General features: G+C 60.6%; 53 protein-coding genes, 1 tRNA gene and 2 riboswitches (1 of these 56 only partly in view). Of the genes, 31 read left to right on the forward strand and 23 right to left on the reverse strand.

Annotated elements, in window-relative coordinates:
- Window positions 1–501 precede the first annotated feature (501 nt).
- Window positions 502–789, forward strand: coding sequence for a GIY-YIG nuclease family protein (locus ACIQ39_RS01500; protein WP_396432837.1), 288 nt, complete (start codon window positions 502–504; stop codon window positions 787–789).
- A gap of 392 nt (window positions 790–1,181) precedes the next feature.
- Here ACIQ39_RS01500 and eda read toward each other — a convergent pair whose 3' ends face one another.
- The 3 genes from eda to ACIQ39_RS01515 all read right to left on the reverse strand — a co-directional run bounded on the left by eda (window position 1,182) and on the right by ACIQ39_RS01515 (window position 4,223).
- Entirely contained in the window at window positions 1,182–1,835 is a 654-nt protein-coding gene (gene eda / locus ACIQ39_RS01505; protein WP_396432838.1) for a bifunctional 4-hydroxy-2-oxoglutarate aldolase/2-dehydro-3-deoxy-phosphogluconate aldolase, read from the reverse strand.
- On the reverse strand, window positions 1,826–3,667 hold the full coding sequence (gene edd / locus ACIQ39_RS01510; protein WP_396432839.1) for a phosphogluconate dehydratase: 1,842 nt from the start codon (window positions 3,665–3,667) through the stop codon (window positions 1,826–1,828). Before edd ends, eda begins: the two co-directional genes overlap by 10 nt.
- A 355-nt stretch (window positions 3,668–4,022) precedes the next feature.
- Window positions 4,023–4,223: a hypothetical protein gene (locus ACIQ39_RS01515; RefSeq protein ID WP_396432840.1), complete on the reverse strand. Its 201-nt coding sequence runs from the start codon at window positions 4,221–4,223 to the stop codon at window positions 4,023–4,025.
- A 141-nt stretch (window positions 4,224–4,364) separates the two neighbouring features.
- On the opposite strand from ACIQ39_RS01515, the gene ACIQ39_RS01520 reads away from it, so the two are divergent.
- Window positions 4,365–4,925 carry a gamma-glutamylcyclotransferase gene (locus ACIQ39_RS01520; protein WP_396432897.1) on the forward strand — a complete coding sequence of 187 codons (561 nt, stop codon included), beginning with the start codon at window positions 4,365–4,367 and terminating at the stop codon, window positions 4,923–4,925.
- A 147-nt stretch (window positions 4,926–5,072) separates the two neighbouring features.
- Complete coding sequence (gene pdxH / locus ACIQ39_RS01525) at window positions 5,073–5,705, forward strand: pyridoxamine 5'-phosphate oxidase (RefSeq protein ID WP_396432841.1); 633 nt, start codon at window positions 5,073–5,075, stop codon at window positions 5,703–5,705.
- A gap of 21 nt (window positions 5,706–5,726) precedes the next feature.
- On the opposite strand, the gene ACIQ39_RS01530 is transcribed toward pdxH, so the two are convergent.
- Complete coding sequence (locus ACIQ39_RS01530; protein WP_396432842.1) at window positions 5,727–6,740, reverse strand: LacI family DNA-binding transcriptional regulator; 1,014 nt, start codon at window positions 6,738–6,740, stop codon at window positions 5,727–5,729.
- A gap of 197 nt (window positions 6,741–6,937) precedes the next feature.
- On the opposite strand from ACIQ39_RS01530, the gene ACIQ39_RS01535 reads away from it, so the two are divergent.
- The 8 genes from ACIQ39_RS01535 to ACIQ39_RS01570 all read left to right on the forward strand — a co-directional run bounded on the left by ACIQ39_RS01535 (window position 6,938) and on the right by ACIQ39_RS01570 (window position 15,043).
- The gene (locus ACIQ39_RS01535; RefSeq protein ID WP_396432843.1) at window positions 6,938–7,735 is read left to right on the forward strand and encodes an ABC transporter permease; all 798 of its coding nucleotides are present in this window, start codon (window positions 6,938–6,940) and stop codon (window positions 7,733–7,735) included.
- Window positions 7,732–8,511 (forward strand): ABC transporter permease, encoded by a 780-nt coding sequence (locus tag ACIQ39_RS01540; RefSeq protein ID WP_396432844.1) that lies wholly within the window; start codon window positions 7,732–7,734, stop codon window positions 8,509–8,511. Before ACIQ39_RS01535 ends, ACIQ39_RS01540 begins: the two co-directional genes overlap by 4 nt.
- A gap of 29 nt (window positions 8,512–8,540) precedes the next feature.
- Window positions 8,541–9,338, forward strand: a complete 798-nt coding sequence (locus ACIQ39_RS01545) for an ABC transporter ATP-binding protein (protein WP_396432845.1) — start codon at window positions 8,541–8,543, stop codon at window positions 9,336–9,338.
- Between the two features lie 29 nt (window positions 9,339–9,367).
- On the forward strand, window positions 9,368–10,423 hold the full coding sequence (locus ACIQ39_RS01550) for an ABC transporter substrate-binding protein (RefSeq protein ID WP_396432846.1): 1,056 nt from the start codon (window positions 9,368–9,370) through the stop codon (window positions 10,421–10,423).
- Between the two features lie 140 nt (window positions 10,424–10,563).
- Window positions 10,564–11,877, forward strand: coding sequence for a histidinol dehydrogenase (gene hisD, locus ACIQ39_RS01555; protein ID WP_396432847.1), 1,314 nt, complete (start codon window positions 10,564–10,566; stop codon window positions 11,875–11,877).
- A 52-nt stretch (window positions 11,878–11,929) separates the two neighbouring features.
- Window positions 11,930–12,697: an SDR family NAD(P)-dependent oxidoreductase gene (locus ACIQ39_RS01560; RefSeq protein ID WP_396432848.1), complete on the forward strand. Its 768-nt coding sequence runs from the start codon at window positions 11,930–11,932 to the stop codon at window positions 12,695–12,697.
- 69 nt (window positions 12,698–12,766) lie between these two features.
- Complete coding sequence (gene serC, locus ACIQ39_RS01565; RefSeq protein ID WP_396432849.1) at window positions 12,767–13,981, forward strand: 3-phosphoserine/phosphohydroxythreonine transaminase; 1,215 nt, start codon at window positions 12,767–12,769, stop codon at window positions 13,979–13,981.
- 60 nt (window positions 13,982–14,041) lie between these two features.
- Window positions 14,042–15,043 carry an alcohol dehydrogenase catalytic domain-containing protein gene (locus tag ACIQ39_RS01570; RefSeq protein ID WP_396432850.1) on the forward strand — a complete coding sequence of 334 codons (1,002 nt, stop codon included), beginning with the start codon at window positions 14,042–14,044 and terminating at the stop codon, window positions 15,041–15,043.
- 147 nt (window positions 15,044–15,190) lie between these two features.
- Here the strand turns inward: ACIQ39_RS01570 and ACIQ39_RS01575 are convergent, their stop codons facing one another.
- Window positions 15,191–16,453 carry an acyl-CoA thioesterase/bile acid-CoA:amino acid N-acyltransferase family protein gene (locus tag ACIQ39_RS01575; protein WP_396432851.1) on the reverse strand — a complete coding sequence of 421 codons (1,263 nt, stop codon included), beginning with the start codon at window positions 16,451–16,453 and terminating at the stop codon, window positions 15,191–15,193.
- Window positions 16,454–17,023: 570 nt separating this feature from the next.
- Between ACIQ39_RS01575 and ACIQ39_RS01580 the strand changes: the two genes are divergently transcribed.
- The 7 genes from ACIQ39_RS01580 to ACIQ39_RS01610 all read left to right on the forward strand — a co-directional run bounded on the left by ACIQ39_RS01580 (window position 17,024) and on the right by ACIQ39_RS01610 (window position 23,334).
- Window positions 17,024–17,305, forward strand: a complete 282-nt coding sequence (locus ACIQ39_RS01580; protein ID WP_090047447.1) for a UxaA family hydrolase — start codon at window positions 17,024–17,026, stop codon at window positions 17,303–17,305.
- A 43-nt stretch (window positions 17,306–17,348) separates the two neighbouring features.
- Complete coding sequence (locus ACIQ39_RS01585; protein WP_396432852.1) at window positions 17,349–18,524, forward strand: UxaA family hydrolase; 1,176 nt, start codon at window positions 17,349–17,351, stop codon at window positions 18,522–18,524.
- A gap of 73 nt (window positions 18,525–18,597) precedes the next feature.
- On the forward strand, window positions 18,598–19,578 hold the full coding sequence (locus tag ACIQ39_RS01590) for a Bug family tripartite tricarboxylate transporter substrate binding protein (RefSeq protein WP_396432853.1): 981 nt from the start codon (window positions 18,598–18,600) through the stop codon (window positions 19,576–19,578).
- Between the two features lie 47 nt (window positions 19,579–19,625).
- The gene (locus tag ACIQ39_RS01595) at window positions 19,626–20,621 is read left to right on the forward strand and encodes an Ldh family oxidoreductase (RefSeq protein ID WP_396432854.1); all 996 of its coding nucleotides are present in this window, start codon (window positions 19,626–19,628) and stop codon (window positions 20,619–20,621) included.
- Entirely contained in the window at window positions 20,621–21,664 is a 1,044-nt protein-coding gene (locus ACIQ39_RS01600; RefSeq protein ID WP_396432855.1) for a YeiH family protein, read from the forward strand. The genes ACIQ39_RS01595 and ACIQ39_RS01600 overlap by 1 nt, the downstream gene beginning before the upstream one ends.
- Before the next feature lie 174 nt (window positions 21,665–21,838).
- On the forward strand, window positions 21,839–22,549 hold the full coding sequence (locus ACIQ39_RS01605; RefSeq protein WP_396432856.1) for a GntR family transcriptional regulator: 711 nt from the start codon (window positions 21,839–21,841) through the stop codon (window positions 22,547–22,549).
- On the forward strand, window positions 22,546–23,334 hold the full coding sequence (locus tag ACIQ39_RS01610; RefSeq protein ID WP_396432857.1) for an inositol monophosphatase family protein: 789 nt from the start codon (window positions 22,546–22,548) through the stop codon (window positions 23,332–23,334). The genes ACIQ39_RS01605 and ACIQ39_RS01610 overlap by 4 nt, the downstream gene beginning before the upstream one ends.
- A 79-nt stretch (window positions 23,335–23,413) precedes the next feature.
- Here ACIQ39_RS01610 and ACIQ39_RS01615 read toward each other — a convergent pair whose 3' ends face one another.
- A complete protein-coding gene (locus ACIQ39_RS01615) occupies window positions 23,414–24,139 on the reverse strand; it encodes a GntR family transcriptional regulator (RefSeq protein WP_396432858.1) in 726 nt (241 codons plus the stop codon).
- 135 nt (window positions 24,140–24,274) lie between these two features.
- On the opposite strand from ACIQ39_RS01615, the gene betC reads away from it, so the two are divergent.
- Together betC and ACIQ39_RS01625 are read left to right on the forward strand one after the other, a co-directional pair.
- Window positions 24,275–25,846 (forward strand): choline-sulfatase, encoded by a 1,572-nt coding sequence (gene betC / locus ACIQ39_RS01620; RefSeq protein ID WP_396432859.1) that lies wholly within the window; start codon window positions 24,275–24,277, stop codon window positions 25,844–25,846.
- A 45-nt stretch (window positions 25,847–25,891) separates the two neighbouring features.
- Window positions 25,892–26,866: a Bug family tripartite tricarboxylate transporter substrate binding protein gene (locus ACIQ39_RS01625; RefSeq protein WP_396432860.1), complete on the forward strand. Its 975-nt coding sequence runs from the start codon at window positions 25,892–25,894 to the stop codon at window positions 26,864–26,866.
- A 148-nt stretch (window positions 26,867–27,014) separates the two neighbouring features.
- Here ACIQ39_RS01625 and ACIQ39_RS01630 read toward each other — a convergent pair whose 3' ends face one another.
- Window positions 27,015–27,971, reverse strand: coding sequence for an AEC family transporter (locus ACIQ39_RS01630; RefSeq protein ID WP_396432861.1), 957 nt, complete (start codon window positions 27,969–27,971; stop codon window positions 27,015–27,017).
- Between the two features lie 289 nt (window positions 27,972–28,260).
- Here ACIQ39_RS01630 and ylqF point away from each other — a divergent pair, with 289 nt between their 5' ends.
- Together ylqF and ACIQ39_RS01640 are read left to right on the forward strand one after the other, a co-directional pair.
- Complete coding sequence (gene ylqF / locus ACIQ39_RS01635; RefSeq protein ID WP_396432862.1) at window positions 28,261–29,187, forward strand: ribosome biogenesis GTPase YlqF; 927 nt, start codon at window positions 28,261–28,263, stop codon at window positions 29,185–29,187.
- A gap of 6 nt (window positions 29,188–29,193) precedes the next feature.
- Window positions 29,194–29,796, forward strand: a complete 603-nt coding sequence (locus tag ACIQ39_RS01640) for a 3'-5' exonuclease (RefSeq protein ID WP_396432863.1) — start codon at window positions 29,194–29,196, stop codon at window positions 29,794–29,796.
- Here ACIQ39_RS01640 and ACIQ39_RS01645 read toward each other — a convergent pair.
- From ACIQ39_RS01645 to ACIQ39_RS01655, 3 genes are read right to left on the reverse strand one after another with little or no spacing between them, the layout of a single operon-like run.
- The gene (locus ACIQ39_RS01645) at window positions 29,783–30,442 is read right to left on the reverse strand and encodes an ABC transporter ATP-binding protein (protein WP_396432864.1); all 660 of its coding nucleotides are present in this window, start codon (window positions 30,440–30,442) and stop codon (window positions 29,783–29,785) included. The two genes, ACIQ39_RS01640 and ACIQ39_RS01645, sit on opposite strands and share 14 nt — an antisense overlap.
- Window positions 30,435–32,105, reverse strand: coding sequence for an ABC transporter permease (locus ACIQ39_RS01650; RefSeq protein WP_396432865.1), 1,671 nt, complete (start codon window positions 32,103–32,105; stop codon window positions 30,435–30,437). Before ACIQ39_RS01650 ends, ACIQ39_RS01645 begins: the two co-directional genes overlap by 8 nt.
- Before the next feature lie 52 nt (window positions 32,106–32,157).
- Window positions 32,158–33,273: a thiamine ABC transporter substrate binding subunit gene (locus ACIQ39_RS01655; RefSeq protein WP_396432866.1), complete on the reverse strand. Its 1,116-nt coding sequence runs from the start codon at window positions 33,271–33,273 to the stop codon at window positions 32,158–32,160.
- A gap of 76 nt (window positions 33,274–33,349) precedes the next feature.
- Window positions 33,350–33,456, reverse strand: a riboswitch (TPP riboswitch).
- Window positions 33,457–33,734: 278 nt separating this feature from the next.
- Between ACIQ39_RS01655 and ilvD the strand changes: the two genes are divergently transcribed.
- Window positions 33,735–35,435 carry a dihydroxy-acid dehydratase gene (ilvD, locus tag ACIQ39_RS01660; protein WP_396432867.1) on the forward strand — a complete coding sequence of 567 codons (1,701 nt, stop codon included), beginning with the start codon at window positions 33,735–33,737 and terminating at the stop codon, window positions 35,433–35,435.
- Window positions 35,436–35,547: 112 nt separating this feature from the next.
- Here ilvD and ACIQ39_RS01665 read toward each other — a convergent pair whose 3' ends face one another.
- Window positions 35,548–35,955 (reverse strand): heme-binding protein, encoded by a 408-nt coding sequence (locus tag ACIQ39_RS01665; protein WP_396432868.1) that lies wholly within the window; start codon window positions 35,953–35,955, stop codon window positions 35,548–35,550.
- A gap of 215 nt (window positions 35,956–36,170) precedes the next feature.
- Here ACIQ39_RS01665 and ACIQ39_RS01670 point away from each other — a divergent pair, with 215 nt between their 5' ends.
- Window positions 36,171–36,863, forward strand: a complete 693-nt coding sequence (locus ACIQ39_RS01670; RefSeq protein WP_396432869.1) for a Bax inhibitor-1/YccA family protein — start codon at window positions 36,171–36,173, stop codon at window positions 36,861–36,863.
- A gap of 90 nt (window positions 36,864–36,953) precedes the next feature.
- Here ACIQ39_RS01670 and rlmD read toward each other — a convergent pair whose 3' ends face one another.
- From rlmD to ACIQ39_RS01695, 5 genes are all read right to left on the reverse strand, one after another.
- Entirely contained in the window at window positions 36,954–38,408 is a 1,455-nt protein-coding gene (gene rlmD / locus ACIQ39_RS01675; protein ID WP_396432870.1) for a 23S rRNA (uracil(1939)-C(5))-methyltransferase RlmD, read from the reverse strand.
- A 97-nt stretch (window positions 38,409–38,505) separates the two neighbouring features.
- Window positions 38,506–39,324, reverse strand: coding sequence for a peptidoglycan DD-metalloendopeptidase family protein (locus ACIQ39_RS01680; RefSeq protein ID WP_396432871.1), 819 nt, complete (start codon window positions 39,322–39,324; stop codon window positions 38,506–38,508).
- 14 nt (window positions 39,325–39,338) lie between these two features.
- Complete coding sequence (locus ACIQ39_RS01685) at window positions 39,339–40,172, reverse strand: protein-L-isoaspartate(D-aspartate) O-methyltransferase (RefSeq protein WP_396432872.1); 834 nt, start codon at window positions 40,170–40,172, stop codon at window positions 39,339–39,341.
- Entirely contained in the window at window positions 40,169–40,939 is a 771-nt protein-coding gene (gene surE, locus ACIQ39_RS01690; RefSeq protein WP_396432873.1) for a 5'/3'-nucleotidase SurE, read from the reverse strand. The genes ACIQ39_RS01685 and surE overlap by 4 nt, the downstream gene beginning before the upstream one ends.
- Window positions 40,917–41,168, reverse strand: coding sequence for a hypothetical protein (locus ACIQ39_RS01695; RefSeq protein WP_396432874.1), 252 nt, complete (start codon window positions 41,166–41,168; stop codon window positions 40,917–40,919). Before ACIQ39_RS01695 ends, surE begins: the two co-directional genes overlap by 23 nt.
- Here ACIQ39_RS01695 and ACIQ39_RS01700 point away from each other — a divergent pair.
- Window positions 41,163–42,137: an NADPH:quinone oxidoreductase family protein gene (locus ACIQ39_RS01700; RefSeq protein WP_396432875.1), complete on the forward strand. Its 975-nt coding sequence runs from the start codon at window positions 41,163–41,165 to the stop codon at window positions 42,135–42,137. The two genes, ACIQ39_RS01695 and ACIQ39_RS01700, sit on opposite strands and share 6 nt — an antisense overlap.
- A 58-nt stretch (window positions 42,138–42,195) precedes the next feature.
- On the opposite strand, the gene ACIQ39_RS01705 is transcribed toward ACIQ39_RS01700, so the two are convergent.
- The 6 genes from ACIQ39_RS01705 to cysS form a co-directional block, all read right to left on the reverse strand.
- Window positions 42,196–42,288, reverse strand: a tRNA-Ser gene (locus ACIQ39_RS01705).
- Window positions 42,289–42,299: 11 nt separating this feature from the next.
- Entirely contained in the window at window positions 42,300–43,568 is a 1,269-nt protein-coding gene (locus ACIQ39_RS01710; RefSeq protein WP_396432876.1) for an aspartate kinase, read from the reverse strand.
- A gap of 141 nt (window positions 43,569–43,709) precedes the next feature.
- Complete coding sequence (tilS, locus tag ACIQ39_RS01715; RefSeq protein WP_396432877.1) at window positions 43,710–44,666, reverse strand: tRNA lysidine(34) synthetase TilS; 957 nt, start codon at window positions 44,664–44,666, stop codon at window positions 43,710–43,712.
- A gap of 39 nt (window positions 44,667–44,705) precedes the next feature.
- The gene (locus ACIQ39_RS01720) at window positions 44,706–45,680 is read right to left on the reverse strand and encodes an acetyl-CoA carboxylase carboxyltransferase subunit alpha (protein ID WP_396432878.1); all 975 of its coding nucleotides are present in this window, start codon (window positions 45,678–45,680) and stop codon (window positions 44,706–44,708) included.
- A gap of 46 nt (window positions 45,681–45,726) precedes the next feature.
- Window positions 45,727–46,377, reverse strand: coding sequence for a DNA-3-methyladenine glycosylase family protein (locus tag ACIQ39_RS01725; RefSeq protein WP_396432879.1), 651 nt, complete (start codon window positions 46,375–46,377; stop codon window positions 45,727–45,729).
- Window positions 46,374–47,750: a cysteine--tRNA ligase gene (gene cysS / locus ACIQ39_RS01730; protein ID WP_396432880.1), complete on the reverse strand. Its 1,377-nt coding sequence runs from the start codon at window positions 47,748–47,750 to the stop codon at window positions 46,374–46,376. Before cysS ends, ACIQ39_RS01725 begins: the two co-directional genes overlap by 4 nt.
- Before the next feature lie 220 nt (window positions 47,751–47,970).
- On the opposite strand from cysS, the gene ACIQ39_RS01735 reads away from it, so the two are divergent.
- From ACIQ39_RS01735 to ACIQ39_RS01750, 4 genes are all read left to right on the forward strand, one after another.
- The gene (locus ACIQ39_RS01735) at window positions 47,971–48,477 is read left to right on the forward strand and encodes a tetratricopeptide repeat protein (protein WP_396432881.1); all 507 of its coding nucleotides are present in this window, start codon (window positions 47,971–47,973) and stop codon (window positions 48,475–48,477) included.
- A gap of 235 nt (window positions 48,478–48,712) precedes the next feature.
- Complete coding sequence (locus tag ACIQ39_RS01740) at window positions 48,713–49,285, forward strand: peptidylprolyl isomerase (RefSeq protein WP_396432898.1); 573 nt, start codon at window positions 48,713–48,715, stop codon at window positions 49,283–49,285.
- A gap of 4 nt (window positions 49,286–49,289) precedes the next feature.
- Window positions 49,290–49,796: a peptidylprolyl isomerase gene (locus ACIQ39_RS01745; RefSeq protein ID WP_396432882.1), complete on the forward strand. Its 507-nt coding sequence runs from the start codon at window positions 49,290–49,292 to the stop codon at window positions 49,794–49,796.
- A gap of 11 nt (window positions 49,797–49,807) precedes the next feature.
- Window positions 49,808–50,632, forward strand: coding sequence for a UDP-2,3-diacylglucosamine diphosphatase (locus ACIQ39_RS01750; protein WP_396432883.1), 825 nt, complete (start codon window positions 49,808–49,810; stop codon window positions 50,630–50,632).
- 29 nt (window positions 50,633–50,661) lie between these two features.
- On the opposite strand, the gene ACIQ39_RS01755 is transcribed toward ACIQ39_RS01750, so the two are convergent.
- Window positions 50,662–53,478 carry a DUF349 domain-containing protein gene (locus tag ACIQ39_RS01755; protein ID WP_396432884.1) on the reverse strand — a complete coding sequence of 939 codons (2,817 nt, stop codon included), beginning with the start codon at window positions 53,476–53,478 and terminating at the stop codon, window positions 50,662–50,664.
- A 418-nt stretch (window positions 53,479–53,896) separates the two neighbouring features.
- On the opposite strand from ACIQ39_RS01755, the gene ACIQ39_RS01760 reads away from it, so the two are divergent.
- A complete protein-coding gene (locus ACIQ39_RS01760) occupies window positions 53,897–54,691 on the forward strand; it encodes a transglycosylase SLT domain-containing protein (protein WP_396432885.1) in 795 nt (264 codons plus the stop codon).
- 154 nt (window positions 54,692–54,845) lie between these two features.
- Window positions 54,846–55,011: riboswitch (ZMP/ZTP riboswitch) on the forward strand.
- 50 nt (window positions 55,012–55,061) lie between these two features.
- Window positions 55,062–55,380: the 5' end (the start) of a serine hydroxymethyltransferase gene (gene glyA, locus ACIQ39_RS01765; protein ID WP_396432886.1), read on the forward strand. Its footprint extends 926 nt past the window's final position; 319 of the gene's 1,245 nt are visible here — the first part of the coding sequence; the start codon lies at window positions 55,062–55,064; the stop codon falls past the right edge of the window.

The raw sequence follows: 55,380 nt of genomic DNA on the forward strand, positions 1-55,380 counted from the left end.
GTTTGCGGCCCTGGAATTGACACCGCCGACCTCATCAGACCTCGCCAAGCCTGTTTTGTAGTCTGCGGTTTGACCTCGGTTTCTAATCGAATCAATCACTTACGTGCAGGAAGTGTCGAACTTGTGGATCCATGGACTGCCGCGTCGCTGCGCTCCTCGCAGTGACGGGGATTTGAGTGACACCGCCAGCCACTTTCCCGCCGTCGCGAGGCACATTCCGTCATCGCGACCCACATTCCGTCATCGCAACCCAGTTTCACGTCAGTGCGACCCAGTTTCCCGTCATCGCGAGGTACGAAGCGATCCATGGACTGCCGCGTCGCTGCGCTCCTCGCAGTGACGGGGATTTGGGTGAAATCGCGACCCAGTTTCCCGCCGTCGCGAGGTACTTCCCGTCATCGCGACCCAGCTGCCCGTCATCGCGAGGTACGAAGCGATCCATAAAAACCCTCTATCCAAGCCTTTACAGCTCTGCCAAACTTTTATAAAGAGGGGTTGGGTATGAAGCAAGCCTGTGTTTACATCATGGCCAGTTCACGCCATGGAACGCTTTATGTTGGCGTCACAAGTGCACTGCCCGCTCGCGTGTGGCAACACAAGAATGGCAGTCTCGGTGGCTTCACCAGCAGGTACCACGTGCATCAGTTGGTCTGGTTCGAAATGCATGCCGACATGTTGGCTGCGATCGGACGTGAAAAACAGATCAAAGCAGGTTCGCGGCTCAAAAAAATTGAACTGATCGAAACGATGAATCCGCAATGGATAGATCTATACGAAAATATTTTGTAGCTGGCATCAAGGGCAACTTGGCTTCATCCCACCACTCAATTTCAATCGATCGCCAGGTCGCTGCGCGCCTCGCAGTGACGGGGATTTGGGTGACACCGCCAGCCACTTTCCATCATCGCGACCCAGTTTCCCGTCATCGCGAGGTACGAAGCGATCCATGGACTGCCACGTCGCTGCGCTCCTCGCAGTGACGGGGATTTGGGTGACACCGCGAGGCACTTGCCCGCCGTCGCGAGCCACTCTCCGCCGTCGCGAGGCACATTCCGTCATCGCAAGGTAATTGCTCGTCATTGCGACTTACTTCCCGTCATCACGACCCAGTTTCTCGTCATCGCGAGGCACGAAGCGATCCATGGACTGTCGCGTCGGTGAGCGCCGCGCAGTGGCCGTTTTCACTGTGACCGTGGCAATTGCGTCGCTTCGCGCGCCAGCGCTTCGATGCGCGCCCAGTCGCCTTGGGCCAGTGCGTCGGCGGGCACCAGCCATGAGCCGCCCACGCAGGCGACGTTGGGGAGAGCCAAAAATTCAAGGGCATTGCCCGGTGTGACGCCGCCCGTGGGGCAAAACCTCACATCAAAAAACGGGCCACTCCAGGCCTTGAGCATGGCCGGGCCACCGGCTTGCATGGCGGGGAAGAACTTGAGTTCGGTGTAGCCGTCTTCTTGCGCCATCATGATTTCGCTGCCGGTGGCCACACCAGGCAAGAGCGACAAGCCGTGGTCTCGGCAGGCCTGCCCCACCGCACGGGTGTAGCCGGGGCTGACCGCAAAACGGGCGCCGGCTTTGGCCGCTGCGGCCGCATCAGCGGGGCTGCGCACCGTGCCCGCACCGACCACGGCACCGGGCACTTCTTGGGCGATGGCTTGCATGCAGGCCAGCGCCTGCGGGGTGCGCAAGGTCACCTCCAGCATGCGTATACCGCCCGCCACCAAGGCACGCGCCATGGGCACGGCATGCGCCACATCGTGGAGCACGATCACGGGGATCACCGGCGCGTCTTGCATCACTTGCAAGGCCGTCAAAGGGGCATTGGAATTCACAGCCATGTGCAGGCTCCTTCTTCGGCTTTGAGCGCATTGCGACGCAGGTTGGCAAACAGTTCGCGGCCCATGCCCACGCCGTTGGCAGCGCGCAGCTCAGCGGGCATTTGGGCCAGTGGGCGGGCGGCCCAATCGGCCTCGCTCACCAGCACTTGCAAGCTGCCTGCCACACCGTCTAAGCGGATCACATCGCCGTCTTGCACCTTGGCCAATGGGCCACCGGCTGCGGCTTCGGGCGAGACGTGGATGGCGGCAGGCACTTTGCCCGATGCGCCGCTCATGCGGCCGTCGGTGACCAGCGCCACCTTGAAGCCTTTGCCCTGCAGCACCGCCAGCGGCGGGGTGAGTTTGTGCAGCTCGGGCATGCCGTTGGCTTGCGGGCCTTGCCAGCGCACCACGCAGACCATGTCTTTGTCCATGTCACCGGCCTTGAACGCGGCCAGCAAGGCTTCTTGTGAATTGAACACCCGGGCGGGCGCCTCGATCACATGCAGCGCCTCGGGCACGGCCGAGACCTTGATGACGCTGCGGCCCAGATTGCCTTGCAACAGCTTGAGGCCGCCCGTGGCGCTGAAGGGCTGGCTGGCCGGGCGCACCACGGTGTCGTCTTGGCTGGCCCCAATTTCGCGCCAGACCAATGCCCCATCGGCTGTGCTGGGCTTGCGCGTGAACTCGCGCAGACCGCCGGGGCGCACCGTGAGCACGTCGGCATGCATGAAACCGGCGTCGAGCAGCTCGCGGATGACGTAGCCCGGCCCGCCTGCGGCTTGGAACTGGTTCACATCGGCCGTGCCATTGGGGTAGACGCGGCTGAGCAGCGGCACCACATCGGACAGGGCCGAGAAGTCGTCCCAGTCGATCACGATGCCTGCAGCCCGCGCCACCGCCACCCAATGGATCAAATGGTTGGTGGAGCCGCCCGTGGCCAACAGCGCCACCATGGCGTTGACGATGCTGCGCTCATCGACCAAGCGGCCAATGGGTGTGAAGTTTTTGCCTTTGACCAGCGCCAACACGGTGCGCGTGGCCTCGCGGGTCAGGTCTTGGCGCAGGCCATCGGCCGGGGAGATAAAGGCTGTGCCCGGCACATGCAGGCCCATGGCTTCGAGCAGCATTTGGTTGCTGTTGGCCGTGCCGTAAAAGGTGCAGGTGCCTTCGCCGTGGTAGGCCTTGGACTCGGCCTCGAGCAATTCCGGGCGACCCACCAAGCCCTGTGCGGCTTGCTCTCTCACCTTGGATTTGTCGGTGTTGGACAGCCCGCTGCCCATGGGGCCTGCGGGCACAAACACGGTGGGCAAGTGGCCAAAGTGCAATGCGCCAATCAGCAGACCTGGCACGATCTTGTCGCACACGCCCAGCATCAGCGCGGCGTCAAACACGTCGTGGCTCAGCGACACCGCCGTGGCCATGGCGATCACGTCGCGGCTGAACAGGCTCAGCTCCATGCCGGGCGTGCCTTGCGTCACGCCATCGCACATGGCGGGCACGCCACCCGCCACTTGGGCGGTGGCACCCAGTTTGCGGGCTTCGTCTTTGATGAGGTCGGGGTAGTGCTGCAGCGGCGCATGGGCCGAGAGCAGGTCGTTGTAAGCGTTGACGATGCCGATGTTGGGCGCGCGCGGGGCCACCACCTGGATTTTGTCCAAAGCGGTGGCGCGGTCTTTGTCGCCTGTTGGCATGGCGGCAAAGGCGTGGGCCACGTTGGCACAGCCCAGGCGCTGGGCACCCGGGTCTTGGTTGGCGGCAGCGTCGAGTTGCTGCAAATAGGCCTGGCGTGTCGCAAGACTGCGCTCGGTGATGCTGGCCGTGACCGCGGCCACGGTGGGGTGAAGTGTCATGGGGCAGTGCCTGGGTGGGTTGGCTGTGCAGGGTGGCTGGGTGTGGCGCTTGGATGACGTGCCTGGGCTGTCGTGGTAACCAAATTACATCACCGATGGTAACCGTGTTCTCCGATGGGGTGGTCACGAATCGGTTACAAAAGGCTGAGCGTTGAACCGCCAGACCCGAGGGCCGCAAAAAACCCGCCAAAGCGGGTTTTTGCACCAAGGGTTGAGGTCACTTGGCCGCCGTGCCCTCGCCAGCGGGGGCCTTGGCCTCTGCTGCGCCAATGGCAGGCGCAGTGGCCTCGGCCGCTGCTGCATCGGCCGCTGCTGCCTCGGCCGCTGCTGCATCGGCCGCTGCAGCATTTGGCGCTCATGCTGCTGTTGCAGCCCCTGCAGCCCTTGCTGCTGGGGCTTTTTTGCTTTTGACGATGCCCAAGCCAATGCCCAAGCTTGTGCCCAAGCCAATGCCCAAGCTTGTGCCCAAGCCAATGGCCAAGCTTGTGGCCAACAAAATCACGCGCACACAAACGGCCTCAACCACGGGTTGTTGGTCATCTTGCGAATTCAACATGCTGTTTTTCTCCGAAAATAGAGGCGAGAATGACATGGGGCCAGAAGGCAAATGACCGACATCCACCACACCGACACCCACGACCCACCCAAGGCCAAGCCGAATGTGGATGCGCCGCCTGCGCGCTGCGATGGCTCCAGCATGCGCTTCCAAACCGAGGTGCTGGAGCGCTTCAGGGCGCAAACGGCGGGGCAAGATTTGTGGGTATTTGCTTACGCCTCGCTGCTGTGGCGTCCAGAGTTCGAGGCACAAGAACAACACACCTGCCGCGTCTGGGGCTGGCACCGGGCCCTCAAAATGTGGAGCCGACTGAACCGGGGCAGCCCCGAATGTCCAGGCTTGGTGTTTGCATTGCTGCCCGGCGGCAGTTGCCATGGCGTGGTCTACCGGGTGGCCAAAGAACAGGCCGACGAGGTGCTGGTGCGGCTTTGGGCACGCGAGATGCCCATGGACGTTTACACCCCGTGCTGGTTGACTTGCGCCACCCCCCATGGGCCCGTCAAGGCCTTGGCCTTTACCTTGCCAAGGCAAAGCGCCAGCTTCACCGGCCATTTGCCGGCCGATACCTACCGGTACATTTTTCAACAGGCCTGCGGCCGCTTTGGCACCACGTTGGACTATGCCCAGCAAACCTACGACTGCCTGCGTGCACACGGCATCAACGACCGTGCCTTGGCTGCCTTGCTGCGCCATGCCGACTGAAGCACACCCACGGCAGCCCACCGGGCGCTCCACGCGCTGTCAGCAAGCAAAGGACAAGCTCCAAGTGGTGGCCAAGGCCCTGCCCCCGTCAGGCCCAGCGGCCCAGCGCATGACGGGCCCATCCAAAGCCTGCCTATACTGGCAGACATGAACATCGCCGACCTGCGCAAGAGCTACGAAAAAGCCGAGCTCAACGAAAACGCCTCGCACGCCGACCCCTTGAAGCAATTCGAGCAATGGCTGCAAGAGGCCATCACCGCCGAAGTGCCCGAGCCCAACGCCATGACCTTGGCCACCGTGAGCAGCAAGCTGCGGCCCAGCACGCGGGTGGTGCTGATCAAGGGCTGCGACCCGCGCGGCATCGTCTGGTACACCAATTACGACAGCCAAAAGGGCCAAGAGTTGGCAGGCAACCCCTTTGCCGCGCTGCAGTTCCACTGGGTGGCGTTGGAGCGTGTGGTGCGCATCGAAGGCCGGGTGGAAAAAGTCAGCGACGAGGAAAGCGACGCTTACTTTCACAGCCGCCCGCTCGATTCGCGCATCGGCGCTTGGGCTTCGCCGCAAAGTCAGGTGATCGACGGGCGCACCGTGCTGGTGACCAATGCCGCCAAATACGCCGCGCAGTTCATGCTGCAACCCCCGCGCCCGCCGCATTGGGGCGGCTACCGCTTGGTGCCCGACAGCTGGCAGTTCTGGCAAGGCCGCAAAAGCCGTTTGCACGACCGCCTGCGTTACACCCTGCAGGGCACCGACTGGCTGCGCGAGCGGCTGGCACCCTGAGGCGTCTGATGCCCGACGCTGTCAGCGGGCAAGGCCCGCAACCGCGGTGCTGCCGCGCACCACCAATGAAAATGGCAAAAGCGATTGCGCAGCAATGACCTCGCCCGAAATCGCCGACAACATGGACAGCGCAGCCATGCGCCCAAGGTCCTGAGTAGGCAGCCTCACCGTGGTCAGGCCCGGGTTGATGGCTTGCGCGATTTCCAGGTCATCGATGCCACAAATCGACAAATTGCCAGGCACCTTCAAGCCCATGCGCTGGGCTTCGAGCAAAGCGCCCACGGCCAACAAATCGTTGCCACAAAAAATCGCGCTGGGGGGCTGCTCTGCGCTCATCAGCTGGCGCAAACCCAGACGACCCCCCTCTAAGTTAAAGGCCTGCTCGGTCACCCGCGCTGGGGGCAATGACAAGCCGGCCTGTGCGAGCGTTTGGCGTGCGCCCTCAATGCGGCTGCGGGCGCGGTCGTTGTGTGCGGTGAAACCCGAAATAACGGCAATTTTCCGGTGCCCCAGCCCCAGCAAATGCGCGGTGGCCATGCGGGCCGCCCCCGCGTTGTCAAAGCCCAAGGAGGGCAAGCGCGGGTCACACGACCAGGTCAACAAGGTCGGCTTGGGCCACAGGCCCAAGGCCTCCCACAGCCGGGGCGCGTGGTCGGTGCCGACCAAGACCAGCGCGTCCACGCCGCGCTGCTGCAAAGCGCGCACCAACTCCAATTCGGTGTCAGGATCGTATTCGTGGCTGGCCACCAGCAGCTGGTAGCCCGCATGCGCCAGCGTCGTTTGCATGGCCTGGGTGCTGCGCGCAAAAATGGCATGGTCCAGTGTGGGGATGACGCAGCCCACGGTGTGGGTACGGCCCGAGGCCAGCGCGCGGGCGGCCGCGACGGGTTGGTAGTCCAGCTGCCTCACAGCCGCCATCACCTGCTCTTGTGTGTGGGAACGGACCACACCGGGTTTGCTCAGTACACGCGATACGGTCGCGGTCGACACCCCGGCCAGCCGGGCAACGTCCGCAATCGTGGTGCTTTGTTTCATGGGGGCAGAGCATGCCATAAGTCGGCCAGCGATGGCACTGAAATGTAAGCGCTTTCTGAATTCACTTCGGTGTTTTCCCTTATTTCAAGGGCTATGCGGGTTTTCATGATTGACAACATCCTGCAAAAAAACCAAAGTGCATGCAAGCGCTTACATTTTGAGTCTGCGCCCCAACCCCTTTCAAAAAAGGATGCACAGTGGCTCTGGCCCAAGGAAGAAGTTACCGCCGCGCTGCTTTGGGCAGCGCCACACTTTTGCTGGTCATGGGGCTGTGGTACCTGAGCACCACGCTGACGGGCTGGATCAACCCCTCGCGCTTTCCACGCCCAGACGAGGTGCTGAGTGCCTTCACCTTCATTCAGACCGAAGGCTATGGCAACGGCAAATTGCACCAGCACGTGTTGCACAGCCTGAAGTTGGTGGCCATGGGTTTTGCCGTGGCGGTGGGCATTGGCGTGCCACTGGGTTTGTTGATGGGCTACTCGCGCCGGGCCGAGGCGCTGATCAACCCGGCTTTTTTGCTGCTGCGGCCCATCCCCCCGCTGGCCTGGATTCCTTTGGCCATTGTGTGGCTGGGGCTGGACGATGGCTCGAAAATTCTGGTCATTTTTGTGGCGGCCTTTGTGCCCTCGGTCATCAACAGCTACACCGGCGTGCGCAACATCGAGATACCCATGATGGAGGCGGCCAGCATGCTGGGCATCCGGGGCTGGCGCATGGTCTCTGAGGTGCTGGTGCCTGGCGCTTTGCCCATGATTTTCACCGGGCTGCGGCTGTCTTTGCAGGCCAGCTGGACCACCTTGGTGGCGGCTGAACTGATCGGCGCACTCTACGGTCTGGGCAGCATCTTGAACCAAGCCGCGCAGGACATTTTCCCCGCCATGATTTTGGTCGCCATGGTCTTTGTGGGCCTGTGTGGTGCCAGCACCACCTGGCTCTTGGGCGTGCTCGAAGAGCGCGCCATGCCCTGGCGAAAAGGGCGGGTGGCCACATGAACAAAGCCCTCAGCCGAGGCCAGTTTTGGGGCCTCACGCTCACCGGCACGGTGGCTTTTTTTGCCTTTTGGTACTTGGCCCGGGTGCTGCATTTTTCGCCGCCCCAATTTTTGCCCATGCCGCACGAGGTCTTGTTCAAGCTGATCGAACTGATGGACACACCGTTTGCGGGTGCCACTTTGCCCGAACACCTGTACGCCAGCTTCAAGCGCTTTGGCATGGGCTTTGGCTTGGCCGCGCTGGTGGGCATTCCGCTGGGTTTGTCCATGGGCTGGTTTCGCTGGCTGGACGATGTCGTCACCCCGCTGTTTGATGCGGTGCGCTTCATTGCGCCCGTGGCTTGGGTGCCCTTTGCCGCGCTGTGGTTTGGCACGGGCATCGGCGGCCCCACCTTGATCATTTTTGCGGGGGCTTTTCCGCCCTGCCTGATCAACGCTTACCGGGGCGCACGCAACGTCGAGGTGCGCTTTTTGGAGGCGGCCAGCATGCTGGGCGTGGGCAGTTTCAAGACCATCACCGAGGTGTTGTTCCCAGCCGCGGTGCCCTCCATCATTGCCGGTTTGCGCATTGGCGCGGGCCTGGGCTGGTTGTCGCTGGTGGGGGCTGAGCTGATCGTGGCCAGCAGCGGCATGGGCAACTTGATCGTGCGCGCACAAAGCGCCTTGGCCACCGACACGGTGATGGTGGGCATGATCGCCATCGGCGCCGTGGGTGTGGTGATCGACATCCTGATTCGGCGTGTGGAAAAGCTGCTGCTCAAACACCGCAACGCCTGAACCGTCATTTTTCAAAACCCTACCCGCCCATGGCCACTATCCAGTTCAACGATGTCAGCCGCGTGTTTCAGCGCGACGGCAAGGACTTTCTCATCCTCGACAAGATCCAACTCTTGGTACAAGACCAAGAGTTCGTGGCCATCGTGGGGCCATCGGGTTGCGGCAAAACCACCTGCATGCGCATGGCAGCTGGGCTTGAATTTCCCAGCAGCGGCACGGTCAAAGTCAACGATGTGGTGGTCACCGAGCCCGGCCCCGACCGCGCCGTGGTGTTCCAGCAGTTTGCCCTGTTCCCCTGGAAAACGGTGCACGACAACATCGACTTTGGCCTGCGCAGCAAAGGCATCGCCAAAGACGAGCGCGAACGCCTGATCGCCCACTACATCGCCTTGATGAACCTCAAGGGCTACGAGAGCGCTTACCCGCACCAACTGTCGGGTGGCATGCAGCAACGCGTGGCGATTGCCCGGGCCTATGCACTCAACCCCCAAGTGCTGCTGATGGACGAACCCTTTGGCGCGCTCGATGCACAGACCCGTGTGGTCATGCAAGAAGAGTTGGTCAAGTTGGCGCGCAACAACCCGCGCACCGTGCTGTTCATCACCCACGCGGTGGAAGAGGCGGTGTACTTGGCCGACCGCGTGGTGGTCATGACCAGCCGCCCCGGAAAGATCAAAGAAATTTTGGATGTGAAGTCCGTGCGCGAAGCCGAGCACTGGGACCAACACAGCAAGATCGAAGACGTGATGGACTTGGAAAGTTTTGTCCATTTGCGCACCCGAATCTGGAAGTCTTTGCGTGAAGAGCACGCGGGCACGGATCATTGAAGCAACCACCAACCGAAGGAGACAAAGACATGAAAAAACTCACCGCTGCTGCCCTGGGCCTGAGCCTTGTTTGGGGCCTGTCAGGCACCGCCCAAGCGCAAGCCCTGACGCCCATCAAGATCAGCTACCAGCCCTCTTTGTACTGGGCCTTGCCCTTCCACATCGCCACCGAAAAAGGCTGGTGGAAAGACGTGGGCTTGGCCCCCGAGTTCTCCACCTTCCCTGCGGGCGTGCCGCAAATCGCGGCCTCGGCCGCCGGTTCTTGGGATGTTGGCGGCACAGGCTCGGTGCCTGCCGTGTTGGGCCATGTGCGTTTTGGCATCAAGACCATCGGCATCACCAACGACGAGTCGGCCGCCAACGGCCTGGTGGGCAGCAGCAAAGCGGCTGCTGATTTCGCCAAAGACCCTGCTGCTGCGCTGCGCGGCAAGACCATCACCTTGACGCAAAACTCAACGGCCGACTTCGCGGTGCAGGCCTGCCTGAAAAAATACGGTTTGAAAAAGTCCGACGTGGTCATGAAAAACATGGGCCAGGCCGAGATCATCTCAGCACTGTCGTCCAACAATTCGGACTTGGCCGGCATGTGGGCCCCCAACAATTACACGGTGGAAGAAAAAGCCGGTGCCAAGATGCTGTGCAGCGGCAAGGACAGCGGGGCCATCGTGCCCGGTGCCTTGATTGCGCGTGGTGAGTACGCCAAACAAAACCCACAAAACGTGGCCAAGTTCCTGGCCGTTTACCTGCGCGCCTGGAGCTGGATGGGCGCGAACCGCCCCGAGGCCTTCCGCATGATGAAAGACTTTTATGCCAAGGGCGGTGTCAGCATCAGCGACGCGGCCATGAACAAAGAGTTTGAAACCCGGCCCACCTTCAACCTGGCCCAGCAACTGAAAACCATGGAGCGCACAGGCGGCACTGCCAACTCCAAGATGGACGGCTGGTTCACCGAACTGTCGGTATTCATGCGCGAAACCGGTGCCGTGCAGCAAGTGCCTGCGGTGGCCGACTTCGTGACCGACGAGTACCTGAAACTGGTGCAAGCCGACGCCAAGCTGCGCGACATGGCCAACTCGACCCGTTGATGGCTTTGGATTGAACACGCCGGGACCCCCCAGCTGAGGCCAGGTCCCGGCCCCCCATTGACCCAGTCCGGGTGCGCAAAGCCCCGCTCCGGCACAGCCTTTTCTTTCAGCAGCACCAACCCCTCACCCAGGAGATCCACGTGGCCATCACGTATTTGAAAAAAGCGGACAAGACCCCCGAGACCGAAACGGCCACGGCCCAGAATGTTGTCAACACCATGCTGGCCGAGATCCAGAAAAATGGTGAAGCTGCTGTACGCAAGTACGCCCGCGACCTGGACCAGTGGACGGGTGAAATGATTGTCACCCAAGCACAAATCGAAGCGAATGCGCGTGAGGTGCCCGAGCAGGTCAAGGCCGACATCGATTTCGCCATCCAGCAGGTGTTCAACTTTGCGCAAGCGCAGCGGCGCTCGCTGTCTGAATTTCAGGTCGAGCTGCACCCGGGTGTGACCGCCGGTCAGCGTGTGCTGCCAGTCAACGTCGCCGGTTGCTACGCCCCGGCAGGGCGTTACGCGCACATTGCCAGCGCCTACATGGGCGTGGCCACGGCCAAGGCCGCAGGTGTCAAAACCATCATCGCTTGCTCCGGGCCATTCCGGGGCGGGCCGATGCACCCCTATTTGCTTTACGCCTTCCACAAGGCGGGGGCCGACATCATCATGACCCTGGGCGGCGTGCAGGCGATTGCCAGCATGGCCTATGGCCTGTTCACCGGCAAACCGGCCGACGTGATCGTGGGGCCGGGCAACAAATTTGTGGCAGAGGCCAAGCGCAGCTTGTTTGGCAAAGTGGGCATTGACGTGTTTGCAGGGCCTTCCGAGATCGGCATCATCGCCGACGAGACGGCCGACCCGGCCATCGTCGCCAGCGACTTGGTGGGCCAAGCCGAACACGGCCACGAGTCGCCGGCCTGGTTGTTCACCACCAGCCGCAGCTTGGCCGAAGAGGTCATGCGGCAAATGCCCCTGCTGATCGATTTGTTGCCCCCCACCGCACGCGACGCCGCCGGTGCCGCCTGGCGCGACTACGGCGAGGTCATGTTGTGTGACAACCGCGACGAGGTGGTGGAGATTTCCGACCGCTATGCCAGCGAACACCTGGAAGTGCACGCCGCCGACCTCGACTGGTGGCTGAAAACACTGACCTGCTACGGCTCCTTGTTTTTGGGCGAAGAGACCACCGTGGCATATGGTGACAAGGCCAGCGGCCCCAACCACGTGCTGCCGACCAAGGGCGCAGCGCGTTACTCGGGCGGCTTGTCGGTGCACAAATTCTTGAAAACCTTCACCTGGCAAAAAATGACGCGTGAAGCCGCCCGCGACATTGGCCTGGCCACCGCCCGCATCTCACGGCTCGAAGGCATGGAGGCCCATGCGCGCACGGCCGATGACCGCTTGGCCAAGTATTTCCCAGGCCAAGCTTTTGAGCTGGGTGAACAGGTGAAGGTATGAAGCGGCAAGCACACTTCAAACCTGTCAGCCATTCACAAACTGGCGCTGCATCATGAGCCCTTCGCCTGTTTCATTTGACTTGTCCGGTCGAACGGCTTTGGTCACCGGCGGCAGCTCAGGTTTGGGCCAAGCCATGGCACAAGCTTTGGGCATGGCGGGTGCAAAGCTCGTTTTGATGGCGCGCAGGCAGAACTTGCTCCAAGAATCGGCTGACCAGCTGACAGCAATGGGCATCTCGGTCCAGACATTGGTCTGCGACCTGGCTTCTCCAGAGGCGGCGCAAGAAGGTGCACGGCAGGCCTTGAACTTGGGGCCGGTTGACATTTTGGTGAATGCTGCGGGTGTCAATCTGCGTGAACCTGTGGCAGACATTTCTGTCACCAGCTGGATGGCGCAAATCCACATCCACTTGAGCGCGCCTTTCTTTTTGGCGCAGGCACTGGCGCCGGCCATGAAAGAACGCGGATGGGGCCGCATCGTCAACATCGCCAGCCTGCAAAGCCACCGGGCATTTGCCAACAGCGCGCCCTATGGTGCGGGCAAAGGCGGCATCGTTCAGCTGACCCGGGCCATGGCGCTCGAATGGGGGCCGCACGGCATCACCTGCAACGCCATCGGCCCTGGTTTTTTCCCAACGGCCTTGACCGCACCGGTCTTTGGCAACCCGGAGTTGGTGGCTCGCCATGCGGCACAAACTTGTTTGGGTCGAAATGGCGAGCTCTCAGACATCCACGGCTTGGCTGTTTTTCTGGCCTGCGATGCGTCCAGTTACATCACGGGCCAAACCATCATGATTGACGGCGGCTACACCGCCAAGTAGCCCCCTCCAGCCCATGAAAGAAAACTGTGGTCACCCAGGCGAGTCCATGCCTTTTCTCAAACACCTCCCATGACCCGCTCAGACCCCAAGCCCTTCAAATCAGCCGACACGCACCCGGCCATGCTCGGATCCTTGCTGCCCCCCAGCGGTGTGACGCCGCTCAATTTCAGCCCCGGGCCAACGTCCCTGGCGGCTGAAGTGCAGACCAGCATCAAGGCCTTGTTCGAGGCGGAGCGCATGTGCTCGATGTACCTCTCGCACCGGTCGCCTGAGTTTTTAGACATCCTGGCCAGCACGGTGCAACACTGCCGCATGGCCATGAATATTCCCGAAGAGTATGAAATTCTTTTCATGCATGGGGGTGGGCACGGGCAGTTTGCAGCGGTTCCGCTCAACCTGTGTCCTCGTGGCGATGAAAAAGCGACCTACCTGGTCAATGGCACCTGGTCGAAACGCGCCCTGACCGACGCCGCCAAATACTGCCGCCCCATCGTGGTGTCCTCCGAGAACCCCGACGGCACCTTCACCCACAACCCCTCCTTTGAGCATTTGGACCCCGAATCCAAGTACGTGTACCTGTGCTCGAATGAAACGGTGAACGGGATTGAGTTGCATCGGCTGCCCAAGCTGGGCATCCAAGCCCCCCTGGTGGTGGACGCCTCGTCAGACTTTTCCACCAAGCCCATTGACTGGGTGGGCTGCAACGTCGGCGTTTTGTATGCCTGCGCCTCCAAAAACATCGGTCACCCTGGCCTGACTTTGTGCGTCATCCGACGCGACTTGCTGGGCACGCCCAGCCCACTTTGCCCAGGCGTGCTGTGCTACACCACCAATGCCCGTGAAGGCAATTTGTGGAACACCATCGCCACCTTCAACGTCGAGGTGGTCAAGCTCTACATGCAGTGGCTGATCGCGCAAGGTGGTGTGCAGGAAATGGAACGCCGGGCCATGGCCAAGTCGGCCCTGTTGTACAACTTGATCGACAAATCGGACGGCTTTTACGCCACCCCCATCGCCGACCCCGCCATCCGCAGCCGCATGAACATCCCCTTTGATGTCGCCGGTGGCGACGAGCAAATCACTCGGAACTTCTTGATCCAAGCCTGGGAGCGCGGCATCGTTGGCTTGAGAACACTGACCCCCTTTGGGGTTGGGAAGTACTTGAGGGCCAGTTTGTACAACGGCGTCAGCATGGACCAAGTGGAGGTGCTGGGCGCCTTCATGGCGGATTTTTTGAAGCGCTCTCGCACCCAAAATTTGGCAGCTCAAGGTCAACGCCCTTAAACACCCTTCAACGTCCTAAGCCCCACCCTTCACACCACACCCTGACTCGGAACACACCCCATGAAAGCACTTGTCTACACCCAACCCCACGAAGTCCAAATCCAAGAGCGCCCTGAACCCGACTTGGTTGCGGGTGAAGTTGTTTTGCGCATCGATGCGGTGGGCATTTGCGGCTCCGACATGCACGCCTACCACGGGCACGACCCACGCCGCAAACCGGGGCTGGTGTTGGGCCACGAGTTTTGCGGCACGGTGGTGCAAAGCGGCGCACCGGCTTTTGCCGTGGGGCAGCGCGTGACGGGCAATCCGCTCATCACCTGCGGCGTGTGTGACTACTGCGTGCAAGGTCGCAACAACCTGTGCAGCCGCCGCACCATGGTGGGCATGACGCGCCCCGGCGCTTTTGCCGAATTCATGGCCATTCCGGCCGCCTCATTGATCGAGATGCCGCAAGACATGCCGGCCGTGCATGCGGCCTTGACCGAGCCGGCCGCCACAGCCCTGCATGCCCTGAACTTGAGCATGAAGGTCATGGCCCGGCCCCTGCCCGAAAACCGCACACTCATCATCGGCGGTGGTGCGATTGGCTTGCTGGCCGCCTTGCTGCTGCAGCACTACGGGGCGCGTGGCACGGTCTTGGCCGAAGTCAATCCGCTGCGCCGTGTGTCGGCCGAACAACACGCGGGCGTGCGCACCTACGACCCCCGCACGGTGCAAGCCGAAGAAAACGGTTTTGACTACGTGATCGACGCGGTGGGCAGCAAGCTGACACGGGTGGCGGCCCTGCAGGCCGTCAAGCCCGGTGGTGTGGTGATGCACATCGGTCTGCAAGATTGGGCCAGCGAGATCGACATGCGCAAACTCACCCTGGCCGAGATCACCTTGCTGGGCACCTACACCTACACCACGGCCGACTTGCGGGCCACGGTGAAGCTGCTGCACGAGGGGGCGTTTGGCGATTTGTCTTGGGTACAAAGCCTGCCCATGAGCGAGGGCGCCAAGGCCTTTGCAGACCTGGACAACGGCCAGATCGCCTCCAGCAAATTGGTGCTGTTGCCCTGAACAAGCACGGGCGCTTGGCCCTGTGGGTGTCTGGGGTCACGCCTTCAGGCTTGAAGTCAGCCCAGCCTTGGGGCTGGTGTGCGCACCACCATCCCCAAGCTGAAGCGCACTCTGGACTTCCGTATTTCTAATCGTATAGCGCGCGCCTTATTGACAAAGGCCAAGGGCCGAGCGCAGGAATTCGAGCATTCGCGGCCAAGAATTGCGACTGGCATAGGCGGTGCCTTCTGCAGTTCCGCCTGCGTCCAGTTCCTCGCCGGTGAGTGGGTGCTGGAAGCGGTTCATGGTGGTTGGTGCATTGGGCCATGCAATGTCGTGCCCGGCGTCTTCGTAACTCAAGTGCTCAAGCTGATGCGGGAATCCGGCGGACCGCATCCGCTTCACCGCAAGGTCGGCCAGTTCCGCCGAAGGCCAAACACCATCGACCCTGCCTGAGATCAGCATCACTGGACCCGCGATCCGCTCAACTTCGATGCAGAGATCTCCCACGGAGCCCCTCTGCAGCAGCTGACTATAAAAGCTGTGCGTGGTGATTGCGTTGGTCCCCGAATTGTCGCGAGCGAATGGCACTTCCCGGTCCCGCCACGTCCAGGCTGGAGATTGACCATCGGGGTAGCCACTGCCCACTATGACGCTTGGCACATAGGCCACCACCGCTCGCACCCCGGGATAATGGGCACCGACCAGCAAAGCCAGTTCGCCACCGCGCGAGCATCCCAGCATACCGATCTGTCCGTTCCGCACTTCTGCTTGTTTTCCCAGCCAGTCAATTGCGCCGCCGAAATATTCCAAGGGAATGTGCTTGAGTTCGGATGGCTGGCCCTCCCCTCCGAAGTACGAGAGTGCCAACGAGGAGAAACCGTGGCAAGCAAGCAGCGCGGCCACCTGTGCGGACCAGCCTAGTCCTCCACCGGACCCCCCTACGACCAGCACAGCGGGCCTGGGCCCGGCGTTCGTCGGCGTGATGAACCTACCCACCAAGCCGTCCTCCTGGATGATCCGCGAGGTGACATCTTCGCGGTACACGCGGCGGATCGTCTGCACTACCTGCCGTCCAGCCGCCGAAACGGTCAGGATCGCGGTCAGTGGATCCTCCGGAACGTCTGCCGGAGGCGGGCCTGCATGCTGCACACGTGACCAGAACAGTCCCATGGGGTGCACGTTTCGATACGACCCATCGACGGGCGCGTGAGCAGTGAGATCCACCGTGCCGTCCCGATCGGCGATGAACGTCGCGCTGGAGGCGAAGAAGCTGCCGTTGGCCCCCGCATTGCGCAGACTGATTTCAACCCGCTCGCCCGGGCGCGCCCCAAGCACGCGCACAACCAGTTCGCGATCCACGAGGCACTGTGAGGGAAGCGGTTCGAGTCGCATGCTGCCGGAGTGCTCACGCGCGCAGTGCATGCTCATGGTCGCTTAGGCGTTGGCCGAGCGCCGCGAACGTGTTTGCATTTCTCGCGCGGGCACAAAGGGATAGGAAATTCAACCACATGATCAGCACTATAAAGCGGTCTTTATTCATTTAAATAAAACATATTCACCGCACATTGAGGTTTGCTTGGGTGCTTGCTCTGGGCCAGTTGCCCGCGATGTGTCGGTTTGACAGGTTTTGAGCTGTGTCAGGCGCAGCCTGCCTCGCAGCGATGGTCATCTCGCTGATTGACCCCCTGACCCACAGATGCGCTGATCCACCTACCCCAAGTGCGCCCTCGCCAGTGCTGGCGGGCTCGGCCCGAAGCAAGCGCTAAAGGCCCGCGCTGTCTTGCGCGGCGATGCAAATGCTGGTGTCCACCGAGAAGCCGCTGTGGCGGGACGCCAGTATCTCTTCAATTCCCTGTCCAGTGGACCTCATCGGGTAAACACCGACACCCAAATTCATATAGATGATTTACATTAATCCGCACGAACCCTTGCTCAGCCTGTGCATTTTTTTCAGGTCTAGCGTGTTCCACGTCTGCCCACCCACACCAGGAGAATTTTGTGATCCATTGCGTACTGCATGAAGAAAAAGACAGCGTCGCTGTTGTTGTTGTTGAAGGCATTGAGGCCGGTCAAAGCATGAACGCCCTCATCTTGGACGACAACCGCACCATCACGATCAAGGCCAACGCGGCCATCCCCATCGGGCACAAAGTGGCCGTGAAGGCGATGGCCCTGGGCGACACGGTCATGAAATACGGCACCGACATTGGCAAGGTGGTCGCGCCCATTGCCATTGGCGACCACGCCCATGTGCACAACATCAAAACCAAGCGCTGGTGATCCAAGCGCCTCTTGACCCCACCTCTTTTCCAAGGCTTATCCCATGACCCTCATTGACAAAAACACCACTTTCTGGGGCTACCGCCGTGAAAACGGCCGTGTCGGCGTTCGCAACCACGTCATCATCTTGCCGCTGGACGACCTGTCCAACGCCGCCGCCGAGGCCGTGGCCCACGCGGTCAAAGGCACCATGGCCATTCCCCACCCTTATGGCCGTTTGCAGTTTGGCGCCGACCTGGAACTGCACTTTCGCACCCTGATCGGTGCAGGCTCTAACCCCAACGTGGCGGCGGTGGTGGTGATTGGCATCGAAGACAGCTGGACCAAGACCGTGGTCGACGGCATTGCCGCCACGGGCAAACCGGTGGTGGGTTTTGGCATCGAAGGCCACGGCGACCACGACACCATCATGCGCGCCTCCAAGGCCGCCAAAAAGATGGTGCAGCACGCCACCAGCCTGCACCGCGTAGAGTGCCCGATCTCTGACCTGTGGATCTCGACCAAATGCGGTGAGTCCGACACCACCTCGGGGTGTGGTGCCAACCCCACCGTGGGCAATGCCTTCGACAAACTCTATGGCCTGGGCACCACGCTGGTGTTTGGCGAGACCTCCGAGTTGACCGGTGGCGAGCACTTGGTGGCCGCGCGTTGCCGCACCGAGCAGGTGCGCACCGACTTCATGAAAATGTTCAACGACTACCAGGACATGATCAAGCGCCATGCCACGACTGATTTGTCGGACTCGCAACCCACCAAGGGCAACATCGCCGGGGGCTTGACCACCATCGAAGAAAAAGCGCTGGGCAACATCCAGAAAATCGGCAAAGAGTGCATGGTCGACGGCGTGCTGGGCAAGGCCGAAACGCCCACAGCCCCGGGCTTGTGGTTCATGGACTCGTCGTCTGCCGCCGCCGAGATGGTCACGCTGTGCGCGGCCTCGGGTTTTGCGGTGCATTTTTTCCCCACAGGCCAAGGCAACGTGATCGGCAACGCGATTGTGCCGGTCATCAAGATTTGCGCCAACCCCCGCACCGTGCGCCTGATGAGCGAGCACATCGATGTGGACTGCTCAGGCCTGCTGCAACAAGAGCAGACCATGGACGTGGCCGGCGATCTTTTGCTCGACATGATGATGCAAACCATCAATGGCCGCTTCACCTCGGCCGAAGCGCTGGGCCACCGCGAATTTGTGATGACCCGCTTGTTCGAAAGCGCTTGACCCCCTGGGGCCGAGGCCAGCGCCTTGGCCCTTTTTTTCGCATCCAAAATTTTTTCACAATCAGGAGACAGACATGCGCAACAGACGATTGACCCTTCAGGCATTGGCATCGGCAGCCGCCGTGTCCGCCTTCCCAAATTCGGTTTTCGCACAAGCGGCGGGCGAATTTCCGTCCAAGCCGGTGCGGTACATCGTGCCGTTTGCAGCCGGTGGCCAGACCGATGTCATGGCCCGTTTGATCGGACAACACACCGGCATTGAATTCAAACAGCCCATCACGGTAGACAACCGCGCGGGGGCCAGCGGCAATTTGGGTGCCGACCTGGCGGCCAAGTCGCCACCCGACGGCTACACCTGGCTGGCCATCACGCTGGCGCATGCGGTGAACCAGTCGCTCTTCAGCAACCTGCCCTACAGCCTGGAAAAAAACCTCACGGCGGTTGCACACCTGGCCAGCAGCCCCTTGGTGCTGGTGGTCAACGAGAACAACCCGGCCAAAAACCTGGCCGAATTTTTGGCCCAAGCCCGTGCCAAGCGCCTGAACGGCGGCTCCAGCGGCAACGGAACCCCCCCACATTTGGGCCTGGAACTGCTGGCCCTGACCGCCAAACTGGAAGTCACGCACATCCCCTACAAAGGCGGTGCGCCCTCGCTGAACGACCTGCTGGGCAGCCAAATTGATTTCATCGTCGCCAACCTGCCCGAAGCCTCGGTGCATGTGAAGGCCGGCAAACTGCGCGCCCTGGCCATCACCTCGGCCGCACGCCACCCTTTGTTGCCCGACGTGCCCACCTTCAACGAATCCGGTTTGCCCGGGGTCGAGTTGGAAAACTGGACGGGCCTGATGATGCCCGCAGGCACCCCCACGGCCATCGTCGACAAGGTCGCGGCCTCGGCGCTACGCGCGCTCAAGTTAAAAGACGTGTCAGAACGCGTGGCGGCCTTGGGCTTTGCCTCCACCGGGCTGGGGCCGGCCGCCTTCAACGACATCTTGAAAAAAGATGTGGCCCGTTGGCGTGAGATTGTCAAAACCCGCAACATCCAACCGGGCTGACCCGGCCACCCACACACTTCACGACCACCACTTCAAGGCTTGGCGACATGCTGCACCCGTTTCAAGAAGTCCTGACTTTGGTGCACACCGCCTTGGTCCACAACGGGGCCTCTGAACTGCAGGCCCAGGCCACTGCCTTGGCCTTGGTCACAGCCCAGGCCAGTGGCATGCCCTCACACGGGCTGTCGCGCGTGGCCATGTACGTGTCGCACTTGCGCGCCGGTCGTGTGCTAGGGCATGCCACACCGACCCTGCTGCACGAGCGTGCTGCTGCGGTATTGATTGATGCGGGCAACGGCTTTGCTTTTCCGGCTTGCCAATTGGCCATCGAGCAGGCGATGGCGCGCGCTCGCGGTCAAGGCATCGCCATCGCGGCGGTCACCAACAGCCACCATTTCGGCATGGCCGCCTACCACCTCGACCCCGTGGCCCAGGCCGGCATGGTGGGCATTGCCTGCGGCAATTCGCCTGCGGCCATGCCGGCGGCAGGGGGCAAACGCGCCATTTTTGGCACCAACCCGATCGCGGCCATCTTCCCGCGCAGCGGGCACCCGCCGGTCAGTGTGGACCTGTCCTTGTCGGAAGTGGCCCGGGGCAAATTGCTGGTGGCGGCCGACAAGGGCGAAGCCATTCCCTTGGGCTGGGCACTGGACCCCGAGGGCCAGCCCACCACCGACCCCCACCAAGGCTTGGCCGGATCCATGCTGGCCATGGGCGGCACCAAGGGCGCGATGTTGGCGCTGGTGGTGGAGTTGCTGGTCACCAGTTTGACCGGGGCCCACTTTGGTGCCGAGGCCGACACGTTTTTCAAGCCCGAGGGCAACCAACCGCGCTTGGGCCAGGTCTTCATCGTCATAGACCCCGGCGCGCTGGGTGGACAAGAGGTGTACAGCGAACGGGTCGAAGCCCTGGTCTCGGCCATGCTGGCCGACGAGGGCGTGCGCCTGCCCGGCCAACGCCGCCTCCAGCTGCTGGCGGCGGCCCGGCAAGCGGGTCTGGACGTGCCTGCGACGACGTGGGACGCCATTTGCGCGCTGTGCTGATGGATCTGCCAAGAAACGCGGTGGGCAACCAACTTGCTCAGATCAAAGCGCATGTGCCAGGTGTCTTGATCTGCACCTTGATCGCCTTGTCGGCCACTTTTTTGTCCGACCACTACGGCGGCCCCCAACTGCTCTACGCCCTGCTGATCGGCCTGTCGCTGCATTCTTTGGCGCAACAAGAATCCAACCGTCTGGGCATTCAGTTTTGCGCCCGCACCGTGCTGAGGTTTGGCGTGGCCTTGTTGGGCATTCGCATCACGCTCGACCAGGTCGCGCATTTGGGTGCCCAAGTGGGTTTGCTTTTGGTGCTGGCCGTGGGCCTGACCATCGCCTCGGGGCTGGTGTTGGCCCGATTTTTTCGCCGACCGGCGGCGCACGGCCTGCTGTCGGGCGGGGCGGTGGGCATTTGCGGGGCCTCTGCGGCCATGGCGATTTCTGCCGTGCTGCCCCCCACCCGAGAAAACGAGCGCTTCACCTTGCTGGCGGTGGTCGGGGTCACGGTGTTGTCGACTTTGGCCATGGTGCTTTACCCCTTGTTGTTGAATGCGCTGCCCCTGTCACCGCTGCAATCGGGCATTTTTTTAGGCGGCACCATCCACGACGTGGCCCAAGTGGTGGCCGCCGGGATGATGGTGGGGCCCGAGGCGGGTGACACGGCCACGGTGGTCAAGTTGTTCCGCGTGGTCTTGCTGCTGCCGGTGGTGATGTTGATCGCGCTGGGCTACCGCCACTTCAGCAAACAGGCCGATGCCAAGGGTGTCGCAGCCCCAAAACCGCCTTTGGTGCCCGGCTTTTTGCTCGGCTTCTTGGCCATGGTGTTGTTGGCCAGTTCGGGTTGGGTGACGGCCGAGGTGTCGAGCACAACCCAAAGCGTTTCGCGTTGGTGCTTGGTCGTGGCGATTGGCGCGGCCGGTGTCAAAACCAGTTTGGGCGAGCTGGCCCAACTGGGCTGGCAACCGGTCTTGATGCTGGTCATCGAGACCTTGGTGATCGCGGCCTTGGTTTTGGGTGTCCTGTTTTGGGGGCCACTGGGGGTCATGTGAACGCCACCTCTAGACGCCACCTGTGAAAGCCACCCATGGAGGCCACCCATGGAGGCCACGATTGCGCCGCCGAATGCTTGACAATGCTGCTGCGGTCATGCCACCCATGGGCTTTTGCCCAAGGCATGGGCCCACACTGTTCCGCATTGATCCACTTTTGAAAAGCCATTGCCCATGCTTTACCGCCAAGTCAAACGGCAGCTGATCCAGGACATTCAGACCGGCATCGCCGCACCCGGAGCGGCACTGCCCAATGAGAAAGATTTGGCCCAACGCTTCCAAGTCTCGGTGGGCACCGTGCGGCGTGCCGTGGACGAGTTGGTGGCCGAGCATGTGCTGCTGCGCCAACAAGGACGGGGCACTTTTGTCGGCAAGCTCGACCGCGAGCGCTTCATGTTCCAGTTTTTCAAAATCGCCGCCCGCGATGGCCAGCGCGAGTTCCCCGAAGTCAGGCTGCACAAATTTGCCAAAGCCAGAGCCAACCAAACCGAAGCCCAAGCGCTGGGCTTGCACGGCAGCCAGTGGGTGTTTCGGATTGAAAACGTCTTGCACTTGCAAGGTCAACCCGTGATCCACGACCGCATCGCCATCGCAGCGGCCCTGTTTCCGGGCTTGAACCAAGCCGCCTTCACGGCCCGGACCACCACCATTTACGGCCACTACCAGGCGGCATTTGGCATCACCATTGTGGAGGCCGATGAGCGGGTGCGCGCAGAGAGGGTCTCGCCCGAAAGCGCGCAGTTGCTGCAGCTGGACGAGGCCATGCCGGTGTTGTGCATCGATCGGGTGGCTTACACCTTTGACCGACAACCGGCAGAATTTCGCACCTCGATTGTGGACACCCGGCATTTTGACTACGTCTCGCGCATGCGAGAGATGGCATGAATACGCTGGCCACACAAGCCCGGGAATTTGCGCAGACTCTGGCACATGAGGCCGCGCACATGCTGCGCCAAGCGACAGAACAGCAGCATGCCGTCGAGTTCAAGTCGGCCGGAGACTGGTGCAGCGCACTGGACCGCCAGATCGAAGACCACCTGAGGGCGCGCATCGCTGCAGCCTTTCCCACCCACGGCTTTTTGGGCGAAGAAAGCGCCCAATCCGAGGTGGGCGAGGGTTTGTTGTGGGTCATCGACCCGATCGACGGCAGCATGAATTTTTTGCGCAGCTACCCACAGTACAGCGTGTCCATCGCCCTGCTGCAAAACGGCGAACCGATTGCCGCCTGCGTCGCCGACCCCTGCCGCCAAGAGGTCTTCAGCGCCGCCTTGGGGCAAGGTGCCAGCTTGAACGGCCGCCCCCTGCAGGTGGCCTCGACCGAGCAATGGCCGTTGGCGGTGGCGGCCACGGTGTTCCCCAAGCCCCATGCGGCCTCCATGCCCGGCTATTTGGCCCAGTTTGGCCGGGTGCTCAGCACGGTGGCCGGCGTGCGGCGCTCGGGCAGCATGGCGCTGGAGATGGCTTATCTGGCCGCTGGCCGGGTCGATGTGTTTTGGTCGCACGACATGGGCAGCTGGGATGCCGCCGCCGGTGTGCTCTTGATCCGTGAGGCCGGGGGCGAGGTGTTCACCCTGGACGGCTTGGTCTGGCACGCCTCGCGCCGCATCGCGGCGGCGACTCCGGGATTGGCCAGCGCTTGGGCGACGTTGCTCAATCCCGCTGGGGGCTGATGGCAGTCTTTACACCGACTCGGTGTGCTCTGAGGGTGCCGATTGCGCTTGTGATGGGCTGGCGCCCCAACGCCCCGGCTCAAGCCAGCAAATTCATGTCCACCCGAATGTAGTCGCCACGGTAAGTCAAATCGGCCACATAAATCACCGTCCCGTCGGCGGCACAGATCACCCGCCGGACCTCGGCCACGGGCGCGGACACCGAAATATTCAAAGCGTTCGCCGCTTCTTCGCCCGCCGTGGAGATGGTCAAAATTTGCCGCGCTGAACCGATCTTGACGGCCTTCAAATCCATCAACACCGGGATGATGGTTTCGGTGCGAAAGCGCTCGGGGGCCAAGTTGAAAACGCGTTCGTCGATGTAGGCCGAAATCACCGAGGTGAATTGGCGTTCGGTGGCGTGAATGCGGCGCAAAAATTTGTACCGTGGCGCGGCGATGCCGTCGTCTGGGGCCAAGCTGGGCTTGGCAAAGCCTTCGGCCAAGCTGATCAAACGGGGCGACTGACGACGGTACAACTCAGCCAAGCCTTGCAAAGAGCTTTCCACCTGCATGCGGGGGTGGGTTTCAGGTTGCCGCAGGACAAACGTCCCCTGACCTTGTTTAGGTGCCAACAAGCCCTCGGTTTTGAGCAACTGCACGGACTGCCTGACGGTGATCAGCCCCACACCAAAGCCCGCAGCCAAAGTTGGCAAGGTGGGGATTTTTTCACCAATCGGCCAAATGCCCTTGACGATTCGCTCGCGCATCGCGTCGGCGACTTGCGCGTAAAGAGGACTGGCACTGTGTTCAAAATATTTCAGCATGCGTAGTTAGCGCTTCCTAGGGTCTCCCCTAGTAACGGAATTCTCCAATCTGATTAAAGTTAGCATGATAGAAGCACCAAGCCTTCACACTGCTTTAGCCTGCTTTACCTTGTGCAAACTTTAACGGAAGAAGCCATGCGTTCTCAGCCCAACATCTTGTTCATCCAGGCCGACCAATTGGCCGCCAGCATCTTGCCGTGCTACGGCCACCCGCTGGTCAAGACACCGCATCTGGACCGGTTGGCGGCCATGGGCACGGTGTTTGACAACGCCCACACCCCCAACCCGATCTGTGCGTCTTCGCGCTTTGCCATGATGTCGGGTCAGTATTCCACCCGCATTGGGGCCTTTGACAACGCCTCTGAATTTCCCGCCTCGGTGCCCACATTCGCCCACTACCTGCGGTCGCTGGGCTATGCCACCTGTTTGGCGGGCAAGATGCATTTTGTGGGCCCCGACCAATTGCACGGCTTTGAGGAGCGGGTAACCACCGACATTTACCCTTCTGATTTTGGTTGGACCGCCAATTGGGAGAAAAAAATCGAGCCTTATGCGCCCAGCCAAATGAGCATGCGGGGCGTTGTGGAGTCGGGTCTGTGCGTGCGCTCTTTGCAAATGGATTACGACGACGAGGTGGCCCACCAGTCGGTGCAGTGGCTTTTTGACCACGTCCGCCGCGCCGATGACAAGCCATTTTTCCTGCTCTCGTCGTTCACCCACCCGCACAACCCGTTCACCATCTCGCAAGCGTTTTGGGACCTGTACGACGATGCAGACATCGACATGCCCCGCGTGCCCCATGTGCCCTACGAACAGCGCGACGCTTGGAGCCAACGCTATTTCAAATTGATCCGTCAAGACGAGCACCATGTCACCGAAGCCCACATCCGCTCGGCGCGCCACGCGTACTTTGGCATGGTCAGCTACCTCGACAGCAAAGTCGGGATGCTGTTGGACACCCTCGAAAAGATCAACGCCATGGACAACACCGTCATTGTCTTCACCGCCGACCACGGCGAAATGTTGGGCGAGAGGGGCATGTGGTACAAATTTAATCCCTATCAAGATGCCATCAGGGTGCCCTTGATGATCAGTGCGCCTGGGGCCGCATCTGGGCATCGGGTGAGCGCCAATTGCAGCTTGGTGGACATGCTGCCCACCTTGCTGGATCTGGCCACGCACCAGCAAGCGCCGCCCTTGGTCGACCACTGCGATGGCCGCAGCCTGTACGCCTGGCTGCATGGCACAGACCCCACTTGGCAAGATGAGACGCTGGTGGAGTTCACCAGCGAAGGGGTGCACGCGCCGGCCTTCATTTTGCGCAAAGGCCACTACAAATACATTTACTGCGAAGGCGATCCAGGCCTGTTGTTTGACCTGCAAAAAGACCCCTTGGAGCTGCACAACCTGTGCCAAGCGCCAGAGTTTTCGGCTCTGGCCCAAGCCTTGGTGAGCGAGATCGAAACCCGCTGCCACCCCGCCCAGGTCAAAACCGAGGTCATGGCCAGCCAACGCCGCCGCCTTTTTTTGCACAACACGCTGCTCCAGGGCCAACACACCAGTTGGGACTACCAAGTCCACAAAGACGCCAGCAAGCAGTACGTGCGCAGCTCTGCCACCACCAGCACCACCGCGACAAAAGCCAAAGCACGTTTCCCTTATGTGCCCACTGCGGCCCCAGACACGCCAAGACAGCCCAAGCCCTGAAGTTTTTATCGATCTTTTCTAAACCCACCCTCGAAAGGTTTTCCAATGAACAAGTTTCTGCGTGCTCTGACCCTCAGTGCTTTGGGCCTTGTGCTGGGCCCAACGCTTTCACAAGCCCAGACCTACCCCAACAAACCGGTACGCGTGGTGGTGCCCTTTCCGGCCGGGGGCATTGTCGACATCTTGACTCGGGCGGTGACTGAAAAAGTGGCCGCCAATTGGGGGACTCCCATCATCGTGGAAGCCAAACCAGGGGCGGGTGCCTTGATTGGCACCGAGGCGGTGGCCAATGCGCCGGCCGATGGCTACACCTTTTTGGTGGCGACCATCACCACCGCTGTGGGGCCCTTGATCAACCCGCAATTCAAGTACGACCTGCGCAAAGACTTTGCGGCGGTGGCCCTGTTTGCCACCGCCCCGAACATGGTCGTGGTCCCTCCTTCTTTGCCGGTTTCGAACATGGCTGAATTGGTGGACTTGGCGCGAAAAAGTCCGGGGAAACTCAACTACGCGCACACGGGGGTGGGCTCCACCAACCATTTGCCGGTGGAGTTCTTGAAGTTTTCGCGCCAACTTTTTATTGTCCCCATCTCCTACAGAGGCCAACCGCAAGCCATCACGGATGTGCTGGCCGGTCAAATTCAACTGTTTGCGGGTGCCCCGGCCTTGCTGGCACCCCATGTCAAAGCGGGCAAACTCAAAGCCATCGCGGTGACCTCGTCCACACGCTTGGAGGACACCCCCCAAGTGCCCACCTTGCTCGAGTCTGGCCATGGTGATGTGCAGGGCGGCTCTGGCTGGTTTGGCATCGTTGCCCCTGCGGGCACCCCCCCGGCCATCGTCAAACGCTTCAACGAGGAAATCAATGCCGCGCTGAAAGCGCCAGAGGTCATCGAGCGTTTGCGCAAAGCCTACGCCTTTCCCGAAACCGGCAGCCCTGAGGACTTCACAAAATTCCTCAACGATGAAGGTACACGTTGGAGCAAATTGGTGAAAGAAGCGAAGCTCAAACTGGAGTGAGGCGCTTTGGCCTTTAGGCTCATGGCTGGACACAGCGCCGCGTGGGCCTGAGCACTGGGGACCCAGGTGGAACAGCACCTTCTCACCCAGCGCTGAGACCAAGCCGCTGCTGGCCTGCGCAGACCGATTGGCACCGCCCTGCGCCCGCTCAAGCTGAGGCCCCGGGCAAGTACAGCAAAGCCAGGCTGATGCCCACCGTGGCCATCAAGGTCGACATGGCGACGGCAGCGGTCACCGCGTCTTCTTCTTGGCGGTAGCGCTGTGAAAACAAAAAACCGTTGGCGCCCATGGGCAAGGCCGCCACCACCACCATCACCGACAAGGACAAGCCGCGCAGCCCCAGCGCCCAGGCCACGCCCAACATCAGCAAGGGGTGCAGCACGGTTTTGACGAGGGACAAACGCAGGGCTTTGCCCAAGTGGGTGCCCCAAGAAGTTTGCGACAAGGTGATGCCCACCAGCAGCAAGGCCATGGGTGCAAACGCGTTGCCCAGCAGCTGCAAGGGCTTGTCCACCACCGGGTGCAAACCCCAGCCGGTTTGCGCGTACAGCAGGCCCAGCATGATGGGCAAAGGCACAGGGTGCAACAAGGCACTGAGCAGCGCCTGACCCACGGTTCGCCACAACTGCGGGGCCTGACCCAGCGCGAGATTGTGCTCGCGGGCCACTTGCAACTCCAAGACCAAGGTCGCCAGGGTCAACAACACCAAGGCGTGCACCGACACCAGCGTCAGCAACAAGACTTGACCGGCCTGACCGTAGGCCAAACCCACCAAGGGCACGCCGATCATCAAGGTGTTGCTGAAAACCCCTGCAAAGGCCAGCACCGTGGCACGGGCCTGGCGCCCATACGCCCAGACCAAGGCGAAAAACAGCGCCACCGTGACGCCCAGGTACTGCGCCACGGGTGCAAAATCCAACTGCTCAATGTGCACCTGGCTCATGGTGCGAAACAGCATGGCCTGGGTCAGGACCATGAACACCAGCTTGGACAAATCCCGCACCGAGTCCCCGCTGAGCAACTGGGCCTTGCCCGCCACCAAGCCGATGAAGATGAGCAAGGCCACCGGCGCAAGCGAGGACAGAACGGGGTGGTCAAGGGTCATGTGTTGATTATCCCGGTCTGACCAGGCCCTGCCTCCACGGCAAACACCTGGCCGCAAGGCCTGCGCGAAGGCCCCCAAGCCATCCCGTGGTTGACCCGTATTTTGCTGCTGCGTCCCGGTCAGGTCGACTTGCCCAAAGCGGTGCGGCTGAGGTCAGCGCTGGCGCCTATCGTGCCGGGCGGTGCAGCCCGGGTCATTGATCTGGGCACAAGACAGGGGCACCCGGCAAAGCCTGCAGCGAACTGCCTGACAATCAAGCCATTCGAACTTCTGGTCAGCAGCGGCATTTATGGCGATTCAATGGTTCCCCGGGCACATGCACCTCACGCGCAAGGCGATTGGCGAGCGCATCAAAGACACCGATGTGGTCATTGAGATGCTGGACGCCCGTCTGCCCGGCTCGAGTGCCAACCCGATGCTGGCCGAGCTGATTGCGGGCAAACCGGCCCTCAAAATCTTGAGCAAACAAGATTTGGCAGACCCGCTGCAAACCACCGCTTGGTTGGCGCATTACAACGCGCTGCCCGGTGTCAGCGCCTTGGGGCTGGACACCAGCATGGTGTCGCCCGCCAAAGCGCTGATCGATGCTTGCCGCCAACTCGCGCCCCTGCGAGGCGGCATGGTCAAGCCCATGCGCGTGTTGATCTGTGGCATTCCCAACGTCGGCAAATCGACGCTGATCAACACCCTCAAAGGCAAACGCGCAGCCAAAACAGGCGATGAGGCCGGCGTGACCAAGCTGGAGCAACGCATCACACTGGCCGATGACTTTTATTTGTACGACACGCCCGGCGTGCTGTGGCCGCGCATCATCGTCGAGCAAAGCGGCTACAAGCTCGCTGCCAGTGGTGCGATTGGTGTGAACGCATTTGACGAAGAGGTGGTGGCACTCGAGTTGCTGAACTACCTGATACCGCATTACCCGCAGGCCATCACCGAGCGGTACAAACTGCACGACGTGGCCAGCCACAGCGATGAGACGCTGTTGGCCGCCATTGCCCGCCAGCGCGGTGCGATCCAGACCGGGGGTCGCGTCAACACCACCAAGGCCGCCGAGATGGTGATCCACGACTTTCGGTCTGCCGCCTTGGGTCGCCTGACTTTGGAGACACCCGCGCAATTTACCGAATGGCTGGCCGAGGGCAAAAAAGCCGACGCCGAGCGCACATTGCGCAAAGCAGGCCACAAAAAAGCCAAAAAACCCCCTCAGGACTGAAACGCCATGCAAGAGCACCGACCCACCCCCGACAAAGAGGCGATCGCCCTGTTGCCCGAATTCGAACGTTTGGGGCTGGACCGTATCCGTTTGGTTTGCACGGGCAACGAGGCGCAGCAAGCGCATGACGAATTGATCACGGCCAGCGCTTGGGGCTTTGACACCGAATCCAAGCCCACCTTTCGAGTCGGCGAGCAGTCCGATGGGCCGCACATTTTGCAACTGGCCACCGCCGATGGGGCCTGGGTGTTTCAGCTGCACGACCCTGAGTGCCGCGCTGTGGCCGCCGACTTGTTGGCGCGCAGCGGCATTGTCAAAGCCGGTTTTGGTTTGGGCGATGACCGCAAGCGCATCGTGCACAAACTGGGCATCGAGCCACAAGGCATTTTGGAGCTCAACACCATCTTTCGCGAGCGCGGTTACCGCAAAGACATGGGCGTCAAAGGAGCCGTGGCAGTGATGTTTCAACAGCGCTTCATCAAGTCCAAAAAAGCCGCCACCAGCAATTGGGCCAATGCCCGCCTGAGCCCAGCGCAATTGGTTTACGCCGCCAACGACGCCTATGCGGCCATGCGGGTCTGGCAGGCGCTGGGCATCACCACACACTGACCAAGTGGCCGCCCTGCAAACGCCAAGCTGCACTGGCCATGGCGCGGGCTTCGGCCTCGTCGTGCGTGACCAGCAAGGCGCGCATGCCGTGCTCGGCGATGTGGCGGGCAAACTCTTCGCGCAGGCTTGCACGCAGCGGTGTGTCGAGCGCAGAAAAAGGCTCGTCCAACAGCAGCGCCCGGGGTTGGGTGATCAGCGCCCGGGCCAAGGCCACACGCTGCTGCTCGCCGCCCGACAAGCTGCCCACCCGCTCGGCCCCCCTGCCCTGCAGGCCAAAGCGTTGCAGCAGCGCCTGCGCTCGCTCGCGTGCAGCGGCCCGGATCATGCCTTGCTCCACCAGGCCAAAGGCCACGTTGTCTTGCAAGCTCAGGTGCGGAAACAATGCAAAGTCTTGAAACATCAAGGCCAAACGGCGTTTTTCTGGAGGCCAGTCGGTGATGTCTTGGCCATCCAGCCAGACTTGCCCAGATTCCGGGGCTTGCAGACCCGCCACGATCTTGAGCAAGGTGCTTTTGCCGCTGCCCGATGCGCCCAGCAAGGCCACAGTTTGGCCCGGCGCGATGCGCAAACTCAGGTCCTGCAACAGGGTTTGACGCTGGCCTTGCGGGCCGTGCCAGTGGTGGGTGATGTGGCGCAGCTCAAGCATGGCGAGCCTCCTGTGTTGATGCATGGCGGTGGTCAGCGCGCCCTTCGATGAGGCCAAAAACCAGCAAAGCCAAAAACATGAGCCCCGCCGACAGCACCAGCGCAGCGTCCAAATTGGCGCTGCCCGGACGGCCCAGGCGCTGGTAGATCAAAGTGCTCAGGGTCAACCATTCGGGGCGCGCGAGCAGCAAAGACACCGCAAATTCGCCCAACATGGTCGCCGCCGCAAAGGCCATGCCTCGGCGCAATGCCGGGCGCAGCAGCGGCAAAGTCACCCGCCAAAACACGCGCACAGGTCGCGCGCCCAAAGTAGCGGCGGCTTGCGCCCACTGATCGGGCATGGCATCCAAAGCCGCCGACAGTGCTTTGGTCACAAAAGGGTAGGCCAACAAAGCATAGGCCGACACCAACAAAGGCCAACTGGCCAACCACTGCGGGTACACAAGCAACAAACCAAAAGCCAAGGCCACGGGAGAGACCACCAGCGGCGCATAGGCACTGGCCCGCCAAGTCAGCGCGGCAGGGGCAAAACGGCGCATGGCCTGTCCAGCCAATGCGTGCAGCAAGCCCAACAAGGTGGCCAGCACAAGCGCCATGCCTGTAAAGCGCAAGGTGTTGCCCAGCGCCAGCCAAGTGTCGGCCTCGTTCAGCACCGCCATGCCCTGCCCCAGCCAAGCGGCCTGCAGCGCCCGCAGCAGCAAGGCCAGCAAGGGCGCGCCGCACAGCAGCAACCAACTGCTCAATGCGAGCGTCCAAATGCCCCAGACCCCCCAGCCCTGCAGGGGGCGACGCGGCACCGGGGTGATGCGGGCGGGGTTGGCCAAGCGGCGCTCAAGCCAAGCATAGGCCCAGGCCACCCCAGCCGTGAGCGCCAACATGGTCACGGCGAGCGAGGCAGCGCGGGCCAGCGCCAACTCGTGGGCGATCAAGGTGTAGATTTCCACCTCGACCGTGGCCCAGCGCTGCCCGCCCAGCACCAAGGCCAAGCCAAAGCCGGTGAAACAATACAAAAACACCAGGCACAGGGCCGATGCCAGCCAAGGTGCCATCGACGGCCACTCCACCCGCCAAAAAGCGCGCCACGGCGTGGCCCCCAAAGTGCGGGCCGCCGCCACGCGCTGCGCGCTGACTTGCGCCAGCCCGTCCATGCCGGCGCGCACCACCAAAGCCAAATTAAAAAACAAATTGCCCAGCAGCAACAACCAAGGACCGCCCTCCAGCGTCCAGCCCAGCTGAGCCAAGGGCGCGCCCAGCAAGCCCCGTGGCCCCCACAGCGCCAATACGCCCAAGGCAGCCACCAAGGTGGGCACCACAAACGGCAGCATCAAGGCGCGTTGCCAGGCCATGCGCCCGCCAAACTCAAGCCTTGCCAACACCCAAGCCATGGGCAGGCCCAAGACCAAGCACAGCACACAGGTGACCAAGGCTTGCAACAGCGTCCAACCCACGCGCCACTGCAAGTGGGCGTCTTGCCACCACAGACCGGTGTCGTCCATGGGCATACCCGCCAAGGGCGTGCCCCACAGGCCTTGCCACAGCAAACGCAGCACAGGCCAGACCAGCAAAACCAGTGCAAACAAGGCCGGCCCCGCCGCCAGCCACAGCACGCTGTGGCCTTGACGGGAGCGGATCGATGCCCAGCCGGTCAGCCGACTGCGTGGCATGTCGCTTGGCGATGGACAAAAGGGACTTGGGCACCCCTTTCTTGAGCACCCCTCACTTGAGCACCACTTGGGTCCAGCGCCGCTGCCAAAGGGCCGCTTGCGCCGTCAGCTGCCGCAAGGGCATGGTTTCAAACTGCAAGGGCTCTTGGGCATGCTGCATCACCGCATGGCGCGGCGTGCCCGGCTCGGCGGGGTACATCCACAAACTGGTTTGCAAGGCCAGCTGCACTTCGGGTGAGCGTAAAAATTCGATGAACTTGACGCCGGCCGCTTGCGCCGCTGGGCTGGCTTTTTGCAGCAAGGCTGCAGCTTCGACTTGTCGAAACACGCCACCTGGCAAAAACAGATTGGCGGTGGGTGAGGTGCTGACTTTTTCTTGGCTGAAAAACACTTCGGCTGCTGGGCTGGTGGCATAGCTCACCACGATGGGACGGCTGCCCCCGTTGCGGCTGAACTCGGTGTAATAAGCCTCGCTCCATCCTTTCACGACTTTCACACCGTTGGTCCGCATGCGTGCCCACCATTCAAAAGCAGCTTGCTCGCCCAAACCCGCCACAGTGGCCAGCATGAAGGCTTGGCCCGGGCTGGACGTGGCGGGATGGGGCACCACCAGCAAACCTCGGTACGCCGGGCGGCTCAGGTCTTGCAAACTTTGCGGCAGGGCCAAGCCTTTTTGGGCAAACCATGCGGTGTCGATGTTCAGGTTGACATAGCCGTAATTGATGGGCACCAAGCCACCCACCACACCCGTGGGGCCAGCCGACTCGGCCATGCGGGCTTGGGCTGGGCGTAGCGCTGCAGAGCCTGCGGCTGTGGGGAACGGGGCCAAAATGCCACTGGCCAAGGCACGGGGCAGCAAGCTGTTGTCAATGCCATACACCACATCGGCCACAGGCGCGGCTTGGCTCAAGATGAGTTTGTTGAGCAACTCGCCGGCATCGCCGCCTTGGATGAGTTGCAGCTGCACGCCCGCCTCCTGCTCAAAACGGACCAACAAAGGCTTGGGCAGTTCAAAAGAGCTGTGCGTCATGACGCGCAGCTTGATAGGGACTGGCGCAGGGCTTTGCGCCAACACCCCAATGCCCCAGCCAAAAAACCCAGCGCACAGGACGCTGGCTGCCACTGCAGAGAACAAAAGTGTTTTGTGCTTCAAAAAACGATGCTGCATATGCCCTTGCCTTTCATGCCCGCAAACCCGCCAGGTGCATGCAAGAGAAAGCCGTTTTGCACCTCGCGTGCCCGATGCAGCCATCGCTTCACGCTTCCTACGCTGGCACAACCCAGATCAGGTGAGAGGGGTATGTCTCAGCCCTTGCTGCAGCATGCAGCTGGGGCACCCCCGGTGAAGTGGCCGATTGTAGGCCGGTGGCGGCAAACTTGGGGCAGACAAGGCCAGTGGGTCATTTTGAACCGGAGTGCAGTGCTGTCCTGGGCACTGGGCACGCTGAATCTCGGGTCTTCGCACGGCAAGAACATAAAACCGTCCGGGGTGACAAAAACTGCCCCTGGCAACACAAAACCGATACGACAAGACCAAGGGCGGCTTTGCCACCTTGATCACAAGGCGAGAACGGGCCTCATCTGTAGAATCGTGTGATCTTCATTTGGGCCTTAGAAAAAAACACCACCATGAGCGACAAAATCATCCCCATCCAAGCCATCAACGCGCGCAGCGCCAACATCACGCTGGGCAAATCCCGCGCGCCCAACCGGTCGATGTACTACGCCATGGGTTACGAGGAAGGCGACTTCGTCAAGCCCATGGTCGGCGTGGCCAATGGCCACAGCACCATCACCCCGTGCAACAGCGGCTTGCAAAAATTGGCCGATGCGGCCATTGAGGGCATCGAAGAAGCAGGCGGCAACGCCCAAGTGTTTGGCACCCCCACCATCTCGGATGGCATGGCCATGGGCACCGAGGGCATGAAGTACTCGCTGGTGTCCCGTGAGGTGATCGCCGATTGCGTCGAAACCTGCGTACAAGGCCAGTGGATGGACGGCGTGCTGGTGGTGGGCGGTTGCGACAAAAACATGCCCGGCGGTTTGATGGGCATGCTGCGCGCCAACGTGCCGGCCATTTACGTTTACGGCGGCACCATTTTGCCAGGCCGCTACCAAAACAAAGACCTGAACATCGTGAGCGTGTTCGAGGCGGTGGGTGAAAACGCCGCAGGCAAGCTCAGCGACCATGACCTGAAAGAAATCGAAAAACGCGCCATCCCAGGCACCGGCTCTTGTGGCGGCATGTACACCGCCAACACCATGTCTTCCGCTTTCGAGGCGCTGGGCATCTCCTTGCCCTACTCCTCCACCATGGCCAATGTGCACGACGAAAAAATCGTGTCGGCTAAAGAATCGGCCAAAGTCTTGGTGCAAGCCATCCGCAAAGGCATTAAGCCGCGCGACATCGTGACGCGCAAAGCCATCGAAAACGCGGTCGCCGTGATCATGGCCACCGGCGGCTCGACCAATGCGGTGCTGCACTTTTTGGCCATTGCGCATTGCGCAGGCGTGGAATGGACCATCGACGACTTTGAACGCATCCGCCAGCGTACGCCCGTGCTGTGCGACCTCAAACCCAGCGGTAAAGCCCTCGCGGTCGACCTGCATGTGGCAGGCGGCATCCCCCAGGTCATGAAAATCTTGCTCAACGCCGGTTTGCTGCACGGCGACTGCATCACCATCACAGGCCAAACCATTGCCGAAGTGCTCAAAGATGTGCCCGACGCCCCACCCGAGCAAAGCGTCATCCACACCATCGACAACGCCATGTACAAACAAGGCCACCTGGCGATTCTCAAAGGCAATTTGTCGCCCGAAGGCGCTGTGGCCAAGATCACGGGCCTGAAAAACCCGGTCATCACGGGGCCTGCCCGCGTGTTCGACGACGAGCAGTCGGCCCTGGAGGCCATCTTGGCAGGCAAGATCGTGGCCGGTGACGTCATGGTTTTGCGCTACCTGGGCCCCAAAGGCGGCCCCGGCATGCCCGAAATGCTGGCCCCCACCGGCGCGCTGATTGGCGCGGGTTTGGGTGAAAGCGTGGGCCTGATCACCGACGGGCGCTTCTCCGGAGGCACTTGGGGCATGGTGGTGGGTCACGTGGCACCCGAAGCGGCGGCGGGCGGCACCATCGCCTTTGTGCACGAAGGCGACAGCATCACCATCGACGCGCACCAACTGGTCTTGGAATTGAATGTGCCTGAGGCCGAAATTGCCAAGCGCAGCGAGGGCTGGACCGCCCCTGCACCGCGTTACACCCGGGGTGTGCAAGCCAAGTTCGCCTTCAACGCCTCCAGTGCCAGCAAGGGCGCGGTGCTCGACCTGTATTGAAGGCGTGATCCGGTCAATGGAAAAAGCCGCTGATCAGCGGCTTTTTTTCATGGGCAGTTTCGTCAAAGAACAGGGCTGGCAGGGCAGACAGCCCCTAGGTCGGCCTGCCCCCTCACAGACCGATGGCGGCGATACCGGCTTTGGCGATTTGCGCGTCTTCGGTCGATTTGACACCGCTCACACCCACAGCGCCTAGGCAAAAACCATCTTTCATGATCGGCACCCCCCCCTCCAGCATGCCTTGGATGGTGGGGGCCGAAAGAAAGGACACGCGGCCGCCATTGATCAGGTCTTCGTAAATTTTGCTCTCTCGGCAGCCCAAGGCCGCCGTGTTGGCCTTGGCCGGCGCAATGTGCGAGGAGACAGGTGCCGCACCATCCAGGCGCGCAAAGTGCAGCAAATGCCCGCCGGCGTCGACAATGGCAATGCTCACGGCCCAGTTGTTTTTGCGGGCTTCGGCTTCGGCTGCGGCAGCAATGGCTTGGACGTCGCTCAGCTCAAGTGTGGCTTGGTTTTTCATGGTGTAAAAAGTTGGCTAACAATCAAACCCTGTAGCATACACGCGCACAACCTCCACAAAGCCCGAGAAAGACACCGCTTTGGCCGCTTTGAATGGCCAAAACAATGCTGCGGATAACCCCATCAAGCTACGGAATTCCGGACTCTCTGAGGTTGCCGCCAAGGACATCCTTACAATGAGGCTTCTTGTTTCAAGACACGTTTAGGAGATTTTTCATGAGCGACCTTCGCACCCTTAACTCTTCTGGCTGGGGCCACGTGGACCTCGCGGCGCGCAACCGCGTTTTGCGCAACACCTATTGGCTGCTCGCCTTGAGCATGTTGCCCACTGTGCTGGGCGCATGGGTTGGCGTGAGCACGGGCATCACCCAGTCGCTCACGGGCTTCATGGGCTTGGTGGTTTTTCTAGGCGGTGCTTTTGCCTTCATGTATGCCATCGAAAAGACCAAGAACTCGGCTGCTGGCGTGCCAATTTTGTTGGCCTTTACGTTTTTCATGGGTTTGATGCTGTCGCGCATGATCGCCATGGTGCTCGGCTTCAAAAACGGCTCTGACCTGGTCATGACCGCTTTTGCTGGCACTTCAGGCGTGTTTTTTGTCATGGCCAGTCTGGCCAGCGTCATCAAACGCGACTTGTCCGGCATGGGCAAGTGGTTGTTTGTGGGTGCCATGGTCTTGATGGTGGGCGCTGTCATCAACGTGTTCGTGGGCTCGACGGCCGGCATGATGATGATCTCCACTTTGGCGATCGGCATTTTCAGCGCCTTTTTGCTGTATGACATCAAACGCATCTTGGATGGCGGTGAAACCAACTACATCAGTGCCACTTTGGCCCTTTATTTGAGTGTGTTCAACATTTTCCAAAGCATGTTGGCATTGCTGGGCATCATGGGCGGCGAGCGCGAATAACGCTGCTTTGTCTCTCCAAAAAAGGCTCCTTCAGGAGCCTTTTTTCATGCCACGGCGGCCAGATTGACCGCCACAAAATACCCGCCAACATCAGAACAACTCAAACACCGCCATGCTCTCCACATGCGCCGTGTGCGCGAACATGTTGATCACGCCAGCGGCGACGCAGCGGTAAGACGCGCGGTGCACCAAAATGTCGGCATCGCGGGCCAGTGTGGCGGGATTGCAGCTGACATAGACGATGCGTTGGGGAGGCTTCCAGCCGTGCCGAAGGTCTGGGTTTTCGTGCAATTGGGCCAAGGCTTTGCACAGTGCAAAAGCCCCCTCTCTGGGTGGGTCCAGCAGCCATTTTTCGGCTGTGCCATCGGCCAGCAAAACTTCTGGGGTCAACTCAAACAAGTTGCGGGCCAAAAATTGCGTCGGTGCCAAGGCCTGGGCCCCTGGGCGCAAGGCTTGATTGAAGGCGTAATTGTCACGCGAACGGGTCACCAAAGTTTCTGCGCCTTCAATGCCCAAGACTTGGCCGGCCTGCGTCGCAATCGGCAGAGTGAAATTGCCCAAACCGCAAAACCAATCGATCACCCGCTCGTTTTTTTGCGCTTGCAACAGGCGCAGTGCGCGTGCCACCAGCACGCGGTTGATGAAAGGATTGACTTGGGTGAAGTCGCTGGGTCTGAACGGCATGGTGATGCCAAAGTCTGGCAGGCCATAGCCAAGCTGAGGCCCCCCTTCGTCCAGCAATTGCACTGTATCTGGCCCTTTGGACTGCAGCCACCATTGCACCGGGTGCACGGTGGCAAAAGCACGCAACAGGTCTTTGTCCTCCTCGCTGAGCGGCGCCATGTGGCGCAACACCAGTGCGGTCACCTCGTCCCCACAAGCCAGTTCCAATTGGGGCACGCTTTCTCGCGCTTGCATCTGGCCGATCAATGCGCGCAAAGGCAGCAGCATGCGGCTGACATGGGGCGGCAAAACAGGACACACCTTCATGTCGGCGATGTAACGGCTTTTGCGCTCGTGAAAACCGATCAGGACTTCACCCTTTTTCACCACATACCGCACCGACAGCCGTGCGCGGTACCGGTAGCCCCAACTGGGTCCTTCAATCGGGCGCATCATGGTCTCGGCTTTGACCTTGCCCAAATGCCAAAGATTGTCTTCCAGCACCCGCTGTTTCACCGCCACCTGGGCAGACACCTCTAGGTGCTGCATTTTGCAACCACCACAGGCACCCGCGTGCAAACCAAAATGGGGGCAAGCTGGGCGCACCCGCTGCGAGGAGGCTTGGTGAATCTCGGTCACCATGGCGTATTCAAAACTGCTTTTTTTACGGCTCACTTGCACGCAGACCAGCTCAAAAGGCAATGCCCCTTCAATGAAAACCACCTTCCCATCTGGCCTGCGGGCAATGCCTTGGGCTTCCATGTCCAGGGCATTCACACGCAACCAGCCCACTGGCAAAATATCGGCCCCCTCGCTCAGGCTTGCGTTGGGGTCACAAGCCAAAGATGGGTGGGCGCTGGGGTCAATGTCGGCATTACTCATGCCGCAATTGTCTCAGGATGCAAGACCCTGAACAGGCCGATGGGTCGCGCCAAGTCGTTTTTCTTGCAAGCCGTGTGGCTCGTCACGGCCGAGCGCATCAACGCGCAGGCAGGTATTTGGCAGGGTCTACAGGTTTACCTTGGCGACGAACTTCAAAATGCAGCTTCACCCGATCGGCATCGGTGTTGCCCATCTCGGCAATTTTTTGACCTTTGCTCACTTTTTGGTCCTCTTTGACCATCAAAGCACGGTTGTGAGCGTAAGCCGTCAAATACGTGTTGTTGTGCTTGAGGATGATCAAGTTGCCATAGCCACGCAACTCGGAACCGGCGTAAACCACTTGGCCATCGGCGGCGGCCACAACCGGATCGCCCGCTTGCCCTGCGATGTCAAGACCTTTGTTTTTGACCTCGTCAAAACCGGAGATCAAGCGGCCATTGGTCGGCCAAATGAACGCGATCTCGCTGCCACCCGCGGCGGCAGCCGCAGGCAAGGCCGGTCGGACCGGGGCCGCGGCTTCGGCACTCGGACCGATGGCTTGAACCACCACGCCATTGGCTTGCGGCAAGGAATCAGGCGGCACGACCCGCAAGACTTGGCCGACTTCGATCAAATTGGCATTTTCCAACCCGTTCCAGGCCATCAAGTCACGCCACGACTGACCGTTGTCCAGCGCAATTCGGGTCAGTGTGTCGCCTTTTGTAACGGTGTAATAACCCGGTTTGCCCATGTTTTCGGCACCAGGCATGGGTTTGGCAACTGGGGCTGCCAGTGCAGGCCCTGCAGGTGGGGCGGTGCGGGCCGTACCGCCGCGGTTTTCGACTGGGGCAGGTTGACGCGGCGTTGACGAGCAACCCACCAAGACCGCAGCTGTCAAAGCCAGCCACCCCCAACGTGAAACATCACTGAAAATCATGCGTCCCCAATCTTTCATGCAATGCCCGATTTTAGAGGCACAAAGTGAACGGCTTCTAAGACCTGCTTGTCAAAACCCGTGGCTGTTTTGTGAATCACCACCAATGCCTGTTGGCCAGAGGCTGTGAGCGTGGGTGCCACCAAGCGCCCGCCCACTGCCAACTGGTCAACCCAGACCATGGGCACCTCTTGCCCCCCAGCGGCCGAGATGATCCCGGCATAGGGTGCGCCTTTGGGATAACCCAGCATGCCATCCCCCAGCATCAGATGGACATTGGGCAAGCGAAAAGGCAATAGGTTTTTTTTGGCTTTTTCGTGCAGCGCGCGCAGACGCTCTAGGCTGTAAACCTCGGTGGCCACTTGGCTGAGCACAGCAGCTTGGTAGCCGCAACCGGTACCAATTTCCAACACCCGGCCCAACTTCCCGGACGCGCCTTGGCGCAGCAGCTCAAGCATGCGGGCCACCACATTGGGTTTGGAAATGGTTTGCCCCAAACCGATGGGCAAACTGGTGTCTTCGTAAGCCTGACCGGCCAACGCGGTCTCGACAAAGCGGTGCCGCTCAATTCGGCCCATGGCTTGTAAAACCCAAGCGTCGCGCACACCCTGCGCGGCCAACTTGGCGACCATGCGCTCGCGCACCGCGCCCGAATCGAGCCCCAGACCACTTGAAAGGGGCATGCTGGACGCTGGCGCATGCCGCGCCAAGGCCTGGTCAAGCGGCGATGGTCGATTGCCACCGGCTGGCAGCGGCCGTGCGGCGAACGTGGTCGGTGCGGGCTTCAGAGAAGCCAAAGCAGGGCTCGCAGACGCGGGCAACTTGGCCGGAAAACTTGGCCTTGGCTTCATGCAGGGTCTTCAGGCCAAAGTTGCAAACAGCTTTGACGCCAGACCTGCAGGTGATCGTGTTCGGTCAAATCCACCTTGAGGGGCGTGACCACCACATGGCCCTGATCGGCTGCATGAAAATCTGTGCCCACGCTGTCGTCCATGGCAGCGCCAGCAGCACCAATCCAGTACATGGTTTGCCCGCGTGGATCGACCTGGGTGATGACGGGCTCGGCCGCATGGCGGCGTCCCAGGCGACAGACTTTGGGCGACTTGATCTGGGCCAACGGCAAATTGGGAATGTTCACATTCAACAGCCATGGCAGCGTGCCAATCAAGTCTTGATGCACCATTTGCTGAACCAAGCGTTGCACCGTGGTGGCCGCCGCGTCCAGGTGCGACCAGCCCTTGTCAATCTGCGACACCGCAATCGCCGGTATGCCAAACAAATACCCCTCCATGGCCGCGCCCACGGTGCCCGAATACAAGGTGTCGTCACCCATGTTGGCACCGTTGTTGATTCCAGAGATCACCAAATCAGGACGGTAACCCAACAATCCGGTTAAGGCGATGTGCACACAGTCTGCAGGCGTGCCGTTGACGTAGCGAAAACCATTGTCAGCGCGGTTGACATAAAGGGGCGTGTGCAGGGTCAATGCGTTGGATTTGGCGCTGTTGTTGTGCTCGGGGGCCACCACCTCCACATCGGCGATGGTTTGCAGCGCGGCATGCAAAGCCACGATGCCTTCGGCCCGAAAACCGTCGTCATTGGAAATCAGAATTTTCATGAATCAGTGTTTGAATTACGCCCATTGTAGGCGGGCCGCAGCAGCCCCAAAGTTTGCCCATCCCATGGGCGTGCACAGCGCCTTTTGCACTTATCGCATGGCCAGCTTGGCGCAACTTGTCCGTCAGGGCGGCAGGGCAAAGAGGTCGCTCGAGAGACATGATCCCCTTGGTCGACTTGCCTAAGATCAGGAACTTATTTTTATCGATCACTGGAGAGATGTCATGCATGCGTGGCTTTGCGAAAACCCCACAGGCGTAGAAGCGCTGACTTGGACCGAACTGCCCACACCCGTGCCGGGGCCGGGACAAGTGCTGATTCAGATTCAAGCGGCCAGCTTGAATTTTCCTGACCTGCTGATCGTGCAGAACAAGTACCAAATGAAACCCGAGTTGCCCTTTGTGCCCGGCTCCGAATACGCGGGCATGGTGCAAGCGCTGGGTGAAGGGGTGACGCACTTGAGCGTGGGCCAAAGCGTGGCCTGCCTGTCGGGCACAGGCGGCTTTGGCACCCACACCCTGGCACCAGCCAAACTGTGCATGCCCTTACCGACAGGCTTTCCAGCCACAGACGGTGCGGCCTTCATCATGACCTACGCCACATCGCACCATGCGCTGGTCGACCGCGCTGCCCTGAAAGCCGGTGAAACCGTGTTGGTGCTGGGTGCTGCAGGTGGCGTGGGCACGGCGGCCATCCAAATTGCCAAGGCCATGGGGGCCCAGGTGATCGCTGCCGCCTCGACCGACGAAAAATGCGCGCTGTGCAAAACACTGGGGGCCGATGAGACCATCAATTACAGCCAAGAAAATTTGCGCGAAGCCTTGAAGACCTTGACCAAAGGCAAAGGCCCCGATGTGGTCTACGACCCGGTGGGCGGTGACTTGGCAGAGCCCGCATTCCGCTCCATCGCTTGGCGTGGTCGCTACTTGGTGGTGGGTTTTGCCGGTGGCCCCATACCGGCGCTGCCCTTGAATTTGGCTCTGCTCAAAGGCGCATCTTTGGTGGGTGTCTTTTGGGGCGATTTTGCCAAACGCGAGCCCCATGCCAACGCCGCCATGATGGGCGAATTGGCCTTGTGGTACAGCCAAGGCAAGATCAAACCCGTGTTGGACCGCACCCTGCCCATGCGCGACATCAAAGCGGCCTACGCATTGATGGGTTCACGCAGCGTCAAAGGCAAACTGGTGATGGTCAATTGAGCTGCTGAGGTCTGACGCCATAAAAAAGCCCGCGTGACGGATCACACGGGCTTGCTTCTGGCGGAAACGGAGGGATTCGAACCCTCGATGAGGCTCTACACCCCATACTCCCTTAGCAGGGGAGCACCTTCGGCCACTCGGTCACGTTTCCAATGGGGAAGATTATAGCTTAGGCTGGTCTAAATCGAAGGCCTTGTGCAGGGCGCGCACGGCCAACTCCATGTATTTTTCATCGATCACCACCGATGTTTTGATTTCAGAGGTGGCGATCATTTGGATGTTGATGCCCTCCTCGCTCAAGCAGCGGAACATCTTGCTGGCCACGCCCACATGGCTGCGCATGCCTATGCCCACGATGGACACTTTGCATATCTTGGCGTCGCCCAAAACTTCGGCGGCGCCCAGCGAGGGCAGCACTTTTTCTTTGAGCAAATCGATGGTTTTGGCGTAATCGTTGCGGTGCACCGTGAAGCTGAAGTCGGTCTTGCCGTCTTTGCTCAGGTTCTGGATGATGACATCGACTTCGATATTGGCATCGGCCACAGCACCCAAAATATGGTAGGCAATACCGGGTTTGTCGGGCACGCCCACCACAGAAATTTTGGCTTCGTCGCGGTTGAATGCGATGCCGGAAACGATGGCTTGTTCCATTTGTTCGTCTTCTTCAAAAGTGATCAGGGTGCCGGATGCGGCTTCTTCATCGATGTCGATGTCCCAAGGTGTAAAACTCGACAGCACCCGCATGGGCACTTTGTATTTGCCCGCAAACTCGACCGAGCGAATTTGCAAGACTTTGGAGCCCATCGATGCCATCTCGAGCATTTCCTCGAAACTCACCGTGTGCAGGCGTCTGGCCTCTGGCACCACACGGGGGTCGGTGGTGTAGACGCCGTCCACATCGGTGTAAATCAAGCATTCGTCGGCATGCATGGCCGCCGCCACGGCCACGGCCGAGGTGTCCGAGCCGCCACGGCCCAAGGTGGTGATGTTGCCGTTGTTGTCCACCCCTTGAAAGCCGGTGATGATGACCACCTTGCCCGCGTTCAGCTCGCCACGCACGCGCGCATCGTCAATCGATTCGATGCGCGCTTTGGTGAAAGCGTCATTGGTTTTGATGGCCACTTGCCAGCCTGCGTAGCTGACCGATGCTTGGCCTTCGGCTTGCAGGGCAATGGCCAACAAGGCAGAAGAAGCTTGCTCACCCGTCGAGGCCAGCATGTCGAGTTCGCGGTTGTAAGCCATGTCAGGTTTGGCAGGCGCGAGCTCTTTGGCCAAGCCCAACAATCGGTTGGTTTCGCCGCTCATGGCGCTGGGCACCACCACGACCTGGTGCCCAGCGCGCGCCCATTTGGCCACCCGCTTGGCGACATTGCGGATGCGCTCGGTCGAGCCCATCGAAGTGCCACCGTATTTGTGAACGAATAAAGCCATGTATTGTGTTCAGTTCAAGAAAGAAACCATCAGCCGACAAGGCATGTGCTTGTCAAGGGCTCCGGAAAAACCCTCGATTGTAACCATTGAGCAGACATTTTCTGCACCCACCAGGCCCGCAAATCAAGCCCAAGCCTGTGCTCAGGCCGGGTGCCATGTCAGATGCATGCCCTCACGCTTCACAAAGCCTTGGCCAAGCTTCAAATGCAAATGGTGGCCCCGTGTGGTGCATGCGGCGATCTGACTCAGCAGCTCATGGAGTTGTGCGGTGCTGGGCGTGGTGCCATGGTGCTGACGCAGCCAATGGCGCAGCACCAAAGTTTGGCGGGCGCGGCTCAATTGCTGCACGGCCTGAATGCGCGGGGGCACACCCACCACAACCAGGTCCTGCTCGGCCACTTCGTTCAACACCTCTTGGGCTTGTGCTGCATGGGCCGCACTGCGGTTGAAGGTGTCTCTGAAAGCTGGCAAAGCCTGTGACAAAGCGGGCATCACCAAGGCCCGTATGCGGTTGCGGGTAAAGCTCAAATTGGTGTTGCTGGGGTCCTCCACCCAGCTTTGGCCTTGGCATTGCAGCCAATGGCGCAAGGCCGCACCCGTCACGCCCAACCAAGGGCGGTGCCAATGCAAGCCCTGCCGATGCCATTGCGATGGCATACAGGCCAAGCCTGGCAGACCCGCGCCACGCGACAAGGCCAAGAGCAAGGTTTCGACTTGGTCGTCGGCATGCTGGGCCAAGGCGACATCTGTCACACCCGGCCATTCTTTGCGCACCACATCGGCCAATGCGGTGTAGCGGGCCTGGCGGGCGGCGTCTTCCGGACTTTGGCCCGACGCATGGCCCGCTTGCACCCGGCGTACAAGCAAAGGCACACCCTGCGCCAAACACAGCGCACGGCAATGCGTTTCGAAAGCATCGGCCGCGTCTTGCAAGCCGTGGTGAATGTGCACCGCCCTCACCTGCCCGGGCCAACGCTTGGCACAGGCCAGAAGCAGCGCAGTGGAGTCTGCACCACCGCTCAGCGCCACGGCAAAAGGCAGGCCCGGGCTGAAGTCAGCCAGGCTCAGCTCGAGGGGCAGCACCACTGGGGGGGCCATGCGTCAAACCGGCAAACTCACGTGCTGCTTATCCGCCAGTCACTTGGCCGCTTTGGTGTCGTTGAAGCGGCCATAGCTGTTGAGCCGTTCATAGCGGCGCTCCAACAGCTCCTTGGGTTTGAGGTCGGCCACTTGTCGCCATGCGTCACCCAAAGCGCGCTTGAGGAAAGACACCATCAAGTCGGGATCACGCTGGGCACCGCCCACGGGTTCGTTCACGATTTTGTCCACCAAGCCCAAGGCCTTCAGGCGGTGCGCCGTGATGCCCAGGGCATCGGCAGCCAATTCAGCTTTGTCGCTGGTTTTCCACAAAATAGAAGCACAACCCTCTGGGCTGATGACCGAATACACCGAGTACTGCAACATCAGCACTTGGTCAGCCACCGAGATGGCCAAAGCACCGCCGGAGCCCCCTTCACCAATGATGGTGGTGATGATGGGCACTTCGAGTTGCGCCATCTCAAAGATGTTGCGGCCAATCGCCTCGGACTGTCCGCGCTCTTCGGCGTCGATACCCGGATAGGCACCGGGTGTATCCACAAAGGTGAACACCGGCAGCTTGAACTTTTCGGCGGTTTTCATCAAGCGCAGCGCTTTGCGATAGCCCTCGGGCTTGCTCATGCCAAAGTTGCGCAAAGTGCGCTCTTTGGTGTCACGCCCCTTTTGCTGGCCCAGCACCATGCAGGCATGGCCATTGAACCGGGCCAAGCCACCCACGATGGACAGATCGTCAGCAAAGTGACGGTCGCCGTGCATCTCCACAAAATGGGTGAAGATGCCTTTGACGTAGTCCAAGGTGTAGGGGCGCTCGGGATGGCGAGAAATCTTGGTGACCTGCCAGGGGCTCAGGTCGCTGTAGATGTCTTTGGTCAGTTGGTGGCTTTTTTTGCTCAACTGGTCGATCTCAAGGGTGATGTCCACCGCTGACTCTGTCTGCACATAGCGCAATTCTTCGATCTTGGCTTCGAGCTCAGCGACCGGTTGCTCAAAGTCAAGAAATGTTTTTTTGGCCAAATTGGGCTCCTCTGTTCGGGTTCAGTGTGGGCGCTTTGTCCAGCCCTCAATAAGCGACTGGCACCGGGTCCAGTGAGCGCCAAATATACCAAGTTGCCACGGTTGAATAAGGGCTCCAAGCTTGGGCCACCTCACGGGCATCGCTGCGGCTGACGGGTTCGCCTGAAAAATAATTGCGGCTGATGCCATTGATCAAGCCCACATCGTCGAGGGGCAAGACATTGGGGCGCAGCAGGTGGAAAATCAAAAACATCTCAGCCGTCCAGCGGCCGATGCCTCGAATGGCCACCAACTCGTCGATGATGGCCTCGTCTGCCATCTCTTGCCAGGTCTTGACATGCAGCGTGCCCGAACTGAAGTGCACCGCCAAATCCACCAAGTACTCGACTTTGCGGGCCGACAAACCGGCGCTGCGCATGTCATCTACCTTCAGCTTGAGCACAGCAGCGGGCGTGAGGCCATGCGACAAGGCCGAAAAACGATCCCACACCGATTGCGCCGCTTTGACTGAAATTTGCTGGCCCACGATGGAGCGGGCCAGTGTCACAAATGCATCCCCCCGGGTTTCCAAAATCGCGTTGCCAAACTGGGGGATGAGTTTTTTCATGACCCGGTCTTTTTTGGCCAAGTGCCCACAAGCCTCTGCCCAGTAGGCGGGCGTCACAGGGATCACATCCGAAGATTGGCTGAGCGTCACTGCGCTGCCTCCCAAGCCGTGCCAGTGGCCGAGTCTTTGAGCACAATGCCCTGGGTCAACAAGGCGTTGCGGATGCGGTCGGCCTCGGCAAAGTTTTTGGCTTTTTTGGCATCCGCCCGAGCCTGAATCTGCTGCTGAATGGCGGCATCATCCAGCCTGGCGCCAGCTTGCAAGTAAGCCGTGGGGTCGGTCTGCAACAAGCCCAGCACGCCCCCTAAGCTTTTGAGCAAGCCCGAACGCTCAGCCGAACCGCTGCGGTTGACCTCCCCAGCCAACTCGAACAGCACAGCCACCGCCTCGGGCGTGCCAAAGTCTTCGTCCATCGCCGCTTTGAAGCGGGCCGCCAAAGGCTCGGTCCAATCGATGCCAAGCTCCAAAGGCGGCACAGCCTGCAAGGCGGTGTACAGCCGTTTGAGTGCGCCTTGCGCGTCGCTCAGGTGCACATCGCTGTAGTTCAACGGGCTGCGGTAGTGCGCTCTGACAATGAAAAACCGCAGAGTTTCGGCGTCGAATTTTTCCAAGACCTCGCTGATCCGGAAAAAATTGCCCAAACTCTTGGACATCTTGACGCTGTCCACATTGACGAAACCGTTGTGCATCCAGTAGTTCGCCAGTGGTTTACCGTGCGCGCCTTCGCTTTGGGCAATTTCGTTTTCGTGGTGCGGAAAGGGCAAATCAGCGCCGCCGCCATGGATATCAAAGGTCTCACCCAGCAGCGCGCAGGCCATGGCGGAACACTCGATGTGCCAGCCCGGGCGTCCCATGCCGTAGTCGCTGGGCCATTGGGCGTCTGCGGGTTCATCGGCCTTGGCGGATTTCCACAAGACAAAGTCCAGCGGGTCGGCTTTCTCGCCCGACACCGCCACACGCTCGCCAGACTGCAACTCGTCCAGCGACTTGCCCGATAACTTGCCGTAGCCGGGGAATTTGCGCACCGCGAAATTCATATCGCCAGTGGCCGACTGGTAGGCCAAACCTTTGCGCTGGAGTTGGCCCACGATGCCCAGCATTTCAGGCACAAAGTCAGTGGCCCGGGGGTCGTGGGTCGGCCGCTCAATGCCCAGCGCATCGAAATCGCGGTACATGGCTTGGATCATCCGATCGGTCAACTGGCGAATGGGCTCTTTGTTGAGCACCGCGCGCTGAATGATCTTGTCGTCGATGTCGGTGATGTTGCGCACAAAGTTGACTCGAAAACCACTGACTTTGAGCCAACGCTGGACCACATCAAAGGCCACATTTGCCCGCGCATGGCCCACATGGCAATCGTCGTAGACCGTGATGCCGCAAACGTACATGCCCACATGGCCGGGCACGATGGGGTGAAACTCAGACACCGAGCGGCTGAGTGTGTTGTAAATGCGCAAACTCATGTCAGATTGAAGGGTAGACGGGATACTTAAAAAGACCAGCTCGCACAGGGGCTGATGGGGCCTTGCGGCACAAATAAAGCCACAAGGGCTCCGCTACAATGGCCATTCAGTATAGCCCCGCGCCGACAAGGTCTACCCCAGTTTTGGGCTGGGTTTGTCTGCTTGACAAGCGCGTCTGCAAGCTCATTTTTTCATCACATCACCTCAATTTGAATCACGCATGCGTTCCTTGCCGTCATTGGTGGTTTTGGTCAGTTTATGGGCCCTGGGCATGGTCGCAAAGGCCGACGTGTACGCTGATGTCAACGCCTTGGTGCAAAGCAGCCAGTGGGACAAAGCGCAAGACTTGGCGCAAACCCGCCTCAAAACCGCACCCACCGACCCGCAAATGCGCTTGTTGCTGAGCCACATCCAAACCGGTCAAGGCCAAACGCTGGCCGCCATCGAGACCTTGCGTGCATTGACGGCATCTTTTCCTGAACTGCCCGAACCGCACAACAACTTGGCGGCCTTGCTGGTGCGCGAGAACCGGCACGAAGAAGCCTTGATCGCATTGCAAGCCGCCATTCAGGCCAGGCCCGATTACGCGCTGGCCCTTGAAAACTTGGGTGACCTGCACTTGGCTTTGGCCGCACGGGCTTTCGCGCAAGCCCTGAACGCTTCGCCTCAGCAAAGCCGTGTGCAGAGCAAAAAACTGGCGACCGAGCAATTGCTCCAAACGCCTTGAGGACGGCAATGGCCTGGCACCCTTCACACCACTGCTCAACCCTTTTGCTCAACACCTTGGCCCGACACCTTGGCCCAACACCACCTGCCTCAACCCTTCGCCAAACTCTGTGGCGCATACCGCACCATGCTCGATTTTCAAACGCAACCGTGACAGGACCACCATGACATCTGCACCCACAAACGCTGCACCTCAAAGATCACTCAAAAACGCTGCCTTGGCCTGGGCATGGCCCATGCTGTTGTCCCTGTCGGCCTTGCTCGCCCCCACCGCGGCCTCAGCGCAAAACACAAGCACAGCCGCCACCAAGGTCCGCATCAGCACATCGATGGGTGCGATCGAAGCCGAGTTGTATGCCGACAAAGCGCCCAAAACCGTGGCCAACTTTGTGCAATACGTCAACGACAAGCATTACGATGGCTTGATTTTTCACCGCGTGATTCCTGGCTTCATGGTGCAAGGCGGTGGTTATGACGGGCAATACCGCGAGAGGAAAACCCGCGCACCGGTCACCCACGAGGGCCGTCAAGCTCTGGCTGCTGGCCTGAAAAACACCACTGGCACCTTGGCCATGGCGCGCACCAACGACCCGCAATCGGCCACTGCGCAATTTTTCATCAACGTTGTGGACAACGCTTTTTTGGACCCCAATGTTCAAAATTTTGGCTACACGGTTTTTGGCAAAGTCACGTCCGGCATGGACGTGCTCCAAAAAATCAGGACCACCCCCACCGGTGCGGGCGGTCCCTTTTCATCCGATGTCCCCAAGGCACCGGTCATCATCCAATCCATCACCTTGTTGAAGTAACACCATGAGCAACCCCCAAGTCGAACTGCACATCACCGGCTACGGCGTCATCACCCTCGAGTTGGACGCGGACAAAGCCCCCAAATCAACCGAAAACTTTTTGGCCTATGTGAAGAAGGGCCACTACAACAACACGATTTTTCACCGTGTGATCCCCGGCTTCATGGTGCAAGGCGGTGGCTTTGAGCCGGGCATGGGCCAAAAGCCAACCGACGCGACCATCGAAAACGAGGCCAACAATGGCTTGAAAAACGACGAGTACACCGTGGCCATGGCCCGCACCTCGGCGCCGCACTCGGCCTCGTCGCAGTTCTTCGTCAACGTGGCCAAGAACGACTTCTTGAACCACACCGCCCCTTCCATGCAAGGCTGGGGCTATGCGGTGTTTGGCAAAGTGGTCAAGGGCACCGAAGTGGTGGACCAGATCAAAGCCGTGAAAACCGGCAACAAAGGCGGCCATGGCGATGTGCCCGTAGAAGATGTCGTGATCGAGAAAGCCGTCGCCTTGTGATCGCTTGAACCATGAGCGCGGCCCTGTCCAGTTGCCTGCCCCACATCGGCCGGGTCACAGCCCCAGCAGCATGGCAAACCGTCGACTTGATCTCTGACCTGCATTTGCAAGCCAGCGAACCGGCTACTTTCGAGGCTTGGCGAGATTTCATGGCCCGCACGCCCGCAGATGCGGTGTTCATCTTGGGCGATCTGTTTGAGGTCTGGGTGGGCGACGATGCCGTCGCGTCAGACCCTTTTTTGCAAGATTGCGCTCAGGTTTTGCGTCAGGCTGCACAGCGCATGCATGTCGGCCTGATGCAGGGCAACCGCGATTTTTTGTTGGGTCCTGCGTTTTTGGCGGCCTGCGGTGTGCATCCTTTGAACGACCCCAGCGTGCTGCAATGGGGGGGGCAAAATATTTTGCTCAGCCATGGCGACGCCCTGTGCTTGGACGACAGCGCCTACCAAGGCTTTCGCCAAGAGGTGCGCTCGGCCGAATGGCAAGAAGATTTTTTAGCCCAACCCCTGCAGCAAAGAATCGCTTTGGCGCGCGCGATGCGCCAGCAAAGCGAGTCCAACAAGCGCACCGCCGCAGTTCACGCCGATGCCGATTCTGACTTGGCTTTGCGCTGGCTCGATGCGGCCGATGCCAGCCATTTGGTGCACGGCCACACCCACCAAGCCGCAGACCACCCACTGGGCTCAGGCCAAAGGCATGTACTGAGCGACTGGTCACTCGACCATAGCCCCCAGAGGGCTCAGGTGTTCAGGCTAGAGCACCCGGGCGTCATGACACGCATCGATTGGCCACCCAGCGCTGTGCCGGGGCAGCTCCCTGCCCCAAAGGCCGGGTGAGCGGCCTGTTTGGCGATTGATTTGCAGGATCAGTTGCGCAACAAGTTTTTCAAGGCGTTTTGCAAGCGCCGAGCCGCCGTTTCTTCGTGGGGGCCAGACAGGACCTGGGCCACATCCTCAGCCCAGGTTTCGCTGGGGCCGGCTTGGTTGCGCTGGGTCAGCAATTGCAGCTGCAAGGCCCGGCGCGCAGCTTGGTGATCGGCCGGTGTGGGTACTTCGGCGGCAATCTCCAGCCGCAACAAAGCCGTCGCAGCGGCACGTTGAGGCTCTGCTGCAACAGCTTGGGCCCAAGCCTGGCGGGTTGACGCTTGAATGGCTTTGCCCATTTGCTGCACGCTGGGCAGCTGCTCAGCTTGGCGCTCTTGCCAAGCCGAGAGCAATTGGGTGAGCGTCTCACCATGGGCTTGTGCGGCCAGTTTGCGCAAGGACATCTCGGCGCGCTCCAAGGCCTCGCGTTGCGCCCGAAAGGCGGCATCGCCCAGACGGGGGCCCCGGTCTTCACGCCATTCGGTCCGTGCGTCACGTTCGCCAAAGCGACCCCCACCCGGCGGCGAAGAGCGCTCACCGGGGCGGGCATCGCGGCGACCGTCCCGACCCGCAGGAGCTGGGGTACGCTTTTGACCGGGCCGGTCATCACCGCGCACGGCCACCACGGGTTTGGGCGGCTTGACAGGCGCAGCCGGCGGTGTGGGCGCACCGACTGAGGCAGCCTGAGGGTCTGCGTCTGTATTTTCAGCATCCCCCTTGGCCGCTTGCAAGGCATCGCTGCCATCGGCTGAGGCAGCTGCAGCGGCTGATTCGCTGACGGAATGATCACCGGGCTCTGAAACGGCAGCGCCTGGTGCAGAGGTCTCATCGGCAAACTTGGGTGCAGCCGCATCGGAACCCTTGGGCGCTTGCGCATTGGCATGCACGGGCGTAGGCGTAGGCGCTGCGGCCCGCGCGGCTTGTCCGCGCAAGGCGAACTCCAAGGCGGCCATGGCGGCGCGAATTTTGGCTGCATCGCCACTGGCATTGGCCGCGTCCAAGGCTGTGGAGGCCTCGATGACCGCACGGTCATGCGCGCTCACGGGACCCGCGGCTTGCGGACGCTCAGGGCCTTTGCGCTGGAAAGCCTCGTCCAGCGGGGCACGGAACACTTCCCAGAGTTTTTGTTCGGTCTTGCGGTCCAGCGGCACCGACTGGGCTTCTTGTTGCCAGCGCTGCTGCAGGGCTTTGACGGCATCCACACGCAGCGCTGGGGCCGCAGCCAGTTCTTGGGCTTCCAAGATCAAGGCTTGACGGCGAGCCATGCTGGCTTTTTGAGCGGCCTCCAATGGCGCGGCAGCGGCTTTGAAAAGACTTTTCCAAAGGCCCTGCATTTCACCAAAGGCTTTTTCGCTCAGGTGACCGGCATTGCGCCAACGGTCAGCAAATTGGTGCAAAGCGCGCAGCTGCGCACGCCAGTCCTCGCTCAGCGCCATGGATGCAGTCCACGCTTTGACCTCTTCCATCAAGGCCAAGCGCTGGTTGCGCTGGTCGGCGGAGTCCTTTTTCATCTGCTCCAACCAGGCCAAGACTGATTTGTAGGCCTCGTTACAGGCCGCATCAAAGCGTTTCCACAGCGCGTGGTTGGGCAAGCCACCTTGGTCAATTTGCTTCCAACTGTCACGCAATTGGCGCAGTTTGTCTTGCATCTTGCGGCCGCCTACCGTGGGGACTTTGTCGGCATCCAACAAAGCCTCGGCTTGGTTCACCAAGTCTGAGCGCACTTGGTCAAGCAGCCATCGCTGCCACCCTTGGGCATCACCGGCAGCGGTCAAGGCTTTGTGCAAGCGCTCGTCCAAGCTGGTGTCCAGGTTTTTCGCGTGGGTCTTGAGTTCGCCGCGCAAGGCCGCTGCGGCCTCGGGCAATGGCGCGCCTTGGCTCAGTGTGATTTCTTTTTCCAGCGCTTGCAGCACATCGGTCACCGCTTTGGTGGCTTGTTCACGCAAGGCTTGGCGCTGCGCCGGGTCAACTTTGGGCTTGAGCGCTTTTTCGGCTTGGTCGGTCTTGTCTGCTTTTTCAAGCTTTTCAGGCGCTGAGGCCACGGACACGGGCGGATGGACATCGCCCCTCAAGCGCCGAATTTCATCGGCCCACACCGGCACAGGCGGCAAGGCCGCTGTGGCATCGGCCTGCGCCGTGCTGGCCAAAACAGCCGCAGCTGAGAAGCCATCCCAAACCGCTTGCAGCTGTTTGCCAGCGGCTTCCAGCTGCGAGGGGTACTTCAGCTCCACACTCGGCCAGACCGCGTTTTGGCTCAGGGCCTGAGCCTGGTTTTGCCATTGCGCCACATCGACCTGCAAACCGCTCTGCCCACCCAGCGCTTCGCTCAAGGGTTTGGTCGACAGCACCTCAATGCGCTGAGCCAACAGCACCGCCACTTCGCGTTGCACCATCACCTGGTGCTGCAGGTCTTCAACCCCTTTGACGACCTCGGTCAAGCGCTGCTTGAGGCCTGCAAGTGGCTCGCGTGACAGGGGCGCACCGGCCTTGGCCGCGTCGCGCTGCCAAGCCAGTGCGTCGGCCATGTTCAAGCGCGGCGCCTGCAACAACTGCTCGGCCTTGTGTGCCCATTCAGCGGCCAAGGCCTCTTGGCCGTGGCTGCGCTTGATCTCGTCCAGTTTTTCTTTGAGCAACTTGGCAACGCCCTTGTCGCGACCCGACAGCTCTCGGTAGACATCGGCCATCAAACTCTCGGCGGGCTCGCTCAACAGCCACTCACGCAAACGCACACTGCGCTCGGCAGAGTTGGGGGCTTTGAAAATACCCGCCACCAAGGGCTCAAGGGTGGCGATGTCAAAAGGCTTAGAAGATGAATTCACGGTCGTTACTTTTAAAACACAATGCCTGACTGTGCTGTTTTGAGATCGCCTCCAGTGGCGCTCGCAACAGCCTGTCAGTGGAGTTGACGTAGGGGGCCTATTTTCGCTGTTATTTGGCTCAGACAAGCCGCTGGCCCGCAAAGCTGTTCAATCTCTCTCAATTAACCGACATCGACCCAATTGATATAGGTAAAAGATTCTAATTTTTTAGTCCAATATACTTGACTGGTTATGATTCGTTTCTAAAATTTGCCTTTCATCCCCTTCAAGCGGACTGCCCAGCATGCTGTTTTGAGACTTCTTTTCAGGTCGCCGTTCCCGTTTTTTCTATTTCTTCACTTGGGCGGCAGTCAATCCAGCGCTCAAGCCTCTGGCCAATCCGCCCGAGATGGGTACACTGGGCCAACCACAAAACGCCATGAAAACCGACACCCGATGGAGCCGACTTGGACTGGTTTTGTCCACCGTGTTCAATGACATCCGCGCAGGCTTCTTAGACATCAGCCGCCACAGCTTAGCCCTGCTGGGCCTGGCTGTGGTCGTCGTCGTTTTGGCGGTAAGCGCCCGTGCGGACTTGCAAGCCAAAATCGGCAAGGGCTTGATGGCCTGGTTGGAAAAAAGACAGCTTCAACTCATCTTGGCCCAAGAGCAGGGGAGCGAACAAACCCCAGCCTCACGCACTGTGGCGGCCATGGCCAAGGACCTCAGCAGCGAGCAACTGGCCGTGACACAGTGGCTCAGCCGCAGGTACAAAGTGGCCCCCGAGCCTTTAGGGGCTCTGGTTCACGAGGCCTGGACGCTTGGCGAGCGCAGCCAAATTTCCCCCTCTTTGATTTTGTCGATTGTGGCGGTGGAATCGCGGTTCAACCCTTTTGCAGCGAGCAGCATCGGCACCTTGGGCTTGATGCAAATCGCACCTGAAACGCATGACGACGCACTTGCTGTGTTGGGCGGTCGCATGGCGGCATTTGACCCTTTGACCAATCTTCGCGTGGGCACACGCCTTTTGCAAAGCATGGTGCAACAGTCCGGCAGCATCGAAGAGGCGCTCAATCTTTACGCTTCAACCTCGGGCAAAGGCGATCCCAACCAATATGTACGGCGGGTGTTGGCTGAACAACAACACCTGGACATCATTGGCCAAAAAGCAGCCTTGGCAAACTCCCCCTTGGTCAGAAGCGACCCGGTCGCCACGCAGGCCCATGGACTTTGACCACCCCTGAAAACTTTCCGATACACCCTCTGGGCCACGCTTTGAGCCAGTGCTGGCGTCCCCTTGCAAGCGCCGACTGAGCCGCAGGCCAGCGAAGCGCCGCTGACTTGGCAGGGCCTGGGCCGGGGCAATGAGGCCACGCAGTGGGCTACACTGCAGGGCGCGCAACTGGCGATAGGAGCCTGTTTTTCTGCGAAACAGAGCACTCTGACGTGGAGCGTGATGGCCTTGGCTTGTCACCGAACCACTGGGAAGCGCGCAGCCCCTCCCGGCTTTTCAAGCCCGGCGGTGCTCTACAGCCGTTCGCCTGGGCAGCCCTTGTCAAAAACCTTGGTTTTTGGTCAAGGCCATTTCCATTCAAAGGACTGCCATGTACCACCGCAACACTCTGATTGAACAAACCGACCCCGAACTGTTCGCCGCCATTGAAGCGGAAAACGCCCGCCAAGAACACCACATCGAGTTGATCGCCAGCGAAAACTACGCATCGCCCGCGGTCATGGCCGCCCAAGGCAGCCAACTCACCAACAAATACGCCGAAGGCTATCCCGGCAAACGCTACTACGGCGGCTGTGAGCATGTGGACGTGGCCGAGCAACTGGCGATTGACCGCATCAAGCAAATCTACGGCGCAGAAGCCGCCAACGTGCAGCCGCATTGCGGCGCGTCGGCCAACGAGGCCGTGTTTT

This window comes from Limnohabitans sp., assembly GCF_044361645.1.
GTDB lineage: Bacteria > Pseudomonadota > Gammaproteobacteria > Burkholderiales > Burkholderiaceae_C > Limnohabitans_A.

Excerpts from the sequence above, each read along its gene's own strand:
- ACIQ39_RS01640 (WP_396432863.1), top strand. The coding sequence starts at position 29,194 with ATGCAAGAGCACCGACCCACCCCCGACAAAGAGGCGATCGCCCTGTTG.
- ACIQ39_RS01560 (WP_396432848.1), top strand. The coding sequence starts at position 11,930 with ATGAGCCCTTCGCCTGTTTCATTTGACTTGTCCGGTCGAACGGCTTTG.
- ACIQ39_RS01700 (WP_396432875.1), top strand. The coding sequence starts at position 41,163 with ATGCATGCGTGGCTTTGCGAAAACCCCACAGGCGTAGAAGCGCTGACT.
- ACIQ39_RS01540 (WP_396432844.1), top strand. The coding sequence starts at position 7,732 with ATGAACAAAGCCCTCAGCCGAGGCCAGTTTTGGGGCCTCACGCTCACC.
- cysS (WP_396432880.1), bottom strand. The coding sequence starts at position 47,750 with ATGAGTTTGCGCATTTACAACACACTCAGCCGCTCGGTGTCTGAGTTT.
- ACIQ39_RS01570 (WP_396432850.1), top strand. The coding sequence starts at position 14,042 with ATGAAAGCACTTGTCTACACCCAACCCCACGAAGTCCAAATCCAAGAG.
- ACIQ39_RS01545 (WP_396432845.1), top strand. The coding sequence starts at position 8,541 with ATGGCCACTATCCAGTTCAACGATGTCAGCCGCGTGTTTCAGCGCGAC.
- ACIQ39_RS01735 (WP_396432881.1), top strand. The coding sequence starts at position 47,971 with ATGCGTTCCTTGCCGTCATTGGTGGTTTTGGTCAGTTTATGGGCCCTG.
- ACIQ39_RS01685 (WP_396432872.1), bottom strand. The coding sequence starts at position 40,172 with ATGAAGCCAAGGCCAAGTTTTCCGGCCAAGTTGCCCGCGTCTGCGAGC.
- ACIQ39_RS01625 (WP_396432860.1), top strand. The coding sequence starts at position 25,892 with ATGAACAAGTTTCTGCGTGCTCTGACCCTCAGTGCTTTGGGCCTTGTG.
- ACIQ39_RS01710 (WP_396432876.1), bottom strand. The coding sequence starts at position 43,568 with ATGGCTTTATTCGTTCACAAATACGGTGGCACTTCGATGGGCTCGACC.
- ACIQ39_RS01605 (WP_396432856.1), top strand. The coding sequence starts at position 21,839 with ATGCTTTACCGCCAAGTCAAACGGCAGCTGATCCAGGACATTCAGACC.
- ACIQ39_RS01665 (WP_396432868.1), bottom strand. The coding sequence starts at position 35,955 with ATGAAAAACCAAGCCACACTTGAGCTGAGCGACGTCCAAGCCATTGCT.
- ACIQ39_RS01645 (WP_396432864.1), bottom strand. The coding sequence starts at position 30,442 with ATGCTTGAGCTGCGCCACATCACCCACCACTGGCACGGCCCGCAAGGC.
- ACIQ39_RS01600 (WP_396432855.1), top strand. The coding sequence starts at position 20,621 with ATGGATCTGCCAAGAAACGCGGTGGGCAACCAACTTGCTCAGATCAAA.
- edd (WP_396432839.1), bottom strand. The coding sequence starts at position 3,667 with ATGACACTTCACCCCACCGTGGCCGCGGTCACGGCCAGCATCACCGAG.
- ACIQ39_RS01740 (WP_396432898.1), top strand. The coding sequence starts at position 48,713 with ATGCTGTTGTCCCTGTCGGCCTTGCTCGCCCCCACCGCGGCCTCAGCG.
- ACIQ39_RS01650 (WP_396432865.1), bottom strand. The coding sequence starts at position 32,105 with ATGCCACGCAGTCGGCTGACCGGCTGGGCATCGATCCGCTCCCGTCAA.
- serC (WP_396432849.1), top strand. The coding sequence starts at position 12,767 with ATGACCCGCTCAGACCCCAAGCCCTTCAAATCAGCCGACACGCACCCG.
- ylqF (WP_396432862.1), top strand. The coding sequence starts at position 28,261 with ATGGCGATTCAATGGTTCCCCGGGCACATGCACCTCACGCGCAAGGCG.
- ACIQ39_RS01530 (WP_396432842.1), bottom strand. The coding sequence starts at position 6,740 with ATGAAACAAAGCACCACGATTGCGGACGTTGCCCGGCTGGCCGGGGTG.
- ACIQ39_RS01590 (WP_396432853.1), top strand. The coding sequence starts at position 18,598 with ATGCGCAACAGACGATTGACCCTTCAGGCATTGGCATCGGCAGCCGCC.
- ACIQ39_RS01575 (WP_396432851.1), bottom strand. The coding sequence starts at position 16,453 with ATGAGCATGCACTGCGCGCGTGAGCACTCCGGCAGCATGCGACTCGAA.
- ACIQ39_RS01585 (WP_396432852.1), top strand. The coding sequence starts at position 17,349 with ATGACCCTCATTGACAAAAACACCACTTTCTGGGGCTACCGCCGTGAA.
- rlmD (WP_396432870.1), bottom strand. The coding sequence starts at position 38,408 with ATGAGTAATGCCGACATTGACCCCAGCGCCCACCCATCTTTGGCTTGT.
- eda (WP_396432838.1), bottom strand. The coding sequence starts at position 1,835 with ATGGCTGTGAATTCCAATGCCCCTTTGACGGCCTTGCAAGTGATGCAA.
- ACIQ39_RS01670 (WP_396432869.1), top strand. The coding sequence starts at position 36,171 with ATGAGCGACCTTCGCACCCTTAACTCTTCTGGCTGGGGCCACGTGGAC.
- ACIQ39_RS01680 (WP_396432871.1), bottom strand. The coding sequence starts at position 39,324 with ATGATTTTCAGTGATGTTTCACGTTGGGGGTGGCTGGCTTTGACAGCT.
- ACIQ39_RS01655 (WP_396432866.1), bottom strand. The coding sequence starts at position 33,273 with ATGCAGCATCGTTTTTTGAAGCACAAAACACTTTTGTTCTCTGCAGTG.
- ACIQ39_RS01760 (WP_396432885.1), top strand. The coding sequence starts at position 53,897 with ATGAAAACCGACACCCGATGGAGCCGACTTGGACTGGTTTTGTCCACC.
- ACIQ39_RS01610 (WP_396432857.1), top strand. The coding sequence starts at position 22,546 with ATGAATACGCTGGCCACACAAGCCCGGGAATTTGCGCAGACTCTGGCA.
- ACIQ39_RS01630 (WP_396432861.1), bottom strand. The coding sequence starts at position 27,971 with ATGACCCTTGACCACCCCGTTCTGTCCTCGCTTGCGCCGGTGGCCTTG.
- surE (WP_396432873.1), bottom strand. The coding sequence starts at position 40,939 with ATGAAAATTCTGATTTCCAATGACGACGGTTTTCGGGCCGAAGGCATC.
- tilS (WP_396432877.1), bottom strand. The coding sequence starts at position 44,666 with ATGGCCCCCCCAGTGGTGCTGCCCCTCGAGCTGAGCCTGGCTGACTTC.
- betC (WP_396432859.1), top strand. The coding sequence starts at position 24,275 with ATGCGTTCTCAGCCCAACATCTTGTTCATCCAGGCCGACCAATTGGCC.
- ACIQ39_RS01550 (WP_396432846.1), top strand. The coding sequence starts at position 9,368 with ATGAAAAAACTCACCGCTGCTGCCCTGGGCCTGAGCCTTGTTTGGGGC.
- ACIQ39_RS01695 (WP_396432874.1), bottom strand. The coding sequence starts at position 41,168 with ATGCATGACATCTCTCCAGTGATCGATAAAAATAAGTTCCTGATCTTA.
- pdxH (WP_396432841.1), top strand. The coding sequence starts at position 5,073 with ATGAACATCGCCGACCTGCGCAAGAGCTACGAAAAAGCCGAGCTCAAC.
- ACIQ39_RS01615 (WP_396432858.1), bottom strand. The coding sequence starts at position 24,139 with ATGCTGAAATATTTTGAACACAGTGCCAGTCCTCTTTACGCGCAAGTC.
- ACIQ39_RS01520 (WP_396432897.1), top strand. The coding sequence starts at position 4,365 with ATGCGCTTCCAAACCGAGGTGCTGGAGCGCTTCAGGGCGCAAACGGCG.
- ACIQ39_RS01595 (WP_396432854.1), top strand. The coding sequence starts at position 19,626 with ATGCTGCACCCGTTTCAAGAAGTCCTGACTTTGGTGCACACCGCCTTG.
- ACIQ39_RS01745 (WP_396432882.1), top strand. The coding sequence starts at position 49,290 with ATGAGCAACCCCCAAGTCGAACTGCACATCACCGGCTACGGCGTCATC.
- ACIQ39_RS01515 (WP_396432840.1), bottom strand. The coding sequence starts at position 4,223 with ATGTTGAATTCGCAAGATGACCAACAACCCGTGGTTGAGGCCGTTTGT.
- ilvD (WP_396432867.1), top strand. The coding sequence starts at position 33,735 with ATGAGCGACAAAATCATCCCCATCCAAGCCATCAACGCGCGCAGCGCC.
- ACIQ39_RS01750 (WP_396432883.1), top strand. The coding sequence starts at position 49,808 with ATGAGCGCGGCCCTGTCCAGTTGCCTGCCCCACATCGGCCGGGTCACA.
- ACIQ39_RS01500 (WP_396432837.1), top strand. The coding sequence starts at position 502 with ATGAAGCAAGCCTGTGTTTACATCATGGCCAGTTCACGCCATGGAACG.